The sequence below is a fragment of the Streptomyces sp. NPDC030820 genome (genome assembly GCF_055572075.1).
In genome coordinates this window covers 56,319-111,981 of record NZ_JBVIEB010000012.1, presented here as the reverse complement: position 1 = coordinate 111,981, position 55,663 = coordinate 56,319, and the positions used below count along the sequence as shown (strand labels likewise).

General features: G+C 71.6%; 51 protein-coding genes and 1 pseudogene (2 of these 52 only partly in view). 30 read left to right on the top strand and 22 right to left on the bottom strand.

All coding sequences use genetic code 11. From position 1 onward, the window contains the following. Positions 1–710, top strand: the final stretch of a protein-coding gene (locus tag ACZ418_RS30295; protein WP_468369209.1) for a DNA-binding protein NsdB. Its footprint begins 784 nt before the window's first position; the window shows 710 of its 1,494 coding nt (coding positions 785–1,494); its start codon lies beyond the left edge, outside the window; it ends in the stop codon at positions 708–710. Positions 711–775: 65 nt separating this feature from the next. Here the strand turns inward: ACZ418_RS30295 and ACZ418_RS30290 are convergent, their stop codons facing one another. Further along, a complete protein-coding gene (locus ACZ418_RS30290; RefSeq protein ID WP_468369207.1) occupies positions 776–2,206 on the bottom strand; it encodes a PP2C family protein-serine/threonine phosphatase in 1,431 nt (476 codons plus the stop codon). Positions 2,207–2,553: 347 nt separating this feature from the next. Here ACZ418_RS30290 and ACZ418_RS30285 point away from each other — a divergent pair, with 347 nt between their 5' ends. Further along, on the top strand, positions 2,554–2,970 hold the full coding sequence (locus tag ACZ418_RS30285; protein ID WP_468369205.1) for an SsgA family sporulation/cell division regulator: 417 nt from the start codon (positions 2,554–2,556) through the stop codon (positions 2,968–2,970). Between the two features lie 271 nt (positions 2,971–3,241). On the opposite strand, the gene ACZ418_RS30280 is transcribed toward ACZ418_RS30285, so the two are convergent. Further along, entirely contained in the window at positions 3,242–4,279 is a 1,038-nt protein-coding gene (locus ACZ418_RS30280) for a Gfo/Idh/MocA family protein (RefSeq protein WP_468369203.1), read from the bottom strand. A gap of 89 nt (positions 4,280–4,368) precedes the next feature. After that, the gene (locus ACZ418_RS30275; protein WP_468369201.1) at positions 4,369–5,463 is read right to left on the bottom strand and encodes a baeRF3 domain-containing protein; all 1,095 of its coding nucleotides are present in this window, start codon (positions 5,461–5,463) and stop codon (positions 4,369–4,371) included. Positions 5,464–5,668: 205 nt separating this feature from the next. Between ACZ418_RS30275 and ACZ418_RS30270 the strand changes: the two genes are divergently transcribed. Then, positions 5,669–6,448, top strand: coding sequence for an alpha/beta fold hydrolase (locus ACZ418_RS30270; protein WP_468369198.1), 780 nt, complete (start codon positions 5,669–5,671; stop codon positions 6,446–6,448). Positions 6,449–6,682: 234 nt separating this feature from the next. After that, positions 6,683–8,524 (top strand): asparagine synthase (glutamine-hydrolyzing), encoded by a 1,842-nt coding sequence (asnB, locus tag ACZ418_RS30265; protein WP_468369194.1) that lies wholly within the window; start codon positions 6,683–6,685, stop codon positions 8,522–8,524. Here the strand turns inward: asnB and ACZ418_RS30260 are convergent. Further along, entirely contained in the window at positions 8,514–8,999 is a 486-nt protein-coding gene (locus ACZ418_RS30260; protein WP_468369191.1) for a DUF4232 domain-containing protein, read from the bottom strand. The two genes, asnB and ACZ418_RS30260, sit on opposite strands and share 11 nt — an antisense overlap. A 104-nt stretch (positions 9,000–9,103) precedes the next feature. Further along, positions 9,104–10,702 (bottom strand): alpha/beta hydrolase, encoded by a 1,599-nt coding sequence (locus ACZ418_RS30255; protein ID WP_468369188.1) that lies wholly within the window; start codon positions 10,700–10,702, stop codon positions 9,104–9,106. A gap of 289 nt (positions 10,703–10,991) precedes the next feature. Between ACZ418_RS30255 and ACZ418_RS30250 the strand changes: the two genes are divergently transcribed. The 3 genes from ACZ418_RS30250 (at position 10,992) to ACZ418_RS30240 (ending at position 14,129) form a co-directional block, all read left to right on the top strand. Next, the gene (locus tag ACZ418_RS30250; RefSeq protein ID WP_468369185.1) at positions 10,992–11,666 is read left to right on the top strand and encodes a chaplin; all 675 of its coding nucleotides are present in this window, start codon (positions 10,992–10,994) and stop codon (positions 11,664–11,666) included. A 434-nt stretch (positions 11,667–12,100) separates the two neighbouring features. Further along, the gene (locus ACZ418_RS30245) at positions 12,101–12,955 is read left to right on the top strand and encodes a GNAT family N-acetyltransferase (RefSeq protein ID WP_468369182.1); all 855 of its coding nucleotides are present in this window, start codon (positions 12,101–12,103) and stop codon (positions 12,953–12,955) included. A gap of 397 nt (positions 12,956–13,352) precedes the next feature. Beyond that, positions 13,353–14,129, top strand: a complete 777-nt coding sequence (locus ACZ418_RS30240) for a GNAT family N-acetyltransferase (protein ID WP_468369180.1) — start codon at positions 13,353–13,355, stop codon at positions 14,127–14,129. A 7-nt stretch (positions 14,130–14,136) separates the two neighbouring features. On the opposite strand, the gene ACZ418_RS30235 is transcribed toward ACZ418_RS30240, so the two are convergent. Then, entirely contained in the window at positions 14,137–14,400 is a 264-nt protein-coding gene (locus ACZ418_RS30235) for a GlsB/YeaQ/YmgE family stress response membrane protein (RefSeq protein ID WP_451007697.1), read from the bottom strand. A 211-nt stretch (positions 14,401–14,611) separates the two neighbouring features. Between ACZ418_RS30235 and ACZ418_RS30230 the strand changes: the two genes are divergently transcribed. After that, a complete protein-coding gene (locus ACZ418_RS30230) occupies positions 14,612–16,063 on the top strand; it encodes a hydrolase (RefSeq protein WP_468369178.1) in 1,452 nt (483 codons plus the stop codon). A gap of 40 nt (positions 16,064–16,103) precedes the next feature. On the opposite strand, the gene ACZ418_RS30225 is transcribed toward ACZ418_RS30230, so the two are convergent. Next, positions 16,104–18,824 carry a glycoside hydrolase family 2 protein gene (locus ACZ418_RS30225; protein WP_468369176.1) on the bottom strand — a complete coding sequence of 907 codons (2,721 nt, stop codon included), beginning with the start codon at positions 18,822–18,824 and terminating at the stop codon, positions 16,104–16,106. Between the two features lie 107 nt (positions 18,825–18,931). After that, positions 18,932–20,116 (bottom strand): ROK family transcriptional regulator, encoded by a 1,185-nt coding sequence (locus tag ACZ418_RS30220; RefSeq protein WP_468369174.1) that lies wholly within the window; start codon positions 20,114–20,116, stop codon positions 18,932–18,934. A gap of 118 nt (positions 20,117–20,234) precedes the next feature. Between ACZ418_RS30220 and ACZ418_RS30215 the strand changes: the two genes are divergently transcribed. Both ACZ418_RS30215 and ACZ418_RS30210 read left to right on the top strand, forming a co-directional pair. Continuing rightward, entirely contained in the window at positions 20,235–21,686 is a 1,452-nt protein-coding gene (locus ACZ418_RS30215; RefSeq protein ID WP_468369172.1) for an APC family permease, read from the top strand. A 464-nt stretch (positions 21,687–22,150) separates the two neighbouring features. After that, entirely contained in the window at positions 22,151–22,918 is a 768-nt protein-coding gene (locus ACZ418_RS30210; RefSeq protein ID WP_468369618.1) for an ArsR/SmtB family transcription factor, read from the top strand. 87 nt (positions 22,919–23,005) lie between these two features. Here the strand turns inward: ACZ418_RS30210 and ACZ418_RS30205 are convergent, their stop codons facing one another. Beyond that, entirely contained in the window at positions 23,006–23,440 is a 435-nt protein-coding gene (locus ACZ418_RS30205; protein ID WP_468369169.1) for an SPW repeat protein, read from the bottom strand. A gap of 666 nt (positions 23,441–24,106) precedes the next feature. Here ACZ418_RS30205 and ACZ418_RS30200 point away from each other — a divergent pair. Further along, positions 24,107–24,643 carry an HXXEE domain-containing protein gene (locus ACZ418_RS30200; RefSeq protein ID WP_468369167.1) on the top strand — a complete coding sequence of 179 codons (537 nt, stop codon included), beginning with the start codon at positions 24,107–24,109 and terminating at the stop codon, positions 24,641–24,643. A gap of 39 nt (positions 24,644–24,682) precedes the next feature. Here the strand turns inward: ACZ418_RS30200 and ACZ418_RS30195 are convergent, their stop codons facing one another. Then, positions 24,683–25,720 carry an acyl-CoA dehydrogenase family protein gene (locus ACZ418_RS30195; RefSeq protein ID WP_468369164.1) on the bottom strand — a complete coding sequence of 346 codons (1,038 nt, stop codon included), beginning with the start codon at positions 25,718–25,720 and terminating at the stop codon, positions 24,683–24,685. A 112-nt stretch (positions 25,721–25,832) separates the two neighbouring features. Between ACZ418_RS30195 and ACZ418_RS30190 the strand changes: the two genes are divergently transcribed. Continuing rightward, positions 25,833–26,183, top strand: coding sequence for a YciI family protein (locus tag ACZ418_RS30190; protein WP_388634247.1), 351 nt, complete (start codon positions 25,833–25,835; stop codon positions 26,181–26,183). Positions 26,184–26,213: 30 nt separating this feature from the next. Here the strand turns inward: ACZ418_RS30190 and ACZ418_RS30185 are convergent, their stop codons facing one another. Continuing rightward, on the bottom strand, positions 26,214–27,203 hold the full coding sequence (locus ACZ418_RS30185) for a metallophosphoesterase family protein (protein WP_468369161.1): 990 nt from the start codon (positions 27,201–27,203) through the stop codon (positions 26,214–26,216). After that, the gene (locus tag ACZ418_RS30180; RefSeq protein WP_468369158.1) at positions 27,200–27,682 is read right to left on the bottom strand and encodes a cupredoxin domain-containing protein; all 483 of its coding nucleotides are present in this window, start codon (positions 27,680–27,682) and stop codon (positions 27,200–27,202) included. Before ACZ418_RS30180 ends, ACZ418_RS30185 begins: the two co-directional genes overlap by 4 nt. Positions 27,683–27,838: 156 nt before the next feature. Here ACZ418_RS30180 and ACZ418_RS30175 point away from each other — a divergent pair, with 156 nt between their 5' ends. The 10 genes from ACZ418_RS30175 (at position 27,839) to ACZ418_RS30130 (ending at position 36,513) form a co-directional block, all read left to right on the top strand. After that, positions 27,839–28,456, top strand: a complete 618-nt coding sequence (locus ACZ418_RS30175; RefSeq protein WP_468369155.1) for a sigma-70 family RNA polymerase sigma factor — start codon at positions 27,839–27,841, stop codon at positions 28,454–28,456. 25 nt (positions 28,457–28,481) lie between these two features. Next, positions 28,482–29,270 carry a zf-HC2 domain-containing protein gene (locus tag ACZ418_RS30170; RefSeq protein WP_468369153.1) on the top strand — a complete coding sequence of 263 codons (789 nt, stop codon included), beginning with the start codon at positions 28,482–28,484 and terminating at the stop codon, positions 29,268–29,270. A 127-nt stretch (positions 29,271–29,397) separates the two neighbouring features. Beyond that, a complete protein-coding gene (locus ACZ418_RS30165) occupies positions 29,398–29,826 on the top strand; it encodes an ATP-binding protein (protein ID WP_468369151.1) in 429 nt (142 codons plus the stop codon). Positions 29,827–29,871: 45 nt separating this feature from the next. Further along, a complete protein-coding gene (locus ACZ418_RS30160; RefSeq protein ID WP_468369149.1) occupies positions 29,872–31,074 on the top strand; it encodes an RNA polymerase sigma factor in 1,203 nt (400 codons plus the stop codon). A 114-nt stretch (positions 31,075–31,188) separates the two neighbouring features. Beyond that, positions 31,189–32,511, top strand: coding sequence for an aldehyde dehydrogenase family protein (locus ACZ418_RS30155; RefSeq protein ID WP_468369147.1), 1,323 nt, complete (start codon positions 31,189–31,191; stop codon positions 32,509–32,511). 41 nt (positions 32,512–32,552) lie between these two features. Continuing rightward, entirely contained in the window at positions 32,553–33,476 is a 924-nt protein-coding gene (locus ACZ418_RS30150; protein ID WP_468369145.1) for an aldo/keto reductase, read from the top strand. Positions 33,477–33,570: 94 nt separating this feature from the next. After that, positions 33,571–33,951, top strand: coding sequence for a BlaI/MecI/CopY family transcriptional regulator (locus tag ACZ418_RS30145; RefSeq protein ID WP_468369142.1), 381 nt, complete (start codon positions 33,571–33,573; stop codon positions 33,949–33,951). After that, positions 33,948–34,883, top strand: a complete 936-nt coding sequence (locus tag ACZ418_RS30140; protein WP_468369140.1) for a M48 family metalloprotease — start codon at positions 33,948–33,950, stop codon at positions 34,881–34,883. Before ACZ418_RS30145 ends, ACZ418_RS30140 begins: the two co-directional genes overlap by 4 nt. Before the next feature lie 129 nt (positions 34,884–35,012). Then, a complete protein-coding gene (locus ACZ418_RS30135; protein WP_468369137.1) occupies positions 35,013–35,399 on the top strand; it encodes a VOC family protein in 387 nt (128 codons plus the stop codon). 43 nt (positions 35,400–35,442) lie between these two features. Next, entirely contained in the window at positions 35,443–36,513 is a 1,071-nt protein-coding gene (locus tag ACZ418_RS30130) for an adenosine deaminase (RefSeq protein ID WP_468369135.1), read from the top strand. On the opposite strand, the gene ACZ418_RS30125 is transcribed toward ACZ418_RS30130, so the two are convergent. Further along, positions 36,495–37,010: a mycothiol transferase gene (locus ACZ418_RS30125; protein WP_468369133.1), complete on the bottom strand. Its 516-nt coding sequence runs from the start codon at positions 37,008–37,010 to the stop codon at positions 36,495–36,497. The two genes, ACZ418_RS30130 and ACZ418_RS30125, sit on opposite strands and share 19 nt — an antisense overlap. A 212-nt stretch (positions 37,011–37,222) precedes the next feature. Continuing rightward, the gene (locus tag ACZ418_RS30120) at positions 37,223–38,149 is read right to left on the bottom strand and encodes a LysR family transcriptional regulator (RefSeq protein WP_468369130.1); all 927 of its coding nucleotides are present in this window, start codon (positions 38,147–38,149) and stop codon (positions 37,223–37,225) included. A 111-nt stretch (positions 38,150–38,260) separates the two neighbouring features. Between ACZ418_RS30120 and mgrA the strand changes: the two genes are divergently transcribed. Then, positions 38,261–39,253 carry an L-glyceraldehyde 3-phosphate reductase gene (gene mgrA / locus ACZ418_RS30115; RefSeq protein WP_468369127.1) on the top strand — a complete coding sequence of 331 codons (993 nt, stop codon included), beginning with the start codon at positions 38,261–38,263 and terminating at the stop codon, positions 39,251–39,253. 392 nt (positions 39,254–39,645) lie between these two features. On the opposite strand, the gene ACZ418_RS30110 is transcribed toward mgrA, so the two are convergent. Beyond that, entirely contained in the window at positions 39,646–40,029 is a 384-nt protein-coding gene (locus ACZ418_RS30110) for a nuclear transport factor 2 family protein (RefSeq protein ID WP_468369125.1), read from the bottom strand. 324 nt (positions 40,030–40,353) lie between these two features. Between ACZ418_RS30110 and ACZ418_RS30105 the strand changes: the two genes are divergently transcribed. The 4 genes from ACZ418_RS30105 (at position 40,354) to ACZ418_RS30090 (ending at position 44,777) form a co-directional block, all read left to right on the top strand. Further along, positions 40,354–40,764, top strand: coding sequence for a hypothetical protein (locus tag ACZ418_RS30105; RefSeq protein WP_468369122.1), 411 nt, complete (start codon positions 40,354–40,356; stop codon positions 40,762–40,764). Between the two features lie 70 nt (positions 40,765–40,834). Next, positions 40,835–43,174 carry an FHA domain-containing protein gene (locus ACZ418_RS30100; protein ID WP_468369119.1) on the top strand — a complete coding sequence of 780 codons (2,340 nt, stop codon included), beginning with the start codon at positions 40,835–40,837 and terminating at the stop codon, positions 43,172–43,174. A 38-nt stretch (positions 43,175–43,212) separates the two neighbouring features. Next, a complete protein-coding gene (locus ACZ418_RS30095) occupies positions 43,213–43,764 on the top strand; it encodes a hypothetical protein (protein WP_468369117.1) in 552 nt (183 codons plus the stop codon). Continuing rightward, entirely contained in the window at positions 43,764–44,777 is a 1,014-nt protein-coding gene (locus ACZ418_RS30090; protein WP_468369114.1) for a serine/threonine-protein kinase, read from the top strand. Before ACZ418_RS30095 ends, ACZ418_RS30090 begins: the two co-directional genes overlap by 1 nt. 71 nt (positions 44,778–44,848) lie before the next feature. On the opposite strand, the gene ACZ418_RS30085 is transcribed toward ACZ418_RS30090, so the two are convergent. Next, positions 44,849–46,117: a streptophobe family protein gene (locus tag ACZ418_RS30085; RefSeq protein WP_468369111.1), complete on the bottom strand. Its 1,269-nt coding sequence runs from the start codon at positions 46,115–46,117 to the stop codon at positions 44,849–44,851. 189 nt (positions 46,118–46,306) lie between these two features. Between ACZ418_RS30085 and ACZ418_RS30080 the strand changes: the two are divergent. Together ACZ418_RS30080 and ACZ418_RS30075 are read left to right on the top strand one after the other, a co-directional pair. Next, positions 46,307–47,518: pseudogene (locus tag ACZ418_RS30080) on the top strand (DUF6777 domain-containing protein); the annotation flags it as partial. A 437-nt stretch (positions 47,519–47,955) separates the two neighbouring features. Further along, the gene (locus ACZ418_RS30075; protein WP_468369108.1) at positions 47,956–48,408 is read left to right on the top strand and encodes an ATP-binding protein; all 453 of its coding nucleotides are present in this window, start codon (positions 47,956–47,958) and stop codon (positions 48,406–48,408) included. 18 nt (positions 48,409–48,426) lie between these two features. On the opposite strand, the gene ACZ418_RS30070 is transcribed toward ACZ418_RS30075, so the two are convergent. After that, positions 48,427–49,320, bottom strand: a complete 894-nt coding sequence (locus ACZ418_RS30070; RefSeq protein ID WP_468369615.1) for an RNA polymerase sigma factor SigF — start codon at positions 49,318–49,320, stop codon at positions 48,427–48,429. Between the two features lie 289 nt (positions 49,321–49,609). Here ACZ418_RS30070 and ACZ418_RS30065 point away from each other — a divergent pair, with 289 nt between their 5' ends. After that, positions 49,610–50,092, top strand: a complete 483-nt coding sequence (locus ACZ418_RS30065) for a VOC family protein (protein WP_468369105.1) — start codon at positions 49,610–49,612, stop codon at positions 50,090–50,092. Positions 50,093–50,115: 23 nt separating this feature from the next. Here ACZ418_RS30065 and ACZ418_RS30060 read toward each other — a convergent pair whose 3' ends face one another. The 5 genes from ACZ418_RS30060 to ACZ418_RS30040 form a co-directional block, all read right to left on the bottom strand. After that, the gene (locus ACZ418_RS30060; RefSeq protein ID WP_468369103.1) at positions 50,116–51,024 is read right to left on the bottom strand and encodes an aminoglycoside phosphotransferase family protein; all 909 of its coding nucleotides are present in this window, start codon (positions 51,022–51,024) and stop codon (positions 50,116–50,118) included. Positions 51,025–51,097: 73 nt separating this feature from the next. Beyond that, positions 51,098–51,976, bottom strand: a complete 879-nt coding sequence (locus tag ACZ418_RS30055) for a geranyl diphosphate 2-C-methyltransferase (RefSeq protein ID WP_468369100.1) — start codon at positions 51,974–51,976, stop codon at positions 51,098–51,100. 64 nt (positions 51,977–52,040) lie between these two features. Further along, positions 52,041–53,111: a family 2 encapsulin nanocompartment cargo protein terpene cyclase gene (locus ACZ418_RS30050; RefSeq protein ID WP_468369098.1), complete on the bottom strand. Its 1,071-nt coding sequence runs from the start codon at positions 53,109–53,111 to the stop codon at positions 52,041–52,043. Next, entirely contained in the window at positions 53,108–54,550 is a 1,443-nt protein-coding gene (locus ACZ418_RS30045; protein ID WP_468369096.1) for a family 2B encapsulin nanocompartment shell protein, read from the bottom strand. The genes ACZ418_RS30050 and ACZ418_RS30045 overlap by 4 nt, the downstream gene beginning before the upstream one ends. Before the next feature lie 299 nt (positions 54,551–54,849). Beyond that, positions 54,850–55,663 carry the 3' portion of a zinc-binding alcohol dehydrogenase family protein gene (locus ACZ418_RS30040; protein WP_468369612.1) on the bottom strand. Its footprint extends 194 nt past the window's final position, so only the last 814 of its 1,008 coding nucleotides appear in the window; its start codon lies beyond the right edge, outside the window; the stop codon is at positions 54,850–54,852.

The following is a 55,663-nucleotide window of genomic DNA, read 5'->3' as shown; positions in this document are numbered from 1 at the left end:
AGAAGTACTTCGTCATCGCCGCCCATGCCGCCCGCGAGGGCGGAGACCGGCCGCGCGCCGGTGAGGCCCTGTCCCGGGCGGCCCGGCAGATGGTGCACCTCGGCCGGCCCGACGACGCACTGGACCTGATGAAGCTCGCCCAGTCCGGCGCCGGCGACCGCCTGCAGCCGCGTACGAAGGCGATGTTCCACACCATCGAGGCCTGGGCGCAGGCCTCGATGGGCAAGGGCCAGGCGATGCGCCGCACGCTGGGGAAGGCGGAGGACATGTTCGTCGCCGACCGGGGCGGCGGGGAGCCGCTGGACTGGATGCAGACCTTCAAGGACGAGGATCTGTACGGCATGCAGGCGCTCGCCTACCGCACGCTGGCGGAGTTCGACCCGAGCGCGGCCACCCACGCCCAGTACTACGCGGAGAAGGCGCTCTCCCTGCGCGTCGACGGGCGGGAGCGGTCGAAGATCTTCGACCATCTGTCGATGGCGTCGGCCTGCTTCATCGCCGACGACCCCGAACAGGCCGACCGCTACGCCCGGCTGGCCCTGATGTCGATGGGTTCGAACTCCTCCCGTCGCACCTGGGACCGGCTGCGGCAGATGTACCGGCTGACCGCGGAGTACTCCGGCTATCCGAAGATCCACGAACTGCGGGAGGAGATCAGGCTCGCCCTGCCCAAGCCGAGGGCCAAGGGCGCGGGCAGCGCACAGGCGTGAGCGCACAGGCACAGGGCCTGTGCGCCGGATCAGGTCGGTAACCTCAACTCATCAGTGACGTCGACTCATGCGGTGACCTTGGCGACGAGCACACAGGCGTCGTCCTCGCGTCCGGCTCCGCCGAACTCCTCGACCACCGTGCGCAGGCAGTCCTGTGCGGTGCGCGCCGCGCCGAACCGCGGGGCGAGGTCGAGCAGGTGGTCCACGGCCGCGCTCGGGCTGTGCCCCGGCACCAGCCCGTCGGTGTGCAGGAGCAGAAGGTCACCCGGCCGAAGGGTCTCCTCGGCCTGTCGGTAGACGGCGCCCGAGGTGGCGCCGAGCAGGACGCCGTCCGGAGCGTTCAGCACGCGCCCCGTCCCGTCGCGGTACAGCAGCGGGGCGGGGTGTCCTGCCTGCGCCCAGACCAGGGTGTGGGTCTCGGGCCGGTAGCGGCAGCAGACGGCGCTGCCCAGGGCGGGCTGCACGGTGGCGTCCAGTAACTGGTTGAGCATGCCGAGCAGTTCACCGGGCCGGCTGCCGGCCAGCGCCATACCGCGTACGGCGCCGAGCAGCATCGCCATCCCGGAGGCGACGGCCACCCCGTGCCCGGTGAGGTCGCCGACGCTGAGCAGGGTCTCGCCGTCGGACAGTTCCAGCGCGTCGTACCAGTCGCCGCCGAGCGGTGTGCTCGTGGCCGCGGGGAGGCGGCGGGCGGCGAGGTCGAGGGTGCGTGGCCCCTGGTGCGGGAGCCGCAGGGAGCCGCGCCAGGGCGGTAGCACGGCTTCCTGCAGCTCGGCCGCGATCCGGTGCTCGGTCTGCTCCTCCTGGCGGTGACGCCGCAGCGAGTCACGGGTCTCGCGCACCGTCGTCCGGCAGCGGCGCAGTTCGCTGACGTCGCGCAGCACGGCCCACATCGAGGCCGTGCCGCCGTCGGCGCCGAGCACGGGTTCGCCCATCATGTGCACCACCCGCACGGAGCCCTCGGGCCGCAGGACGCGGAACTCCCCGTCGATGGGTTTGCCGTCGACCAGGCAGTCCGTCACCATCGCGGTCAGTTTCGGCCGGTCCTCCTCCAGGACCAGCGAGGGCAGTTCGTCCAGGGTGAGGGCAGGGGCGTCCGGGTCCAGGCCGAGGATCTGGTACAGCTCCCCGGACCAGGTGGCCTCGTCCGTCAGCAGGTTCCACTCCGCGCTGCCGACCCGGCTGAGCAGCGAGCCGCTCGGGGTGACGGCGGGCGCGGACCGGAGGGCAGGCGCCTCGTCCGGTCCGGCCGGCTCCGCCGCCGGTCCGTCCCGGAGCTGGGCCAAGTGCGCGTCCAGATCCTCGAGTTGGTGCAGCGCGAGGTCGTACAGGGCGCGCTGCCAGCGTTCCTCCGGGTCCTCACCGTCGCTGCGGGTGTCCCGCCGTACCGCGTCCACATCGCCCTTGAGTCGCCGCGTCTGCGTTATCAACGCCTCCACCGAGCCGGGTCCGGGTGGCTGGGCGGCTGGGCGGTCCGCGGAGACTTGGGACGGCATGACGCACTCCGTTGGGGGACGAGACGGTTGGGGAGGACGGGGGGACCGCTACGACTCTCGCACAGCCGGCGACGCCCCGTAAGGGATTTGGCAACACACGATACGGTGGTGCTTCCGGCATATGCCAGAGTCTTCCCGGAGCGATCCGCGCGCACGAATGACGTACGCGCCGAGCGGGCCAAGTCGTAGGAAAACTACGAGTGTTGTCTCGTCCGGACCGCTTTTCCTCGGCGCTCGCCCGAGTGTTCGCCGCTTCTGCGTTCCAGTGTGCGGGAAGCGACTTGTACCTGTCGAACTCTGACCGGATTTCGCGGCATGCGAGAGGCCTTCGCAGACTCCATTAAGGCATGGACGCCATCATTGTCGAACAGCCCGCCCAGGCCCGGCTCATCACCGCCGAGGACCAGGAGATCCCCGTGTCGGCCACACTGCGCTACACGACGGACGACCCATTGGCCGTCTTCGTGGACTTCCCGGCCGAGGCCGCCCTGGACGGCGAGGAGGTCACCTGGATCTTCGCGCGCTCCCTGCTCGACCAGGGGCTGCGGGCCCCGGCCGGCCACGGGGACGTGCAGATCTGGCCGTACGGCCCTACCCGGACGGTCCTGGAGTTCCACTCGCCCCACGGCCTGGCCCTGCTGCAGTTCCCCGCGTCGGCCCTGCGCCGCTTCCTGCTGCGCACGTACGGGGTGGTGGCGGCCGGGCATGAGGACCTGGCCGGAGTCGTGGAGCGGGGGCTCGGCGCCCTGTTCGGCGGGGTGTGAGGCGATCCCCCTGGGCAGCTTTGACAATCGGCACACGCACCGCGCCCTGCCGCACTCCGGTTCCTCACGGCACGCGCTACCACGGTGGCGACGAGTCCGGCCCGACCTGGCGCCGCTTGCAACTACGGCGACAACGGCTGCGCCTGCCTCAAGAACTTCGCCAATGCCGAGCCGGGCGACCCGCTGTACGACCGCGGCTCCTGGATCGTCCCCGACCAGGCCTTCTCCGAGCACCCCTACGCCCCGCCCGGCGACTCCACCGTCCTGTTCCTCAACTACGACGAGAACGACGGCAGGTGTCGTACAGGTCCGGGCGCGGGGCGAGGCCGACGGTCACCCGGACGCCGGTCTCCAGCGCCCGGACCCCCGCCTCGGCGACGACGGACGCGGCGTAACCGTCCCAGGCGCTCGGACCGGTGACCTCGCCCCGCCGGGTGGCATCCACCCAGGCCTGCACCTCGCGGTCGTAGGCGTCGGCGAACCGGACGAGGTAGTCCTGCGCCACCTCCTCGCGGGCGCCGCCCGCCGTGGTGACCACCATGGTGTGCTCGTCGCCGATCCGTGCGCTGCCCCGCTCGCACACGGCCTCGCATCGCACCTGGTACCCGAAGCCGCAGTTGACGAAGACCTCCACGTCGACCAGCGCGCCCCCGTCCGTCTCGAACAGCACGAACTGCGGATCCAGCAGCCCCTCGGGGGCGTCCGCGGACGGCGTGGGACGCAGCACGGTCACCGCCGTCAGTTCCTGCCCGAGCAGCCAGCGGGCCGCGTCGATCTCGTGCGAGACGGAGCTGTTGATCAGCATGGCGCTGGTGAAGCCGTCGGGCGAGGAGACGTTGCGGTGGGTGCAGTGCAACAACAGCGGGCGGCCCAGACCGCCGCCGTCCAGCAGCGACTTGAGCCGGCGGTACTCGGCGTCGTAGCGGCGCATGAAGCCGATCTGCGCCAGCCGGCGGCCCAGCCGTGCCTCGGCCTCCACCACCCGCAGCGCACCCGTGGAGTCGGGCACCATGGGCTTCTCGCACAGCACCGGCAGCCCGCGGGCGAAGGCGGCGAGGAGTGCCTCCTCATGGGCGGGACCGGGGGAGGCGATCAGCACGGCCGCCACGCCGGGCGCGTCGAGCGCGGCCACGGGGTCCTTGTGCACGGTCACTCCGGCGAGGCCGGCCGCGGCCTTCTCGGCCCGCTCGACATCGGGGTCGGCCACCGCCGCGACCCTGGCTCCGCTGACCACTTGGTCGAGGCGTCGTATATGGTCGGCCCCCATGTGTCCGGCACCCAGTACCGCCACTCCCAGCAGGTCACCCATGTGCGCGCTCCCTTACGCCGACGATCACGCCGTAGCGTATGCCGGGCAGGGAGCGCTGCCGGGGGAGTGTCCCGGACCTGACGGGTGTCTCAGTACCGCAGCACGCCGGCGATCCCGTTCGCGTCGCCCAGCGTGCCGTCGGGCACGAAGCGGACCTCGGCGCCGGTCTCCAGGCACTGCTCGACGATCTCGTCCACGATGTCCTCGCGTGCGTCCAGGTCGCCGGTTTCGGCCGGCACCAGGTGCTCGCCCAGTTCACTGACGGTCGCCCGGTAGTTCTCCTCCACGGCGAGCAGCCGCACCCGGCCTTCCCGGGCGCTCTGCCACAGCTCGTCGAGACCGGCCGCGTAGGTCCGGTGCCCGCGTGCCGAGGTCAGCTCCTGGACCACGGCCGTGGTGTCCTTGCGGGCCTCCTCCTCCAGCACCGGCCGCAGCGCCTGCCACACCGCTTCGGGACCGGCGTGCGCGAGCCCGCCGTGCGGGACGTGGACGGCGCACTTGGCGACGCTGCCGACCTCGTCCAGCAGGGACAGCGCCGCCTGCTCGCCGGTGACGTACAGCGGCCGGGGCTGCTCGCGCAGGAGGGTGCTCATGGCGGTGTCGGCCTCGCGCAGGAACTGCCGGGTGCCCTCGTCGCGGAAGGCGCTCTTCAGGTCGCCGACCTGCATCTGGCGCTCGGCGTCGAAGTTCTCCTGCCTGCGCTCCAGCGGGAAGCCGCCCGAGCGGTCCTGCACCACACGGTCCTCGCCGCCGCTCCACAGGGTGACGCGGTCCGTGGAGACCGACAGCACCCAGAAGGGGCGCTCGGCGGCCTGTGCGGCGACCAGGTTGCGGGTGAGGAAGGTGTCCGAGAGCACCACCCGCTCGGGGACGGTACGGGCCAGGGACCACACCTGGTGCTCGCCCGGGGCGGCGAAGATCACCAGGCCCTCCTCGGCGTGCGTCAGATCCACCTCCGCCAGCGCCCGGTCGAGCTGCGCCACGACTTGGTTGCGCCGCTCACGGGTGACGGCGGGATCGGACTCGAGGCGCCTGCGGGCCTCGGTGACCACATTGCGCAGCCGGACGGGATCCTGGCCGGCCTGGGGTTCGCGGCGGTGCGTGGGGGTCAGCACGGACACCGCCGGATACGGGCGCGGTCGCCGCAGTTCGGCGAGGGTCGCGGGACTCAGTGCGTGCTCCATGACAGCACGATAGGTCGGATTCACAGGTACGGCATTCGGGGTAATCCGGACCCGGGGTCGCTGTGGATCTCCGGGGCGGGGCGGTCGTGGATCTTCGAGACGGACGGTCGTGGATTTCCTTGGCGGACAACGGTGACGCGGTGCCCCGCGGGCGGTTACCGTACCGGCCAGTAACCGGACCGCAGTGCACCCCAGGAGGCTTGACATGCCGCAGCTCGAAGTCGACGGAGCGGCCCTGACCTACGACGACGAGGGTCCCCGTGACGCAACCGAGGTGCCGCTGGTGTTCGTGCACGGCTGGACCGCGAACCGGCGTCGCTGGGACCACCAGGTCGCGCACTTCTCCCCAAGACGCCGGGTGATCCGGCTGGACCTGCGCGGTCACGGGGAGAGCACCGGCGCCGGGGTGCGCACGATCGCGGAGCTGGCGCGGGACGTCCTGGCCCTCCTCGACCACCTTCAGGTCGAACGGTTCGCGCTGGTCGGCCACTCGATGGGCGGCATGATCGCGCAGACCATCGCCCTGGCCCACCCCGAGCGGGTGGAGCGGATGGCGCTGGTGGGCTCCATCGGCCGGATGACGTTCAGCCGTGGCCGGGGCCTGCTCATGGCCGCCTCCACCCTGGTGCCGTACCGGCTGTTCGTGGCCGCCAACATCCAGCGCGCCTTCGCGCCCGGCTATCCGCGCGAGGAGATCCGCGCACACATCCGCGCCTCGGCGGCGACCCCGCGCGAGGTCGTGATGACGCTGTACGGCGCGATGCGTGCCTTCGACGTCCTCGACCGGGCCGGGGAGATCCGCACGCCCACGCTGATGGTGCACGGCTATCACGACGTCCAGCTGCCGGTGCGGCAGATGCTCCGGTTGGCCAAGGCCTACCCGAACGCGGTCGTCCGCATCCTCGACGCGGGCCATGAGCTGCCACTGGAGAAGCCGGCCGAGCTGACCGAGGCGCTCGACTCGTTTCTGGCCGTGAAGGAGTAACACCCGGGCCGCTTGGCCAAGTTTTTGCCCGTGGCCGGTTCGCTGCCCTGTCGGCCCGCAGTCCCCGCGATCCGGGGATTTCGCGAAGGCAAAACCCGGCCGAAACAACGGGGGCGTGTGGGCCATTCGTGTTACGGCCGCGTTGACCGCGTCGAACACCTGACGGAGGCTCGTCATATAGGTGCTCGATACAACTGGTTGCTCCGGATGCGAGCCGGAGGCAGGAGGCAGCGCATGTGCGGCATCACAGGATGGGTTTCCTTCGACCGCGACCTGACCGCCGAGGCCACCACGTTGCATGCGATGACCGAGACCATGGCCTGCCGCGGCCCGGACGACCGCGGCAGCTGGACCGAGGGCCCGGCCGCCCTGGGCCATCGCCGGCTCGCGATCATCGACCTTCCCGGCGGCCGTCAGCCGATGTCCGTGGCCACCCCGGAGGGAACCGTCGCCATGGTGTACTCCGGGGAGGCCTACAACTTCACCGAACTGCGCCGCGAACTGGAAGGCCGCGGCCACCGGTTCACCACCGACTCCGACACCGAGGTCGTCCTGCACGGCTACCTCGAATGGGGTGACGCGGTCGCCGAACGGCTCAACGGGATGTACGCGTTCGCGGTCTGGGACGGCCGCCACGACAAGCTCGTGATGATCCGCGACCGCATGGGCATCAAGCCGTTCTACTACCACCCCACCTCCGACGGCGTCCTGTTCGGCTCCGAACCCAAGGCGATCCTCGCCAACCCGCTGGCCCGCCGCCGGGTGACGCCGGACGGGCTGCGGGAGCTGTTCGTCCTGGTCAAGACGCCCGGACACGCGATCTGGGACGGCATGCGCGAGGTGGAACCCGGAACAGTCGTCACCGTCGACCGCGCCGGCCTGTCCACCCGCGTCTACTGGCGCCTTCGGACCCGACCGCACACCGACGACCGCGACACCACCATCGCGACCGTGCGCTCGCTGCTCGACGACATCGTAAGCCGCCAGCTGGTCGCCGACGTCCCGCGCTGCACCCTGCTCTCCGGCGGCCTCGACTCCTCCGCGATGACCGCGATCGCCGCCCGGCAACTCGGCCGGCAGGGCGAGAAGGTGCGCAGCTTCGCCGTCGACTTCGTCGGCCAGACCGACAACTTCGTCGCCGACGAACTGCGCGGCACCCCCGACACGCCCTTCGTGCACGACCTGGCCGAGCTCGCGGGCACCGACCACCAGGACATCGTGCTCGACGCGCAGTCCCTCGCCGACCCCGCCGTGCGCGAACAGGTGATCCGCGCCCGCGATCTGCCGGCCGGCTTCGGCGACATGGACGCCTCGCTCCTGCTCCTCTTCCGCGCCATCCGCGAGAACTCCACGGTGGCCCTCTCCGGAGAGTCGGCCGACGAAGTCTTCGGCGGATACCTGCAGTTCTTCGACGAGGAGGCGCGCCGCGCCGAGACCTTCCCGTGGCTGGCGACCATGGGCCGCCACTTCGGCGAGGACGCCGACGTGCTGAGCGCCGACCTCACCAAGTCCCTGGACCTGGAGAGTTACGTCGCCGACGGCTACCGCACCGCCGTCGCCGGCATCGAACGGCTGGACGGCGAGAGCGACTTCGAGTACCGGATGCGCCGGATGAGCCATCTGCACCTGACCCGCTTCGTGCGCGCCCTGCTCGACCGCAAGGACCGGATGAGCATGGCCGTCGGCCTGGAGGTCCGGGTGCCGTTCTGCGATCACCGCCTGGTCGAGTACGTCTACAACGCCCCGTGGGCGCTGAAGTCCTTCGACGGCCGGGAGAAGAGCCTGCTGCGGGAGGCGGCCGCGGACGTCCTGCCGCGTTCGGTGTACGAGCGGGTCAAGAGCCCGTACCCGTCCACGCAGGACCCGCAGTACGCCCGCGCCCTGCAGGAGCAGGCCAAGGAGCTGCTCTCCCGGCCCTCGCACCAGGTCTTCGACCTCGTCGACCGCGACCGGCTCCGCCGGGCCGCCGAGCGCGAGGCACCGGTGAGCACCCAGGCGGCCCGGCGCGGCCTGGAACGCGCCCTGGACCTCGCGCGGTGGCTGGAGGTCTACGCGCCCGAGGTGATCACCGGCTGAGGCCGATGGCCCGGTCCGCGGCCGCCCGCGTGGGCTGCCACCACGTCGCCGCCGGCTCCCACACCAGGACGTGCCTGCCGGTGCCGAGCTGCGCGGGGGCGAAGGAGCGGCCCCGGTGGGTGGCCGAGGCGGCCACGGTCACGGTGTCCACCGGGCGGGCCTCGGGGTCCGCCGGGTAGCCGATGGTGCGGACGTCGGCGTAGGCGGTCTGCCCGGCCGCGAGCCGGTAGCTGCCGGTGCCGCCCTCGGGCGTCGGCAGCGCGGAGCCGTCCAGGTCTCCGAAGGTCACCGTGGGCACCCGGTCGACGACGCACGTGCGGGCGCCGTGGTTGGTGACGCTGAGCCGCAGCACGGTCGGATCGCCGGGCGCGGCCTTCGCCCGGACCGTCAGTGACTGCTCGGCACAGCGGACGGGCCGGGCGTGGTCCGCCGTGGCGGCCTGGCCCTGCGGCGCGGCCGGCAGCAGGCCCGCCACGGCGGCCGAGGCGGCTGCCGAAGCGCACCCAGCCAGTGTGACGGCCGGGGAGGCGCGGGAGGCAGTACCGGATTCATGCCCGTTGCCCGGGTGTGCGCCTGCTGTCACCAGTTGGTGGCGTTCGTGGTGGCGCTCCAGTTGTTGCCGTCCGCCGGGCAGGAGCTGCCGTTCGGCGGCAGGGAGCCGTAGAGCAGGAAGTCGTCGATCTTCTGGTGCACGCACTTGGAGGAGGTGTAGCCGGTGTGGCCGTCGCCCTTGTTGTCGAGCACGACCGCCGACGAACCGAGCCGTGCGGCCGTCTCGACCGTCCACCGGTAGGGCGTCGCCGGGTCGCCGCGCGTGCCCACGAGCAGCATCCTCGCCGAGTGGACGTCCTTCACCCGGTCGCGGATGAAGTCGGTGCCCTTGGGACGGCCGTAGCACATGAGCAGTTCGGTCAGCCGGTAGCGGCCGAAGACCGGTGAAGCCTGCTCGTACTCGGCCCGCAGGTGCTTCAGGTCCTTGGTGATCTGCGCCGCGTCGGGCCGGTCGGGGTCGTCGGCGCAGTTGATCGCCATCAGGGCGGCCTCCAGGTTGTCCGCCGGCACGTTCTGCGGATCGACCAGACCGTCGTTGCGGTGGCCGCCGACGGGCAGACCGGAGCCCGAGGTGGCGAAGTTCAGCACGCCCCGGGTGTCGCCGTCCTGGACCAGCGAGGCCAGGGCGCGCTCCAGGGATGGCCACTGCTGCTTGCTGTAGAGGGCCTGCCCGATGGCGCCGACCAGGTCCTGTCCGGAGAACGAGCCGCCGAAGTCCGACGGGACCGGATTGGCGTCGAGTGAGTGCACGAGGGCGACCACCTGGTCCCCGGCCACACGCCGGTCCTGCCCGAATGGACACGCGATGTCTGTCATACACCAGTCCAGGAAATCGTCCAGCGCGGTCTGCTGCCCCTCGGCGCCGGCCACCCCTTGCTCGGACAGCGGCTCGGTCAGGGTGTCCACGCCGTCGAGGGCCAGCCGGCCGACCTTGTGCGGGAACTGTGCCGCGTACACCGCGCCGAGCCGCGTTCCATAGGAGAAACCGAGGTAGTTGAGCTTCTTGTCGCCGAGGGCCTGGCGGATGACGTCCAGGTCGCGGGAGGCGTTCACGGTACCTATGTGGGGCAGCACCGGGCCGGAGTGCCGGGCGCATTCACCGGCGGCCTTGCGCAACTTCGCGAGCAGCGTCTGTGGATGGTCGAGGGCGGTCTCGTCGTCCATCGCGGACGAGGCCTCGTCGCTGCCGTCGCCGCAGCTTACGGGGGAGGAGCGGCCGACGCCGCGCGGGTCGAAGCTGACCACGTCGTAGCCGTTGGTCAGGTCCATGAACCGCTTGCCCTCGGTGGCGAGTTCGGGAATGCCCGCACCGCCCGGGCCGCCGAAGTTCAGCAGCACCGAGCCCTGTTTCTTCCCGGTCGCCTGGTAGCGGGCGAGGGCCACGTCGAGCGTGCCCGCGCGGGGCCGTGCGTAGTCGAGCGGCACGGTGACCTTCCCGCACTGGAGGTCCTTCGGCATGTCCGGGCCCTTGCAGGCCGCCCAGGTCACCTTCTGCTGATAGAAGCGGGACAGGCCGGACTGTGGCCGGCCGGTCGCGGGCAGTCCGGCGCCGAGCAGCGCCAGGGCGAGGGCTCCGGTGCCCGCGCAGCGCCGCACGGCGGGCCGTGTGCACAGCTTGACCAGCATCGAAAGCCTCCCGGGACGCCTGTCGCGGACCGGGGGACGGCGGGAGGGCGCCCTCGGATCACCATAAGCGGGCTCCGGACGGCCCGCCTCCCGGCGGGCGGGACGGCGCCCCGCACCGTATTCTCCGCACCTCTTGCCCGTTATCGATCACCGAGCGTCTTTACAAGCAGTTCGATAACTCTGTCGCTCGACGGGGTGAAAGGCCGATAAGCCATAACTCGGATGGTTCGTCTGCGTTTTACGGGGTGCGGGTGACTGCCCGTGACGAATTGTGGAAGGCAGGGAACCTATGAGACGGGCTACCCGTAACGGTGTGATCGCCGTCGCCGCCGCCTCCGGAGCGATGGCCGTGGCACTGCCGGTGTCCGCCGCCTTCGCCGCCGAGGGTGCCGCCGCCGACGGCTCCGCGGCCGGCTCGCCCGGGCTGATTTCCGGCAACGGTATCCAGCTCCCGGTGCATGTGCCGGTGAACGTGTGCGGCAACACCGTGAACGTGGTGGGGCTGCTCAACCCGGCCGCCGGCAACGCCTGTGAGAACCGCTCCGGTCACGACGCCGCGCAAGGCGCGTCGGCGACGTCCGGCGGCGCCTCTGCCCACGGCGCCGCGCAGGGCTCGCCCGGCGTGCTCTCCGGCAACGGCGTCCAGCTCCCCGTCGACCTGCCGGTGAACGTCAGCGGCAACAGCGTCGACGTGGTCGGGGTGGGCAACCCGGCCGAGGGCAACCGGTCGGACAACGGTCCCGGCGACCATCCCCGTACCCCCCGAAACCCGGCCCCGAAGCCCCCGGCCCCCACCCGGCACCAGCCCCGCCCGCACACCCCGCGCCCGGTCGCCCCGCCGAGGACGTCCGCGCTGGCCCACACCGGTACCGACGGCACCGTGCCCACCGTCGCCGGCAGCGCCGCGCTCCTCCTCACCGGCACCGTCCTCTACCGTCGCTTCCGCCCCGGGCGCACCTACTGACCCACCCCCCTCCCAAGGCCCCACCGGACGCCGGCCCGGTGGGGCCTCGCCGGGTGGGTCCGGGCAGTGCCGCACGGTGCAGTAGGTTGATCGGGTGACGGACGGCATACGAGAGCGATGACGAGCGTTGCCGCGCCGGGTGCGCTGGGCCCTCGTGGTGTACGCGAGCGGATTCCTGGAGGGACCTGCGCCCATGTCCTCCACCTGGTGCGCGGCGGACTTCGCGCCTACGCCACCTTCGGCCCCCTTCCGCCGGCGGGTGTTTGCCCATCATCCTCTTCGGGGCGTTCGTCCTCGCGTCGCTGCTTCCCCTGCTGCGCGCCCCGGCCGGTGGCCGGGCCGTGCGCAACGGCTGATCTTCCCGTGGCGCGGCCCCCGTTGATCCGGAAGGATGCGGCACGGCAGTCCGGTCCCGACGGAAATGGAGCGCATCGATGACCCCTGCGGCCCCCCACGACCTCGTCGTCTCCCCGGCCACCCTCGCCGACTGGCCGGTGATCTCCGGATGGGCGGCGGCGGAGGGCTGGAATCCCGGACTGTCCGACGGGTCCGCGTTCTTCGCGCAGGATCCGGACGGGTTCTTCCTCGGCCGGATCGACGGGGAGCCGGTGTCGGCCATCTCCGTGGTGAACTACGGCCCGGATTACGCCTTCCTGGGCTGCTACCTGGTCCGCCCCGACCTGCGCGGCCACGGCCACGGCCTCACCACCTGGAAGACCGCCCTCGCCCACGCCGGCAACCGCACCATCGGCCTGGACGGCGTCGTCGCCCAGCAGGACAACTACCGCCTGTCAGGGTTCGAACTCGCCTACCGCACCATCCGGTACACCGGTACGGCCCCGCAGCGCGAGACGCCTGCCGGTGTCCGTCCGGCCGGGCCCGCCGACCTCCCCGCGATCACCGCCTACGACAGCTCCTGCTACCCGGCCGACCGGCCACGCTTCCTCGCCGAGTGGCTCACCGGCCCCGGACACCGGGCCTTCGTCCGCCACGACGGCGTCCGCCTCACCGGTTACGGCGTGCTCCGCCCCGGCCACGACACTCTGCGCATCGGCCCCCTCTTCGCTGACACCGCCGCCGACGCCCGCGCCCTGTTCGCCGCCCTCACGGCCGAGGCCGCGGGAGGCGAGGTGGCCATCGACGTGCCCGAGCCGAACGCGGCCGGTGTCGCCCTCGCCGAAGAGGCCGGTTTCCAGGCCTCGTTCGAGACCGCCCGCATGTACACCGGACCGGTCCGGGAGCATGCCCGGCACCGGGTGTTCGGCGTCACCACGCTCGAACTCGGCTGATAGTCGGGGGCGTTGCCTCAGGTCGCGGCGGTGCAGCTCCCGTACCTCCGTTCCTGCACCCCGGACGCGGCGCCAACGGCTACCGCAGCTGACCCGAGTCCGCGGTCGCCGGCGTCCAGCAGATCCGCGGGCTGCTGGATTCCGGCCTGACCACCGAGATGATCCGGGCGATCCTGCCGTACCTCTCGCGACCCGGGCGAACGGCACCCGCCCGCCGAGTGCGTGACCCCCGAGACGGCCGCCCCGCTCCAGGGGCACATCGGCCGCATCCAGCCCCGCATCGACTGCCTGGCCCGCAACCGCGACCGGCTCAGCGCCTACCTGGCCGCCGTACGCCCGCAGGCGGTGCGGGCTAATTCCGTTGCCCCGGGTTGGTCCGGCATGATCGAGTCGGGGCATGGATCACTCGGCGGTGCTCGCCCTCTACGACCGGGACATGCGCGAGAACGCGACTCCCGACGGCCCCGGTGCCCGCATCGAACGGACCGGCGCGGTGGTGCGTCATGTCGCGGACGCGCAGGGATGGAACGGTGTGCTCTGGTCCGGTCTGGACGCGGCCGGCGCGGACCGGGCGATCCACGACCAGATCGCGTACTTCACCGGCCTCGGCCGCGACTTCGAGTGGAAGCACTACGGCCACGACCGGCCGGACGACCTCGGCGCCCGGCTCCTCGCCGCCGGATTCCGGGCCGAGCCCGAGGAGACGCTGATGGCCGCCGAGACCGGCCGGCTCGCCATGGACGCCGAACCTCCCGAGGGCATCCGTCTCGTGCAGGCCACCGACGCGGCCGGCGTCGACCTCGTGGTGGAGGTCCACGAGAAGGCGTTCGGCACCGACGGCAGCCGGCTGCGGCACCGGCTGCTCGCCGGCCTGGCCGCCGACCCCTGCACGGTCGTGGCCGTGGTCGCGCTGGCCGGGGACGAACCCGTGAGCGCCGCCCGGATGGAGCTGGTGCCCGGGACCCGGTTCGCCGGGCTGTGGGGCGGCGGCACCGTCGAGTCCTGGCGGGGTCGGGGCGTCTACCGCGCTCTGGTCGCCCACCGCGCCCGCGTCGCCGCCGCCCACGGCTACCGCTACCTCCAGGTCGACGCCTCGCCCATGAGCCGCCCGATCCTGGAGCGCCTCGGCTTTCATGCCCTGAGCACCACCACCCCGTACCTCTACGAGGGCTGACTTCGCGTCAGCGACGCACGCGGGCCCGGTCCAGCGCCGCGATCCCGACCGCGGCCAGGGCGATCTGGATGAACCACTCGATCCAGTCCGGCCCCTTGGTGTCCGCGACCCCGAACCCGGCGGCGATCGCCGAGCCCAGCAGCGCGGCCACGATGCCGACGACGATGGTCCACAGGATGCCGATGTGCTGTCGCCCGGGGACGACCAGACGCCCCAGGGCGCCGATGACGAGTCCGATGACGATGGCGCTGATGATGCCCGAGATATGCATGTCCACCCCTTTTGGTCGAGCCTCCCGCTCAGCATCTGCCCGCTGTGAGCGGAGGTAGTCCGCTCCGGTCATTGCCGGGTCTTTCTGTTCATCGGGCCTTCATGCCATGTACCTTTCAACCACTCGACGCGTGTAGAACCCTCAAGCGGGCTCTACGCGCGCAGACTTGGCGCCGCACCGCCTCTCCCCACCCCTCATGGAGGTTCGCCGGATGCTTGGATCCAGGAGATCCCGCCGCAGACTCACCACCGCCCTGGCCGGTTTCGGGCTGCTCCTCACCGGAGCCGCCGTCCAGGTCGGCAGCGGCACCGCCGCCCACGCGGCGACCACGCACCGCATCCTGTTCGACAACGCCCACGCCGAGACGGCCGGCAACGCCGACTGGATCATCTCGACCAGCCAGCCCGACCCGCTGGGCCAGAACCCCGCCCCGTCCGTCGAGACCGACTGGACCGGCGCCCTGTCCTCCTGGGGCGTGGCGCTGCAGAAGACCGGCGACTACAGCCTGAAGACCCTGCCGTCGGGCTCCAGCCTCAGCTACGGTGGCTCTTCCTCCACCGACCTGTCGAACTTCGACACGCTGGTCCTGCCGGAGCCCAACACGCTGTTCACGAGCGCCGAGAAGACGGCGATCATGAACTTCGTGAAGAACGGCGGCGGTCTGTTCATGATCTCCGACCACACCGGAGCGGACCGCAACAACGACGGCTACGACGCCGTCGAGATCCTCAACGACCTGATGACGAACAACAGCGTCGACTCCACCGACCCGTTCGGCTTCTCGATCGACTCGCTGAACATCAGCTCCGACCACCCGGCAGCGATCAGCGACAGCACCGACCCGGTGCTGCACGGCTCCTTCGGCACGGTCACCAAGAGCCTCATCGCGAACGGCACCACCGCCACGCTCAAGCCGTCGGACAACCCGAACGTCAAGGGCCTGCTGTACCGTACGGGTTACTCCGGCAACACCGGCGCCTTCTTCCTCACCAGCACCTTCGGCAGCGGCCGCGTCGCCTTCTGGGGCGACAGCTCCCCGATCGACGACGGCACCGGCCAGTCCGGCAACACCCTCTACGACGGCTGGCACGACTCCAGCGCCACCAACGCCGCCCTCGCCCTCAACGCCACGGCCTGGCTGGCCGGTTCGGGCACGAGCAGCGGCGGTGGAGGCGGCGGCACCGGCACCTGCACGGCAGCCCAGCTCCTCGGCAACAGCGGCTTCGAGTCCGGCAACACCACGTGGAGCGCGTCCAGCGGTGTCATCACCAACGCGACCGGTGAGTCGGCTCATTCCGGCTCCTACTACGCCTGGCTCGACGGCTACGGCACCGCCACCACCGACACCCTGTCCCAGTCGGTGACCATTCCGTCCGGCTGCTCGACGGCGACGCTCAGCTTCTATCTGCACATCGACACGGCCGAGACCTCGACCAGCACGGCCTATGACACCCTCAAGGTGCAGGTGCTGGGCAGCTCCGGCGCGGTCCTCGGCACTCTGGCGACGTACTCGAACCTCAACGCGGCCTCCGGTTACACCCAGCGCAGTTTCGACCTCGGCAGCTACGCCGGGCAGACCGTCACGCTGAAGTTCACCGGCACCGAGGGCTCCCAGTACCAGACGTCGTTCGTCGTGGACGACACCGCGCTCAACGTGAGCTGAACCGGCCGGGGGCGGGCCGTACCGGTCCGCCCCCGTTCCGTCAGGCCGCCGGCACCGTCCGCTCCGGGGTGTTCCAGCCGGAGACCCGCACCCCCGGCGCCGAGCCGTGCAGATCGGCCGTCCGGTAGGTGGCGGTCAGCGTGACCGACTCGCCCGGCCACAGGCTCACCTCGTTGTCCGACCAGCGCACCGGCAGCACCGGCTTTCCCTGTGGGTCCACGAGGTGGACGTCCGTCAGCAGCGCCGGGGTCTTCCCGTTCCCGGTGTTCCGCAGGGTCACCGTCGTGGTCGACGTGCCGCCCGAGGACTCCGTGGCCGCCGTCGCCGTAACCGGCACCTGCGCCATCGAGGCGAGCCCCTGGAGATCGGCGTAACGGGTCGTCGGCGTGTAGTACCAGGTGGTGGCGGACCAGTCGAGGGTGTCGGGCCGGGTGGACAGCCAGTACACGTTCCGGCTCACCTCCTTGCCGTCCGCGTCCGTCAGGACCAGGCGCAGCAGATACGTCGACGACAGCCCGCCCACCGAGGACGGCAGGGTGAGGGCGGTGCCGTGCGCCCCGTCGCCGTTCACCGTCAGACCGGTCACGGTCCTGTCGTACCTCTGTGTGCCGTCGGGGTCGAACAGCGTGGCCCGGGCGGTGAGTCCGCTCGCGGAGCCGTGGTGGTGGTTGACGACCACGACCGAGCGGTTGTCGTACGAGTACTGGATGTGCAGCGGCTCGTTGGCCTTCTTGGCGCCGAAGTAGGCCCCGCCCTGATCCAGGTAACGGCCCATCAGCTGCCAGTGCAGGGATGTCCAGCCGCTGTTGAACATCCAGTGGATCACTCCGGTCGAGGGCTTCGAGGAGTCCGTGGCGTTGCGCTGGTACGCCTCGAACTGGGCGCGGACGTCCTCGTACTGGGCCAGCTGGGCCTTGCGCACATAGTCGGCGAGGCTCTTCGGGGCGCCGTAGCGGCCGGTGAGGGCGGCGTCGTAGATCTTGAGCGTGCCGAAGACCGGGGACGGCGAACGGTGGTACTGCCTCGCGTCCGGGTCCTTCCAGAGGGTGTCCAGTTCGGCCGGGGTCAGCATGCGGCGCAGGGTGTCGAGGGTGGGAATGCTGGGTCCGGCGCTGGTCTCCGAGTTGAAGCCGGTGGCCCCGCCCTCGCGCTTGGCGTACCAGTAGCCGGGGGGCACCCAGTCGTACGGCCCGGTCATCTTCATGCCAGAACTGCCGAGCTGTGGTGAGGAGTTGTCGGAGGCCGCGGAGACCACCGGGTCGGGCCAGTCGGCGGAGTTCAGGGCGTCCAGGTAGGTCTTCTCGATCCTCGCGTCGGGTGCGAAGTCGCTGCCCACCAGGAAGGAGATCACGCTCGGGTGGTCGCGCAGCCGGGCGGCCTCGGCGGCCATGGACGCCTTCGCCACCGGATAGTCGGCGCCGGTCCACGGCTCGCCGGTCTCGCTGCCGTTGACCTGGCCCTCCCACTTGTCGCAGCACTCCCAGCCCGGCAGCGTGAGGATGCCGTAGCGGTCGGCCAGGTCGAAGAACTCGTCCGGCTCCAGGTGCCCTTCCAGGCGGATCGCGTTCAGGCCCAGGTCGAGGGCGTACTTCAGCCGGTCCTCGACATAAGCGGTGTCCCAGCGCAGGAACTCGTCCGGCGACCAGCCGCCGCCCTTGATCAGCAGGTTCCGGCCGTTGATCCGGTACTGGCGCGCGCCGTCCGCGTTGAGCGGCGCCTGGACGTCGCGGATGCCGAAGCTCTCGTGCGCGGTGTCCGAGGCCGTCCCGGCGACGGACGCGGTGAGGTCGAGGGCGTACAGCGGCTGGCCGCCCATCCCGGCCGGCCACCACACCTTGGGCGAGGTGAGATGCAGGCCCGGGGTGTCGGCGGGGGAGAAGGTGACGGTCTTCGTCTCGTGGGCGGCGAGCGGGACCCGCCGGGTGAAGGTGGTCACGCCGATGCGTCCGGTGACCTCGGCGGTGACCGCGGAGCCGGTGTCGTTGCGGGCCTGCGCCTTCACCGTCAGGTCGGCGGAGGCGAGCGACGGCACGGCCAGCCTGGTGATCACGTGCGCGTCGCGCAGCGCCACCGGGCCGCCCCGGCGCACCAGGACGTCCCGGACGATGCCCATGTTCCGGTCGGGCGGCGGCTGGAGCCAGTCGATCCAGCCCATGGTGAGGTCCGTGTTCGGATCGTTGGGCCGGACACGGAAGGCGACCGTGTTGGTGCCGGACCCGACCAGCGAGGTGATGTCCAGCTCGTGGTGCGTGTAGGCGCCCGTGACGTCCGCGGCCTTCGCCACCTGCCGGCCGTTCACATAGACGTCCGCCGCCGAGACCACCCCGCTGAAGTCGAGGAAGGTGCGCCGCGCGGTGTCGTCGACGGTGAAGTCCGAGCGGTACCACCAGGGGACCTGGAAGTCGGCCTTCGGGATCTTCTGCTGGTTGGTGGAGAAGAACGGATCGGCGTACACACCGTCGGCGAGCAGCGCGGCCAGGACCGTGGAGCGGGGGCCCGCCGGATACCAGCCCTGCGCCGGATAGCCCGGAGAGGAGATGGCGGCCGGAGTGTCGCTCACCTTCGCCGAGGACTGGATGGCGTAACCGGCGAGCGGTGTGCCGGTGCCGGCCGCCGAGGGGACGCGGGTGGTCCGGGCGGGCCCGTGCGGTGGTGCCGGTTGCCGGGCGCCGGAAGAGGTGCCGCCGGTCAGGGAGCCGAGCAGGCCGAGGACCAGCGCGGTGACGGCGTACCGGCGTCCGAGGGCGGGGCGAGGGAACATGGCAGAGCTCCGGGCTCGTAAAGTTAGGAAACTTTACTAACTCGGTTCAAGCTAGGGGGCCGCAGGGGTCGTGTCAATCACCGTGAGGGGCTGCGCCGTTCGGCCCGTCAGGTTCCGGCCGTCCTGCGCTCGAACACCAGGTCCCGCGCCGTGCCCAGGGCCGTGGCCACCGCGCCGAGCAGCACCGCGTCCTCACCGAGCCGGCTCGGCGCGATCCGCGGTCGCAGCGGGCTGAGGGCACGCACCTGTTCCTGGACCGGACGCAGCAGCAGATCGACGCTGTGGCCGACCCCGCCGCCGAGCACCACCAGATCCGGGTCGAGCACGGCGGCGGCCGCCGCCACGGTGTGCGCGATCCGCTCGGCCTCCAGCTCCACCGCCCGCAGAGCGGCCGGATCGCCCCGCCGGGCCGCGTCGAAGACCGCCTTCGCCGTGAGCTGCCCGCTCATCCCGAACTCCCGGGCGGCCTCCACCACGGCCACCCCGGACACGGCGTCCTCCAGCCGCTCCGGCTTCTGCCGGCCCGCCCAGGGCAGGAAGCCGATCTCGCCGGCCAGCCCGTGCGCCCCCGTGAACAGCCGTCCCTCGCTGACGACGCCCATGCCGAGGCCGGTGCCGATCAGGATGTACGCGAAGAGCCGGCTGCCCGTCCCGACGCCGTACGTGTACTCGCCGAGCGCGGCCAGGTTGGCGTCGTTGTGCACCTCCAGCGGTACGCCCAGCTCCTCGCGCATCCGGTCGACGAGCCCCGCACGCCCCCAGCCCGGCAGGTGCATCGCATACCGGACCCGCCGCTGTTCCTCGTCGTAGACACCGGGCGTGCCCAGCACGCCGTGCACCACCTCGGCCGGGTCCACGCCCGAACCCGCGATCACCTGCCGGGCGGTGCCCACGACCAGATCGGCCAGTGCGGCGGAGGCGCGGGTCCGGTTGCGTACGTCCGTGCGGGCGACGACCGTGCCGTCCAGGTCGACCACCGCCACCCGCAGCCAGCCGCGGCCGATGTCCACGCCGAGCGCGTACCCGGCGGCCGGATCGGGGGCATAGAGCACGGCGGTGCGCCCGCGCTCCGGGGCGTGGGTGCCGACCTCGTGCACCAGGCCGGCCGACTCCAGGGAGGCCAGCGCGCTGGAGACGGTCGGCTTCGACAGGCCCGTCTCCCGGGCCAGTTGGGCGCGCGACGCCGCACCGAGGGCGCGCAGCCGGTCCAGCAGCAGCCGTTCGTTGGTGCTGCGCAGCCGCCGGCGGCTCCAGGGCTGTTCCTGCTGCTCTTCGGCGTCACTGACGGTCATCGGACCATTCTCATGTATTCCCGGCGCACACTTGACGCATCTAGTAAGGCTCCTTAACTTTATCGCCCAGTCAGCCCGCCGGGTGCCGTCGAGTGCGCCCGTGGCGTCAGGAGTCCCCATGTCCGGTAGCCCGCCACCCTCGGGTGGTTTCGTCCGCCGTGTAGGTCTGTTCCAGGCCACGGCCATCAACATGAGCCAGATGTGCGGCATCGGGCCGTTCGTGACGATCCCGCTCATGGTCACCGCGTTCGGCGGCCCGCAGGCGGTCATCGGCTTCGTCGCGGGCGCCGTCCTCGCGCTGTGCGACGGACTGGTCTGGGCCGAGCTGGGCGCCTCGATGCCCGGCTCGGGCGGCAGTTACGTCTATCTGCGCCAGGCCTTCCAGTACCGCACGGGCCGGCTGATGCCGTTCCTCTTCGTGTGGACGGCGATGCTCTTCATCCCGTTGATCATGTCCACGGGTGTGGTCGGCTTCGTCCAGTACCTGGGCTATCTGGCCCCGGATCTCGGGCGGACGGCGGGCGATCTGATCGGTCTCGGCATCATCGCTCTGGTCGTGCTCCTGCTCTGGCGCGGTATCGAGCACATCGCCCGGATCACCGCCGTGATGTGGGCGGTGATGATCGCCTCGGTGCTGCTGGTGATCGTCGCCGCGGCCTCCGACTTCAGCCCGCACCTGGCCTTCACCTACCCCTCGGGCGCCTTCGACCTGACGAGCAACCACTTCTGGCTCGGCTTCGCCGCCGGCCTGACCATCGGCATCTATGACTACCTCGGCTACAACACCACCGCGTACATGGGTGCCGAGATCAAGGACCCGGGCCGTGTCCTCCCGCGCTCGATCCTCCTCTCCATCCTCGGCATCATGGCGATCTACCTGCTCCTGCAGATCGGCACCCTCGGTGTCATCGACTGGCGGAGGATGGCCGACCCGCACGACATCGCCGCCACCTCGGTCGCCTCCGCGGTGCTGGAGAAGACCTGGGGCAAGGGCGCCGCCGACACGGTGACCGTGCTGATCCTGGTCACCGCGTTCGCCTCGGTCTTCACCGGGCTGCTGGGCGGTTCCCGGGTGCCCTACGACGCCGCCCGCGACCGCGTCTTCTTCCGGCCATACGAGAAACTGCACCCCCGGCACCGCTTTCCCGTGCTGGGCCTCGCGACGATGGGCGTGATCACGGCGGTCGGCTTCCTGATCGGCCGGCACACCGACCTTGCGACTCTGATCCAGTTGCTCACGACGGTGATGGTGATCGTGCAGGCGCTCGCCCAGATCGTCGCCCTCACCGTGCTGCGCAAACGCCGGCCGAGCCTGCGCCGCCCGTACCGGATGTGGCTCTACCCCCTGCCCAGTCTTGTCGCCTTCGCCGGCTGGTGCGTGATCTACGGCTACGCGGACAAGAGCTCCCCGGGCCGCCACCCCATCGAATGGTCCCTGGCCTGGCTGGCGCTCGGCTGTGTGGCCTTCGTCGTGTGGGCCCGGCTGGAGAAGGTGTGGCCGTTCGGGGAGCGGGAGATCAGCGAGGAGTACCTCGCGGGCGCGGATCCGGACGTCGCCCCCGTGGCATGACCGACTGGCCCGCGATGGGCTGGAGTCACGGCAGTCTTCGCAGGCCTCCCCGGCCGGACCCGAGTCCGCCGGGGAGGCTTTCGTTTCATGACCGAGACTGTCCTTCCCGATGCCACCGTCCACCCCGCGACCGCCGAGGACCGGCCCACCGTGGAGCGGCTGTGGCTGATGTTTCCGCCATGATCTGTCCGCCTTCCGGGGCGACCTGCCCGCCCCCGACGGCGCCTTTCGCACCGATCGGGTCGAGAGTCCCTTCACCGGGCCCGGCTGGGCGCCTCATCTGTTCGAGTGCGGCACACACCCGGCCGGCTTCGCGTAACTGCCCCCGAACGTATGGCTGTCCTTCCGCGTCGGGATGGCCGCGCCCGGCTGCGGCACCAGGAATCCCGCGTGGGCTGCCCCTCCTTGACATGCAAGTGATTGCCTGCATAACGTTGAGTGTGCGATCAGAAGACGACACCGGGATGGACAGGGTCTTCAAGGCGCTGGCCGACGACACGCGCAGGCGCCTGCTGGACCGGCTCCACGAGAACAACGGCCAGACCCTGGGTGAGCTGTGCGAGCGCATCGCCATGACGCGCCAGTCGGTCACCCAGCATCTGGCCGTCCTGGAGGCCGCCAACCTGATCAGTACGGTGCGGCGGGGGCGGGAGAAGCTGCACTACCTCAACCCCGTGCCGCTCCATGAGATCCAGGAGCGGTGGATCGACAAGTTCGAGCGCCCGCGCCTGAGCGCGCTCGGCGCCCTGAAGCGACGAGCCGAGGAAGCCATGACCGACAAGCCGAGTTTCGTGTACGTCACCTACATCGCGAGCACCCCCGAGAAGGTGTGGGAGGCGCTCACCGACGCCGAGCTGACGGCTGCTTACTGGGGCCATCGCAACGAGTCCGACTGGCGGCCCGGCTCCCACTGGGCGCATGTGCGCACCGACGGCTCGGGCATCGCCGACGTGGTCGGAAAGGTGGTGGAGAGCGAGCCGCCCACCCGGCTGGTCACCACGTGGGCCGCGCCCGACCAGGAGGGCCAGGAGGACCGGCACTCCCGCGTCACCTTCGAGATCCGCCCGTACGAGGACATCGTCCGGCTGACCGTCGTCCACGAGGACCTGAGCGACGAGGGCGAGCGCTCGGACGTCGCCGCCGGCTGGCCGGCCGTGCTGTCCAACCTCAAGTCGCTGCTGGAGACGGGCCGGCCCCTGCCGCAGGAACCGTGGCTGGTGCCGGGCCGCTGAGCGGACGCGAACGGGGCCGGTCCGCCCGAGCGGACCGGCCCTGCATACTTCCCGTACTTCCTGTTCTTCCCTCCCGTGCGTCTCCTGTCACGGCCTGGGGGTGCTCCGCGCCGCCGTACCGGCACATACCAGGCCGAGCACGAGCGCGAGTGCGCCGATGATGACGTTGTTGATGATCACGCCCTTGTCCGGGCCGCTGCCCACGATCCAGGGGGCGATGATCAGCCAGATGCCCATGGCGCACATGGCCCAGCTGAGGCCGTACATCCGCTCGGGGGCTCGGGTGAATCCCAGTGCCAGCAGCCCTATCGCTATGCCTATGATCAGGTTGTGCGTCATGAGCGCGGGCTGGCTCGTCGCGTAGTGCACTATCCACGGAGATGCCGCGCAGTAGAGCCCGAGCAGGAAGACCGGCCCGTCCACGAGCGCCACATCACGACCGCCGAGCATGCGGGCGTAGCGTGCCCGCATTTCGGAGACATCGGGGTGGGTTGATATGTCACCCCTGTGCACGTTGGCCATAACTCGTCTCCTTTGACTTGCAGGCCAGACCGTGTCTGGTGCGATGGATGATGGATGCCGTTACCATCGCATGTTCCCAGTTTGCTCTTATTTCTTCTTTATGTGTAGGCCTGTCCGGCGTACGAACTCCGCGCGACGGCGCTGGAGCGTCGGCGTACCCGGGTGGTGTCGTCGGCGGCCGGCCGGCCGTTCAAGGACGGCCCTCGTCGACGGCTGCCACGGGTGACGCATGACGACGCGACCGGACCTCACCCGGCGACGTCACGTCGACCTCGCACGCGTCTGCAGCGCATCCTGTTGCGCCGCGGTCTGATCGCCCGACTCCTCGCACCGATCCGCCGCTCTTCGCCTTCACCTCCGGCACTCGGCCCGAGCCGCCCGTACGGTCGACGTGGCGCCCGCTCGGCCCTCGACTCGCCCCACTCTCCACCGCCATTGGCGGGACGCCCGCACCTCGCGAACGAAGAGCCCACGTGTCCCTCACATGGTCAGCCGGAACCCCGAGCGGCTGTGCGGGCCTACGGCGACTTCCTCGACAAGGGCGCGCGTACCGTCGTACCGGCGAAGGACAGCAGCGCATGCTCGCCCTGCCCGGCGGCAGCCGGGAGAGCCCGGCCCAGGTGCCGACCGCGGACTGACCAACCGCCCCTGGCACACTGACGGTTCATGACACGAGAACCGAACGAGGTCGCCGGGGCCGTCACCTGGGGTCTGCTGGCCGCATGGGCCGTGCACGACACCGAGGAAGTGGTCATGGTGCCGCGCTGGGTGCGCACCCACGTGCCGGAGCTGCGCAAGAGGTTCCCCCAGGTGCCGGAGACGGTGTGGCGGCGGCTGGAGTCCGTCGACGGGCGGGAGTTCACCACGGCGGTCGGCGCGATGGCGGTGGTGCTGGCCGCCGCGTGCGCCGACGGCCACCGGACCGGGGGCCGGTCCGCCCTCTACCAGACCGCGCTCAACGCCTTCGGGCTGCACGGCCTGGTCCATCTGGCCCAGGCGGCCGCCATGCGCGGCTACACCCCGGGCTCCGCGACCACGCCCCTCGTGGTGCTCCCGTTCACCCTGTGGGCCCGCGGCCGGCTCCGCCGCTCCGGCGCCCTGCGCCCCACCCGCCCACGGCATCTGGCCGAGGGCCTCGCCTTCGCGGCGGCGGCCACGGTCGTCACCCACACACTGGCCCAGGGCGTGCTGTGCCGACGGTGACGGCGGGACACCCGGCCGACGGTGATGCCGGGGCCCGGCTCAGGCACCACCCAGCGCCCGCAGATGTGCCGACCGGGTCTCCGCCGTCTGCCCCTGCACGAGCAGGAACAGCGCCTCCCGGGCGAGGCGCTGGGCGCGGCTCGTCAGGGCCATCGACCGGCCGCCCCCGGCGACCACCGCCGCCGTGGTCGCCGTACGCAGCACCTCGTACGCCTCCGCGCGTAGCGCCAGCCGCTCCGCGACTCGCTCCAGCGGCGCCGGATGGTCGGCCAGGGCGTAGGCGCGCCGGCGCACGTCGGCCAGGCGAGCGCGCAGCGGCGCGGCCGTGTCCTCGTCCGGCAGACAGAGAGCGGCCTCCGCGACGCCGAAGACCGCGGGGTTGGCGTTCAGCGTCCTGGCCCGGTCCCCGGGCGCCCACCGCTCGTACGGCGTACGCAGGGCCACCGCCTCCTCGGGCAGCCACAGGCCGGCCAGCTCAAGGGAGACCGTGCGCGAGGCGGTGAGCGCCGCGAGACGCATCGGCTCCGAGGCTCGCAGCCCCGGCTGGTCGCGGGCTTCGGTGAACGCGAACAGCACCTCGCCCGCTTCGGTCGTCCCGGCGAGCAGCATCACGTCGTTCAGGCCCCACCCGGTGTACCAGGGCACGGTCCCGTCGAACCGCCAGCCGTCGCCCTCTCGGCGGACCCGCACCGACACGCGCGGATACGACCGCAGATGCGCGTACGCCACCCCGGACAGCAACTCCCCTCGCGACAGCGGCCCCAGCAACCGCTCACGAACGGGCAGGTCGCTCTGGACCAAGGTCTGCACCGGCGTGTGGTGCTGGGTCTGCACGAACCATGTCGTACAGCACGCCCCGGACAGGATCTCCGCGATCCGGCGGACCACGTCCGGCGGCGCGCCCGAGCCGCCGTACCCGACCGGAGCGCCCGCCCCGAGCAGCCCCGACCGTTTCACCGCCTCGATGTGGCTCATGGGCAGGCCCTCCCGGTCGACCCGCTCGGCCTCGGGAATCAGCAGGTCCGTGGCGAGCCGGTGGGCGCGGTCGAGGAGCGGATGCGCGGTGGAGGCTGTCATACGGAAGATTCTTTCGGAGATTTCTTCCGGCGCCGTGTCGATCCGGAGGCGGGCCGTTCGTGTAGGAGGTGACACACACCCGAGAGACCCTTGAGTCACCGAGGAGGACGTCATGAAGCACTACCTGCTCAGCGTGGTCCAGCCGGCCGGCGGGACCCCGCCCGCCACCGAGGCCCTCGCCGAGATCATGCGCAACGTCGAGGCCTTCAACGACGAGCTGCGCGCCGCCGGGGCCTGGGTCTTCGCCGGCGGCCTGCACGGCCCGGAGACCGCCACCATGCTGCGCCCCAAGGACGGCGAGGTACTCATCACCGACGGCCCGTACGCCGAGGGCAAGGAGTACCTGGGCGGCCTGTGCCTGATCAGGGCCGCCGACCTCGACGAGGCGCTGGAGTGGGGCCGCAAGGCCGCCCTCGCGACCACACTTCCCATCGAGGTACGGCCCTTCGTGGACCAGCACTAGCGTCTTGCCGGAACACCTCGGGAGGCTGGTTCATGCCAGCCTCTCGTCCTTGATCGCCAGCTGCCGGTCTCCCCGCCGGTAGCCCACGGTGCGTATGCCGAGCGCGTCCTTCAGCTGTCGGGCGGGCACGACCTCGGGAGCGGGGGCGGGTGCCTGCCCCGGCTTGGGCAGCGGGTAGGCGGTGGTGGTGGCGGAGTGGAAGGTGATGTTGCCCTCCGTCTTGGTGAACAGCTGGTGGACGTGCCCATTGAGACAGGTGACCGAGGAGAAGCGGCGCAGCAGCGAGATCACCTTCAACGCGTCGTCCGTGCTCCAGCCCCACCGCGGGTACATGGCGAACAGCGGGATGTGGCTGAAGACCACGACGGGCGTGTCCGACGGCAGACCCGCGAGGTCCTTGCGCACGAAATCGATCTGCTCGGTGCCGAGGTGACCCAGCTTCTCCAGGCTCAGGGTGTTGACCAGGGCGACGAAGTGCACACCGTGGGTGTCGAAGCTGTACCAGCCGTCGCCGAGCGTGCCCTTGCCGAAGGCCTGCCGGTAGGCACGGCCCGCGTCGCCGATGGAGTCGTGCTCGCCCGGCACGGTGAAGACACGATCCGTCCGCAGCCCGGCCAGCATCTGCCTGACCTGGTCGAACTGTCCCGCCGTGGACAGGTGGGTCAGGTCGCCGCTGTGCATGACGAAGTCGGGCCTGTACCCGAGCCCGTTGACCCGACGGATCGCTTCGGTGAACGAGCCGACCACGTCCGTGTTGGCCGGGCCCTGGAAGCCGATGTGGCTGTCGGAGACCTGCACGAACCGCAGTGCACCGGTCGGTGCCGCGGCGGCCCGGGCGGTGGTGTCCCCGGAGTCGGCGACATGGCTGATCACCTCTCCACCGGCCACGGTGAGCACCACGGCTCCGCCGAACCATCCGGCGTGCCGCATGAGTTGACGCCGAGTCATGCCGTGTTCGGAAGAGGGTTCTTCGGCGCCGCCGACCGGTGCCGCGCTCGGCTGGTCGTCGTATGCGGTCATGGGGTCACCTCCACGGTGCCGGTCATGAACGGATGGATGGTGCAGAGGTAGGCGTAGCTGCCGGGCTTGGTGAACGTGTAGGTGTACGTGCCGCGCTGGGCGAGGGAGGACGAGTGCAGCGGGCCGCCAGAGCCGGCGCTCGTGACGGTGTGGGCGTCGGTGTCCTGATTGGTCCAGGTCACCGTCGTGCCCGCCCTGACCTTGAGCGTGGCCGGGGAGAACGCGAAGTTCTTGATCGTCACGGTGTTCGCGGCCACCGGTGTGGCGGCCGTACCGCTGCTCGGAGAGGACATGGGCATGGTCATGCCGGGTGTGCCGGCCAGTTGATGCTGACCCGGGCCGGGCGTGAGGGAGCCGGGGTCCGAGGCGCGTGGCGAGTGACCGCACGCGCTCAGGAGTCCCAGCACACCGGCGGTGGCGACGGCGAGCCCGGCCGCACCGCGCGATCGGCGGCCCACAGGGCGGAAGTTGACGTACATGATGTGCATTCCCCACTGGTCAGGTGATGCCGTGTGCGACGGCTCATGCCTGGTTTCACGGGCGGTGGTGTCGTGTGGTTCGGTCGATACGCATCTTTTTCGCGCTTATCACCGCTTCCCATCGGTAACTCGGCATGACACGACAAATACGCAGATATGCGTGATGATCGGCCTATGCCATGGAGTGCCCGAAAACGTGGCGAAGCGGCCGATCCGAATCGCTCCGGGCGCCGTGTCTCGGGTAACGGGACCATTTCGACCACGGACGAGGAACTGCTCCGGGCTCTGTATGCCGAGCACGCAGGCCCTCTGTTCCACTACGTGCTGCGACTGACGTCAGGAGACCGGCAGTGGGCCGAGGATGTCGTGCAGGAGACCTTGCTGCGGGCGTGGCAGCACCCCGCCGCGTTCGACCCGGCACGCGGCCCGGCCCGCGCCTGGCTGTGCACGGTCGCCCGGCGCCTGGTCATCGACACGCACCGGGCCCGGCAGGCGAGGCCGGCGGAGGTGGGCGGCGATGCCCTGGACCGCGCCGCGCAGACGGCGGGCGAGGACCGGATCGAGCAGGCGTTGCAGAGCTGGGCCGTGGCCGACGCCCTCCGGACGCTGTCCGCGGACCACCGCGCCGTACTGCTGGAGACGTACTACCGGGGCCGGACCGTGGCGGAGGCGGCGCGGGTGCTGGGCATCCCGCCGGGCACCGTCAAGTCGCGCACGTACTACGCCCTGCACGCCCTGAAGCTGGCACTGCGGGAACGGGGCATCGAGCCATGACCACGGCATGGAGGAGGTGCCGGCCATGAACGCGGACCACGAGGCCCTCCGGCTGGCGCTCGGAGCATACGTCCTGGGCGCGCTGGCCCCGGCGGAGGCGGAACGGGTGCGTGCGCACCTCGCTGAATGCGACGGGTGCCGGGCGGAACACGCCGAGCTGGCTGGACTTCCGGCGCTGCTCGCGACGGTCACCGCGGCGGAGGCCGAGGGCCGGCCCGTGCCCGTCGGCGACGAGGACCCTGCCGATCGGCTGGTACGGCGGGCGGCGCAGAGCGCCGGGGGCTCACCCCAGCCGCCGCCCGGCACAACGACGCCTCGGGCCCCCGAGGCGGGGCTGCTCGACCGGATGCTCCAGCAGGCCGCCGCCAGGCGCCGCAGGACCTGGCGTCGGCAACTGGCCGGTGCGGTCGCGTCGCTGACGCTGGTCGCCGGGGCCGCGGTCGGCGGCACCTTGCTGGCGATCGGCGGAACCGTGACCGGTCAGGCGACACGACCCGCACCGGTCACGCCGGCACCGTCGCGCGTCTTCTCCGGAAGCGACCCCGGCACCGGCGTCACCGCGTCGGTGCGGGTCTCCCCCTCGGCGTGGGGCAGTGTGCTGCAGATCTCCGCCCATGGGGCGCCCGCGGGCATCACCTGCCGGTTGCAGGCGGTCGGGCCCGGGGGAACCAGGTCGGAGGCCGCCACTTGGCGTGCGGGGACGTACCCGCCCGGCACCACCGTCCCCGGGGCGGTCCCCTTGTCCCCGGCGGCCATCGAGCACTTCGAGATCGTCGCGGGCAACGGCCAGAAGCTGGTCACGATCCGGGCGTGAGCCGATCCGGGGATGAGTCAAAGAAGTTGGACAAAAAGGGCGAATGGCTCGAACCATATGCGCTCGTCGTCCGTAGAACTGAATGAGTGCTCACATTCGGGTTCCTACGCAGAAGAGCCGGAAGACCATGTTCGTGACCGATTCCGCCCGTGCCGGCTCACCCCCCGCACGGTCCTGCCGCCACCAGGCGATGCTCACGCTGCCCGCGCAGGAGGCGCATGTCCCCGCCGCCCGTCATCTCGCGGCGGAGCTGCTGGAGTGCTGGTGCGTGCCCGAGAGTGAGCGGGACTCCGCCGTCCTCATCGTCGACGAACTCGCCGCCAACGCCGCCCAGTACGGCCGCGAACGCATGACGCTGCTGCTCGCCCTCGACGGCGGCACCCTGCACATCGTGGTCAGTGACTCCGGAACGGCGGTCGAGCGCGTCCGCCATGACGTGGCCCCGGACGAGCACGGCCGCGGTACCGGCATCGTCGACTCCCTCGCCCAGTCGACCGAGGTCCACCAGACGCGCGGTGGCCGAGAAGTCCGCGCCTGTCTGCGCTGTTCGGCATGATCGGGCCCGTACGCTTCCGACGAGCGCAGAAGGGCACGGGCGCCCATGGCGGACACCGTCGATGTCGAGGCCGTCTTCCGCGCCGAGTACGGGCGCGCGGTCTCCGTCCTCGTCCGCTTCCTCGGCGACATCGACCTCGCCGAGGAAGCGGTGCAGGACGCCTTCACCACCGCCGTACGCACCTGGCCGGAGGCCGGTGTGCCGCCGAGCCCGGCCGGCTGGATCATCACCACCGCGCGCAACCGGGCCATCGACCGGCTCCGCCGCGAGTCCTCCCGGGACGCCCGGCACGCCGAGTCCGCCCGGCTGTACGCGCCCGACGCGCCGGCCGAGGAGGGCCCCGTGCGGGACGACCGGCTCCGTCTGATCTTCACCTGCTGCCACCCCGCGCTCGCCCTCCAGGCCCGGGTCGCCCTCACCCTGCGCCTCCTCGGCGGCCTGAGCACCGCCCAGATCGCCCGCGCCTTCCTGGTGCCCGAACCGACCCTCGCGCAGCGACTGGTGCGGGCCAAGGCGAAGATCCGGGACGCGGGCATCCCGTACCGCGTGCCCCACGACGCCGACCTGCCCGAACGGCTCGGCGGCGTCCTCGCCGTCGTCTACCTGATCTTCAACGAGGGCTACACCGGCGACCCGGCCCTGGGCGCGGAGGCGCTCCGGCTCGGCCGGCTGCTCGCCGCGCTGATGCCGGAAGAGCCCGAGGTGACCGGCCTGCTCGCGCTGATGCTGCTCACCGAGTCCCGGCGGCCGGCCCGGCAGGGCGCGGACGGCGTCCTCGTCCCGCTGCCCGAGCAGGACCGCACGCTGTGGGACCGCGAGCTGATCGCCGAGGGCCAGGACCTGGTCCGGCACTGCCTGCGCCGCGGCAAGCCCGGGCCGTACCAGATCCAGGCCGCGATCAACGCCGTGCACAGCGACGCGCCCACCGCCGAGGCCACCGACTGGCACCAGATCCTGCGCCTGTACGACCAGCTCATGGCCGTGGCGCCGTCCCCGGTCGTCGCCCTGAACCGTGCGGTCGCCGTGGCCGAGGCCGAGGGGCCGGCCAGGGCGCTCGGCCTCGTGGACTCCCTCGACCTCGGCAGGTATCACGTGCTGCACGCCGTCCGTGCCGACCTGCTGCGCCGCCTGGGCCGCACCGCCGAGGCCGCCGCGGAGTACGGCCTGGCCGCCGAACTGGCCGGCAGTGAGGCCGAGCGGGGCTACCTGGAGCGGCGCCGCCGGGAGACGCACCCCGACGCGACGTGACCCGCGTCACCATGACCGGCCGGAATGAACTTGAGGACCTGAAAGGTTGGCAAATACATCCACTGAGACCTAGGCTCGGGCCGAACCCGCCCGTGCACCACCAGCGAGGCATCCGTGAACCACCCCGCCATCGAGCAGCCCGCCGACATAGTGGCCCGGCTGCGCGCCACCTTCGCCACCGGCCGCACGAAGCCCGTCGAGTGGCGCACCGGCCAGCTGCGCCGACTGCGCGCGATGCTCACCGAGCGCGGCGCCGACCTCGCCGCCGCCCTGCACGCCGACCTCGGCAAGAGCAGCACCGAGGCGTACCGCACCGAGATCGACTTCACCATCCGCGAGATCGACCACACCTTGGCGCACCTGGCGGACTGGCTGCGCCCGGAGCCGGCGCGCGTCCCGGCCCACCTCGGCGCCGACGCGACGGCCTGGACGCAGTACGACCCCCTCGGCGTCGTCCTCGTCATCGCCCCCTGGAACTACCCGGCGCAGCTGCTGCTCGCCCCCATGGTCGGCGCCCTGGCCTCCGGGAACGCGGTCGTCGCCAAGCCGAGCGAGCTGGCCCCGGCCACCTCGGCCGCCCTCGCCGAGCTGATCCCGGCCTACCTGGACACCGACGCGGTCGCCGTGGTCGAGGGCGGTGTCCCGGAGACCACGGCCCTGCTGGCCGAGCGCTTCGACCACATCTTCTACACCGGCAACGGCACCGTGGGCCGGATCGTGATGCGCGCCGCCGCCGAGCACCTCACCCCGGTCACCCTCGAACTGGGCGGCAAGTCCCCGGTGTTCGTGGACCGAGGCACCGACCTGGACGTGGTCGCGGACCGGCTCGCCCGCGGCAAGTTCCTCAACGCCGGCCAGACCTGTGTCGCCCCGGACTACGTCCTGACCGACCCGGAGACCGCCGCCGCCCTGGAGGCCGCGCTGGTGCGCGCGGTGGAGGCGCTGTTCGGCGCCCACCCGGCCGAGTCGCCGGAGTACGGCCGGATCGTCAACGAGCGGCACTTCGACCGGCTCTTCGGTCTGCTCGGCTCCGGCCGGGTCGCGGTCGGCGGCGAGAGCGACCGTACGGCGAAGTACATCGCGCCGACCGTCCTCGCGGACGTCGACCCCGGGTCGCCCGTCATGCAGGAGGAGATCTTCGGCCCGATCCTGCCCCTCGTCACCGTGGCCGGCCTGGACGAGGCGATCGCCTTCATCAACGACCGGGACAAGCCGCTCGCCCTCTACGTCTTCAGCGAGTCCGAGCAGACCCGCGCGCGCATCGCCGCCGAGACCTCCTCCGGCGGCCTCGGCCTCGGCCTACCCCTCGCCCATCTGACCGTCTCCGACCTGCCCTTCGGCGGGGTGGGGGAGAGCGGCACGGGCAGCTACCACGGGCGCTACTCCATCGAGACGTTCAGCCACCGCAAGGCGGTCCTGGACAAGCCGCTGAGCTGAATTCCCTTGCATGACAGGGCGGATGTGCGAAACTCCGCCGAATGACCGCTGAAACGATCACTGCGGACGCCTCCGGCACCTTCGAACTCGGCGACCTGCCCGTCCACCGCATCGGCTTCGGAGCCATGCGGCTGACGGGCAGCGCCGCGTTCCACCTCGGCACGCCCAGCGACCGTGCGCGCTCGACCGCCGTGCTGCGCCGGGCCGTCGAACTGGGTGTGAACCACATCGACACCGCCGCCTTCTACTTCTCCGCCACGCGCTCCGCCAACGAACTGATCAACACCGCCCTCGCCCCGTACCCCGAGGGCCTGGTCATCACCACCAAGGTCGGCCCCTTCCGGGGCTACCACGGTGAGTGGGGCGACCCGGCTCGCCCCGACCAGCTGCGCGGCCATGTGGAGGAGAACCTGCGCCAGCTCGGGCGCGACCATCTCGACGTCGTCAACTTCCGCCGGCAGGAGCAGGACTCGATCGCCGAGCACTTCGGCGCGCTCGCCGAACTGCGCGAGGCCGGCCTGATACGCCACCTGGGCATCTCCGGTGTCGGACCGCGCCACCTCGCCGAGGCACTGGAGATCGCCCCGGTGGTGTGCGTCCAGAACCGGTACGCCCTGGACCGGCCCGATCCCGTCGACGACGAGATGCTGCGCCTGTGCGGCGAACACGGCATCGCGTTCGTCCCCTTCTTCGCCGTCGCGGGCCAGGCCGGACCGCGGGCGGCGGCCGACACCCATGACGACACCGTGCGCGACATCGCCCGCGCCCACGGAGTGAGCCCCGCGCAGCTTCGCATCGCCTGGACCCTGCACCAGGGGCCCCATGTCCTCGCCATCCCCGGCACCGGCAACCCGGACCACGTCGCCGAGAACGTCGCGGCGGGCGCGCTGCGCCTCACCTCGGACGAACTGGCACGGCTCGACGCCCTGCACACCCCGGCGAGCCGACGATCGGCCCTCCCATAATGGTGCGGGGGCACAGCCGTACGAAGACTCGATTGACTACCATCGTGTAGACGGTCGCCTGGACCGCACACGACGACGGGGTGAGGGACGTTCCATGACCGAGGGGAAGGACGAGCGCCGGCCGGCCGGTGAGCTCGAGGCGAGCGTCATGGCCGCACTCTGGGCCGCGGGCGGACCGCAGACACCCGGCCAGGTCCAGCGGAGCCTCGGCGCGGACCTGGCCCGTACGACGGTGACCACGATCCTCACCCGCCTGTACGACAAGGGCGTCGTCGAGCGGCACCGCCAGGGCCGCGGCTACGCCTACCTCCCGGTCCGGGACGTCCAGGACGCCCATGGCCTCACCGCCCGCCGGATGCACAGCGAACTCGACCGGGACAGCGACCGCCAGACCGTCCTCGCCCGCTTCGTCGCCCAGCTCAGCCCCGACGACGAACGGATCCTGCGGGACCTGCTCGAACCCGACGAACGATGACCGCGCTCCTCCTGCTGCCCCTGCTGCTGCCGTTCGCCCTGCCGGCCCTGGCCCGCCGGGCCCTGGACCGGCTGGCCCCGGCCGCCGCGCTGTGGGCCGTCACCGGCTGTGCGGTGGTGCTCGCCGGCTGCTCGCTGGCCGCGCTCGGCTCGTTCGTGCTCATCGGGCTGCTCAAGGTCCCGCTCTTCGCCGCGCTCGGCGAGCTGATACACCCGCTGCGCACCGCCTCGGACCTCGTCGTGCTGCCGGCCGCCGCGACCTCCGTCGGTGCGCTCGCCGTCTGCGGCTGGACCCTCGTGCGCTCGGTGCTGCACCAGACCCGCGCCTTCCGCGCGGCCCGCACGGAGGCGGGGCGCGGCCCCTCGGCCGGCGATCTGTGCGTGGTGGACTCGCCCCGCCCGGACGCCTACGCGCTGCCCGGCCGTCCGCACCGCATCGTCGTCACCACCGCGATGCTGCGCAGCCTGGACGGCCCCGAGCGGGAGGCGCTGTTCGCACACGAACGGGCGCACAACGACGGCCACCACCACTACTTCCTGGCCGCCGCCGAACTCACCGCGCACTGTCATCCGGCACTTCGCCCGGTCCGCGGGACCATCCGCCTCGCCGCCGAGCGCGCCGCCGACGAGGCCGCCGCCGCGAGTGTCGGCGACCGGCGCCTGACCGCCCGGGCCATCGCCCGCGCGGCCCTCGCCGGACAGGCGGCCCGCTCAGCCCACTCCGGGCGTCCCGACTTCGCGCCTGCCGCGACCACCGGCCCCGTCCCGCAGCGCGTCGAGGCGCTGCTGGCCGCACCTCTCGTGCCCCGGGCCGGCCGTGCGATCGCCGCCCTGCTCATCGCCTGCACCGCCGTCTCCTGCGCCGCCTCGGTCGCCGGCATGGCCGATTTCCACCAACGGGTGGAGATCGCCCAGGGCGACGAACGGCCCTGACGCGCAGCACCCGGGATCAGTCGCGGCAACCTTTCGGCAACCCGGTCGCAACGCGCGTAGAACGAGACTGGCGCCGGAGGCGTTTTACGTATAACCTCACCCGCTAACCGCCCTCACCGGAAGGTTCCGATGCGACGCGTCGCCCTGGTCACCCTCGTCGTCGACGACTACGACGAGGCCATTCGCTTCTACACCGAGGCCCTCGGCTTCCGGCTCGCCGAGGACGCCCCGCGCCCCGACGGCTCCCGCTGGGTCGTCGTGGAACCCGGCGGCCCCGGCACCGGGCTGCTGCTGGCCCGCGCCAGGGGCGAGGCCCAGCGGGCCCGCGTCGGCGACCAGACCGGCGGGCGCGTCGGGTTCTTCCTGCACACCGACGACTTCGCCCGCGACCACGCCCGGATGGCCGCGGCCGGCGTGACCTTCCTGGAGGAGCCGCGCCACGAGCCCTACGGCACCGTCGCCGTCTTCCGGGACCTGTACGGCAACCGCTGGGACCTGCTCCAGCCCGCCGCCTGATCACTTCCGAAACACCGAACCACCTGCCGAGGAACGCCCTGCCATGACCGCGCCCCGCATCGACACCGAGACCCTCCGCCGGCTCCCCAAGGCCGTGCTGCACGACCACCTCGACGGCGGCCTGCGCCCCGCCACCGTCGTCGAACTCGCGGCGGAGATCGGTCACACCCTGCCCACCACCGACCCCGACGAGCTGGCCGCCTGGTACTTCGAGGCCGCCAACTCGGGCGACCTGGTGCGCTACATAGCCACCTTCGAGCACACCCTCGCCGTCATGCAGACCCGTGAGGGCCTGCTGCGCACCGCCGAGGAGTATGTGCTGGACCTCGCCGCCGACGGTGTCGTCTACGCCGAGGTGCGCTACGCCCCCGAGCTGAACACCCAGGGCGGGCTGTCGATGAGCGAGGTCGTGGAGACCGTGCAGGAGGGCCTCGCCGCCGGTATGGCCAAGGCGGCCGCCGCCGGCACCCCCGTACGGGTCGGCACCCTGCTGTGCGGCATGCGGATGTTCGACCGGGTCCGCGAGGCCGCCGACCTGGCCGTGGCCTACCGCGACGCCGGTGTCGTCGGCTTCGACATCGCCGGCGCCGAGGACGGCTTCCCGCCCGCCGACCACCTCGCGGCCTTCGAGCACCTGCGTCGCGAGAGCGTGCCCTTCACCATCCACGCCGGCGAGGCGCACGGCCTGCCCAGCATCCACCAGGCCCTGCAGGTGTGCGGCGCCCAGCGGATCGGCCACGGGGTGCGGCTGACCGAGGACATCGTGGACGGCAAGCTCGGCCGGCTCGCCTCCTGGGTGCGCGACCGCCGGATCGCCCTGGAGATGTGCCCCACCTCCAACCTGCAGACCGGCTGCGCCGCCTCGATCGCCGAGCACCCGATCACGGCCCTGAAGGACCTCGGCTTCCGGGTCACCCTCAACACCGACAACCGTCTGGTGTCGGGGACGACGATGACCCGGGAGATGTCCCTGCTGGTCGAGGAGGCCGGCTGGACCGTCGAGGACCTGCGCACGGTCACGGTGAACGCCCTCAAGAGCGCCTTCGTCCCGTTCGACGAGCGCACGGCCCTCATCGAGGACGTGGTCCTGCCGGGTTACGCGGCCGCGCTCTGAACCAGCCCCCTGAGGTAGGCGGCCTGTCCGATGTGCTGAAGGTCGTCGGACAGGACGCTCACCAGCCGGACACCCAGGCTGACCGGGGGATCCCAGCGCTCGTCCACGATCCGTTCCAGATCCTTGGCGGCAAGGCCGCGCAGCGCGCCGAGGGTCTGCTCGTGCACGGCGTCGTAGTAGCCGGTGAGCAGGTCGGCGGACTCGACCCGCACCTTGGCGACCTTGGCCGGGCTGTGCCCGTAGCCGGTGTCGTGCCGGGGCAGGTCGAGGCCGAAGCGCTTCTCCCAGCCCTGGGAGAGCCACACCTGGTCGAGGTCGAAGGCGTCGGCGATGTGGTCGTCCTGCACCCGGGTGAGATGCCACACGAGCCAGGCGACGGAGTTGGCGTCGGGGGCCGGGCGGTGGTGCAGCGCGTCCGGTCCGAGGCCGTCGAGGGCGGCATGGACTTCTTCCTGGATGCGGCCGTAGCCGTCGATGAGGATGTCCTTTGCATGCATACCGTCCACCATCCCAAACAGCGGGCACTCACGCCTCCGGAATCCAACTCCCGTGGAAGCCGAGCGGCACCCGGGGGGGGTGCCGCCGTCCGGTGTCAGACGCCCCTGCCAGAAAAGGACGGTGACGATCCGTCACCCCGCCTGCGGGGTGTGCCGCTGTCCGGCCGGTGCCCAGGCCGGTGAGTGCGCTCTGCGGGGGCGGGCGGCCGTGATCAGGAGACCTGGGACCCCTCCTGGGGTGGTGCCAGGCCCCCTGTCCCAACGCCGGTCTCCAGGAGCGCGACGAGCGCCCGGGCGGCCGGACTGGTGGCGCGGTCCGGCGGCAGCAGCGCCACGGTCTCGTACTCCGTCTCGCCCGTGCCCTTCAGCGGCAGCGCCGTGAGCGAGGGCCGCTTGTGCCGGAAGTGCCGGGGTACGACCGCGATCCCCAGGTTCTCGTCCACCAGGTCCAGCAGGCTGTGCACGTCGTTGACCTCCAGTGCGACCGTGCGCCGGACACCGGCCGCGGCGAACGCGGCGTCGGTGGTGCGGCGCGGACCCCAGTCCGGGTGGAAGTCCACGAAGACCTCACCGGTCAGGTCCTCGGGGGCCAGCACCGCGCCGGCCGAGGCCAGCCGGTGGCCGGGATGGCACAGCACGGTCATCGGCTCGCTCGTCAGCGACACCGAACGCAGCTGGTCGCTGTCCGCCTGGGTGCGGTAGGCGAAGGCGAGGTCGATCCGGCCGGCCGCCACCTCCTCGGCCAGCGCACCCGAACCGGCCTGCCGCAGCCGGATCTCCACGTCCGGATGCCGGCCCCGGAACGCGGCCAGCAGCCGTGCCACGTGCACTCCGGCGATGCACTGCTCGGTGCCCAGCGCCAGCGTGCCGCGCAGCACGCCCTGCACCGCCGCGACCGCCTCGTGCGCCGCACGGACCTGCGCCAGGATCCGCTCGGCCTCCACCAGCAGCGCCCGCCCCGCCTCGGTGAGCGTCACCCGCCTGGTGGTACGCACGAACAGCGGCGCCCGCAGCTCCCGCTCCAGCGCCCGGATGGACGCCGACAACCCCGACTGGGACACCATCAGGCGTTCGGCGGCCCGGGTGAAATGCTGGTCCTCGGCAACGGCGACGAAGTGCTGGAGATGGCGCAGTTCCATGATTGAGAAGCCTAGCCGCTGAATTCCATCGGATTCTTCTGTTGGACCGCTGCCCGCGCCCCGGGGAAGAGTGGAACCGGTAGATCGTGTGCCAACCCCTCTGGAGTCGCGTTGTACACCGCACACCCCGACCGATACGCCGACATGCCCTACCGGCGCACCGGACGCAGCGGGCTGAAGCTCCCTGCCCTGTCCCTCGGCCTGTGGCACAACTTCGGCCCGGACCGGCCGGTCGAGACCCAGCGGGCCATCCTGCGCCGCGCCTTCGACCTGGGCGTCACCCACTTCGACCTCGCCAACAACTATGGCCCGCCGCCCGGCGCCGCCGAGTCCGCGCTCGGCGAGGCGCTGAAGGCCGACTTCGGGCCGTACCGCGACGAATTGATCATCTCCACCAAGGCCGGCTATCTGATGTGGCCCGGCCCGTACGGCGAATGGGGCTCGCGCAAGTACCTGCTGTCCTCGCTCGACCAGAGCCTGAAGCGCATGGGCCTGGACCACGTCGACATCTTCTACTCGCACCGCCCCGACCCGGACACTCCGCTGGAGGAGACGATGGGTGCCCTGCACTCGGCGGTGCAGCAGGGCAAGGCGCTGTACGTTGGCGTCTCCAACTACTCGCCGGAGCAGACCCGCGAGGCCGCCCGCATCCTCGCCGACCTCGGCACCCCCCTGCTCATCCACCAGCCGCGCTACTCGATGCTCGACCGCCGGCCCGAGCAGCAGGACCTCCTCACCACCCTGGACGAACTGCAGATCGGCTCCATCGCCTACTCCCCGCTGGAGCAGGGCCTGCTCACCGGCCGCTACCTCGACGGCATCCCCGAGGACTCGCGGGCCGCGAGCGACAGCCCCTTCCTGAACTCGGACGCGGTCACCGAGGACCTCGTGGCCCGCCTGCGCTCCCTCGACGAGGTCGCCAAGTCCCGCGGCCAGACCCTGGCCCAGCTGGCCCTGGCCTGGGTGCTGCGCGGCGGCCGGGTCACCTCCGCGCTGGTCGGCGCGAGCAGCCCGCAGCAGCTCGAGGACAGCGTCGGCACCATCCGCAACCTGGACTTCGACGCCGGGGAACTGGCGCGGATCGACGCGATCGTGCAGGGCTGAGCAGCCCCGGGCGGCGGCGTACGGCGGCAGGCCGGGGCAGCCCTGGCTGCGCCCTCCATCCGGCCTCGCTCTCCGGGGCCGCCAAGGGGCTGCTGTCGCAGTTCTCGCAGGAGACGCCGCCCAGCCCGCCGAGTTGCGGGCGGGTGGCGCACCAGACAGCCAACGCCCGGCCAGATCATCGGCACCGGCCTCGCCAAGGTCGTCGAAGACCACGGGGGAGAAGCGCAGGCCCCGCGACCACCTCGCCGGCTGCGGGCGCCGGCCGACGGGCGCCTGGCCCCGGCCCTGCGCCTGATGCATGCCGACCCGGCCCACCCGTGCCCTGAGGCAGCACTCCGTCCCGGTGGCGGAAGTGGTCCGCTCGGTCGGCCACGGCTCCGCGCCAGGTGCTGTCAGGCACCGGCCGGCACCCGGTCCAGGAAGCCCAGCACCTGCCGGATCCGGCCCTCGTCGTCCAGGGTGACGACGTCGAACCCGGCCACCGGCGCCGAGCTGTCGGCCTCGCTGACCAGCTCCCAGCCGAAGCGCGCGGTGTCGTGGTGTCCGTCCACCGCACCGACCCGGCGGAAGACGAACCCGGGGAACTGCTCGTGCACCGCCGCGATCACGGCCGCGATGCCCTCGTGGCCGCGGACGTCGGCGAGCGGGTCGGTGTAGCCGCCGTCGGCGGTCCACGCGGCGGCGACCGCCTTCTTCAGCGCCTCCGGCTCGGTGGCGTTCCAGGCCTCGAAGTAACGGGCCGCGGCGCTCTCGTAACGGTCGGTGTTCACGGACATGGTGAATCAGCCTCCATCGAGGTCTTAACTGCTGGTAAGGGCTGGTCGAATCCGGATCCGGGCTTCGCCGATCCGGTGTGACCACCATGCCGGAGCACCGAGGGGCGGGTCGATTACCTGCCTGGTAATGCGGGGGGTGCGCACGCGCCGATGCGTTCCGGCCAGAACCGGCGGTGAATATGCCAAGAGACTGGCCGGAAAGTCATGGTGACAGTGTTTCGGGAGTGGCGATACTCGAACATCAGGGGCACTTCACCGCACAGGAGCCGCACGGAGAGCGAGGCCGGACCGGGCGCAACCAGCGAGGCGACGGGGGAGTGAGACGTGCACGACGAATTCCTGTGCCATGTCACGGCGTACGGCATCTGCGACGGCCGGCGCATCGGGGTACCGCTCGGCACCTATCGCGCACCCACGCTGGCCCTGGCGCTGTGGTGGCTGCGCGACCGCGCCTCCTGGATCGCCGAGCGCCTGGACCCGAGCCCGGAGGACCCCGCCTTCCCGGTGGGCTCGCTGGTACCGGTCGCGGACACGGTGGCCGACGTGCCCGCCCTGCTGCGCGCCTGGTGCGCCGACGACGTCCGGCAGGAGCTGGTGGCCGACGAGCTGGCGGGCGGACGACTGGTGCGGATCGCGGCCAGCGACGACACCACCGAGTACGAACTGCTCGCCGAGTCCGTGGACGCACTGCGCATGCAGCGCACCCTGCCGGCGCTCGTCGTGCCCGTCGCCTGACACGTGTCCGTCGCCGGTGCCGCACCCCGACTCCAGGCGCATATGTGGACGAATCGGTAGAATTCTGGCCATGGCGGAGCGGCCGATCGCCCCGACGGCGCCTGAACTCGTCCTGGAGACCGACACGGGCTCCACGGTCATGAGCCCGGGCCACGACTACCACGTCGGACGCGACCCGTTGAGCGACATCGTCCTCGACGATGCCCGGGTCTCGTGGCACCACGCCGTGCTGCGCTGCGACCATGACCGCTGGACCCTGACGGACCGGCACAGCACCAACGGCACCTACGCCGACGGCCGCAGGATCAGCGAGTGGGGCGTACGCCCCGGCAGCGTGATCCGCTTCGGCAACCCCACCGACGGCCCCCGCGCGGTCCTCGCCGGCCCCCCGCGGCCCGCCCCCGACCGGCCCTCCGCGGTGTCGCTTCCCCAGCTGACCGGCACCTTCCGAAGCCCCAGCAGTGTCCGCCCGCTGCCCGTGCGCTCGGTCCGCATCGGCCGGGCCGCCGACAACGACCTCGTGGTGAACGACCTGGTCGTCTCCCGCCGCCACGCCGAACTGCGCGCCCACGCCGACGGCACGTACGAGATCGTCGACCTGAGCAGCCACAACGGCACCTACCTCAACGGCCGGCCCATCACCCGCGCACCCATGGGCCCCGGCGACATCGTCGGCATCGGCCACTCCGCGTTCTGCCTGGTCGGCGACGAACTCCAGGAGTACGTCGACACCGGCGAGATCTCCCTCGACGTCCTGGACCTCACCGTCGCCGTGGACGGCGGACGCAAGGTGCTCCTCGACCACGTGTCCTTCCCGGTGGGCGAGAAGTGCCTGCTCGCGGTGGTCGGACCGAGCGGCGCCGGCAAGTCCACGCTGCTGAACGCCCTGACCGGGCAGCGGCCCGCCGACCGTGGCACCGTCCTGTACGACGGCCGCGACCTCTACCGCGACTTCGCCGAACTGCGCCAGCGCATCGGCCTGGTCCCGCAGGACGACATCCTGCATCCCCAGCTCACCGTGCGCGCCGCCCTGACCTACGCCGCCGAACTGCGCTTCCCCGAGGACACCGCCGCGGCCGAGCGGCGGGCCCGGGTGGACGAGGTCATCCGGGAACTCGGCCTCGAAAAGCGCGCCGACCAGCCCGTGCACAGCCTCTCCGGCGGGCAGCGCAAGCGGGTCAGCGTGGCCCTGGAGCTGCTCACCAAACCCTCGCTGCTCTTCCTGGACGAGCCGACCTCCGGCCTCGATCCCGGCATGGACCGGTCGGTGATGAACATGCTGCGCGGCCTCGCCGACGACGGCCGCACCGTCATCGTGGTCACCCACAGCGTCCTCAGCCTCGCTGTCTGCGACCGGCTCCTGGTGCTCGCCCCCGGGGGCAAGGTGGCCTACTACGGACCGCCCGACGACGCCCTCGCCTTCTTCGGCTTCGAACAGTGGCCGGAGGCCTTCGAGGCCTTCGACCGCGACCCGGACCGCGACTGGGCCAGGGAGTACCGCGAGTCGCCGTTCCACCGGCACTACGTCGCCGAGGCCACCACCCAGCCCCACCACCCGGGCCCGGCCCCCGTCTCCCCGGCACCGCCGCCCCGCCCACGCGGCTGGGGCGCCCAACTCGGCACACTGGTCCGCCGTTACGCGGCCGTCCTCAGCTCCGACCGCACGTTCCTGCTCGTCATGATCGCCCTGCCGTTCGTCATGGGCGCCATGGCCCGCGCCCTGGCCGGCCCCCGGCTCGCCCGGGACACCGCGATGAACGCGCTGCTCATCCTGTGCGTCGGCGCCGTGCTGACCGGCGCCGCCAACGCGGTGCGCGAACTCGTCAAGGAACGCGTCGTCTACCAGCGCGAGCGCGCCGTCGGCCTGCCCCGTTCGGCCTATCTGATGTCCAAGATCGTGGTACTCGGCACGATCAGCGTCGTCCAGGCCGTCGTCCTCACCCTGGTCGCCCTGCTCGGCGTCGACCTGAACACCCCCGGCGGCCGGGGCGTCCTGCTGCCGCCGCTGGCCGAGATCACCCTGGCCGCCGCCCTGCTCGCGTTCACCGCGATGATGCTCGGCCTGCTGGTCTCCGCGCTGGTGCGCAAGGAGGAGGTGACGATGCCGCTGCTGGTGCTGCTCGCCATCGTCCAGGTCGTGTTCTGCGGAGCCCTGCTCAGACTGAGCGGTGTGCCCGGCCTGGAGCAGCTGTCCTGGCTCGTGCCGTCCCGCTGGGCGCTCGGCGCCATGGCCGGCACGGTCGGGCTGTCCCGGATCGTCCCCGGCAACCTGACCGCCGACCCCCTCTTCCGGCACTCGACGGGCGTCTGGCTGCTCGATCTGGCCATGCTGGTGGTGCTCTCCGTCCTCTACGGGCTCGTGGTCGCATGGCTGCTGCGCCGGCACGAACCCGCCGTGATGCGGAAGTAGGCGAACGCGATGGCACACACGCGGAAGCAGGCGCCCAGATGAGCAGAGCCGCCAGTCCCGGATTCCAGCCCACGCACGTCGTGCCGCGGCGCGGCATGCCCGCCTGGGAGGCCCCCGACCCGGCCCGGCCCACCGTGCCCCTCGACCCGCTGCTGCCGGTCGAGCTCGTGGAGCGGCGCGGCGACTGGGGGTACATCCGCTGTGCCAACGGCTGGGGCGCCTGGGTCGACGGCCGCCGGCTCGTCGCCGTACCCGAGGACCCGCCCGCCGCCGACGGCCCGGCCGGCGCCGCCGATCCGCGGCCCCTGCTGGCCCGCGCCGAACAGGCGCTGGCCGACTACCGGTCCGCGGTGGAGGAGCTGGCCGCCGGCACCCTGGACGGCGAGGACTTCGAGGACCGTACCCAGGGCCTCAGGATCGGGATCGTCGTCGACGGGGAGGCCATGTGGCTGTACGACCCCGAGGAGGGCCGCTGGGTGTACGGCGACGGACGGCGGCTGACCACCTACGCCACCGACCGGGAGGTCACCGGCGAGGACGCCGCCGGGCACGCCCCGACCCGGCTGGTCGCACCCGAAGGTGAGCGCTGATGGCCCGCGAGACCAGCCTGTTCTCCGGTCGGCCCTCGGAACTCATCGGCCGGCAGATCGCGAGCTATCTCATCGAGAGCGAGATCGGGCGTGGCGGCATGGCCGTCGTCTACCGCGCCCGCGACCTGCGCCTGGACCGCACGGTCGCCCTCAAGCTGCTCGCCCCCGAACTCGCCCGCAACGACACCTTCCGCAAGCGGTTCATCCATGAGTCCCAGGTGGCCGCGGCGATCGACCATCCGCACATCGTGCCGGTCTTCGAGGCCGGCGAGACCGACGGGGTGCTCTACATCGCCATGCGGCACGTCTCCGGCAGCGATCTGCGCCATGTCCTCGACCTGCACGGACCGCTGCCGTTGCCCGATGCCGTGCGGATCGCCGCGCAGGTGGCGTCCGCCCTCGACGCCGCCCACGAGCACGGCCTGGTGCACCGGGACGTCAAACCCGGCAACATCCTGGTCGCCGAGGGCATCGACACCGACCACCCCGAGCACGTCTACCTCACCGACTTCGGGCTCACCAAGAAGTCGCTGTCCCTGACCGGCTTCACCAGCGTCGGCCAGTTCGTCGGCACCCTCGACTACGTGGCCCCCGAGCAGATCTCCGGCCGCCCGGTCGACGGCCGCTGTGACGTCTACGGTCTGGCCTGCGTCGTCTACGAGAGCCTCGCCGGCCGGCCCCCGTTCCTGCGCGACGACGACATGGCGCTGCTCTGGGCGCACCAGTACGACGAGCCGCCCCCGCCGAGCGAGGCCCGCCCCGGCCTCGACCCCGCGGTGGACCCGGTCTTCGCCAAGGCCCTGGCCAAGAGCCCGGACGACCGCTTCGACACCTGCCTCGGCTTCGTCGCCGCCCTGCGCGCCACCATGGAGGCCCCGGCCGGCCCGGCCGACGTCCGTCCGGCGCAGGAGCCCGACACGGAGACGCACCACAGGGCGACCGACCCGCCGAGCCCCCCGCACTGGGCGGACCCGGTGTACCGGGCCGACGCAACCGCGCGAAAGCCCGCCTGACCACCCACCGGCCGCCGCCGGGATGTCCGGCGCCGACGGCCGGGGTGTCGGCCCTGGCCCTCGTAATGGCCTCAAGGCCCGCCCACCTCGCCCCGCCGGTGCACCCGGCGGGCGAGCAGGCCGCCCAGGAAGCCGGCGGCCAGTCCCCACAGCGCGCCCAGGCCCACCGCCTGCCACAGCCGGGGCCTGAGGAACAGTTCCCCGGACAGGCCGCCGCCCAGGTCGCCGATGCCCAGCAGGGAGAGTCCGTAGTGTGCGGAGATGCGGCCCGTCAGGCAGATCATCAGCACCGTCAGCGCCAGCGCCACGGCCAGGTGGACGGCGTGCTGCCACAGGCGGATCCGGGCCGGTGAGGTCGCTGCCATCCGGAAGGCCACGGCCAGCAGCAGCACCGCGTCCACGACCACCAGCCACCACCACCGGCCGTCGTAGTCGGTGAGCGAGCCGAGGTTCAGCGCGGAGACGTCCGGGGTGCGCAGGATCGCGTCCAGGACGTGCGGCATGGGCAGGCCGAACGGGCCGTGCACACGGCCGTTCCAGGTCGCTCCCAGGCCGATGGTGAGGGCCAGCCAGGCCAGATTGGGCAGGCCGAGCAGGATGACCGCGAAGGTCTCCGGGCCGTGCCCCCGGGTGGCCGCCGTGATCAGCGCGGTGACCAGGCCGACGACGACGTACGCGAGGAGCAGCACCACCATCGCCTGCGCCGCCGGGCGCACCGACTCCTGGAACCGCAGCAGCCGACCCGGCAACGGCGCCCCCCGCGCGACCAGCAGCGCCACCGCCAGTACCCCGGCCAGCCACAGCAGGCCGAACAGCACCGTCAGCGGCACGTCCGTGCTGAAGCCGACCCGGGGCGCGGCCTCGAACAGGCCGGTCAGGTCGCTGAGGGTGCCGCTGCCCACGTCCACGGCGAAGGTCTGCCGGGCGCCGAGAGCCAGGCCGATGAGCACGAGCAGCCATAGCACCGCGATCCGGGCGGCCCAGCCGGCCAGTTCGCCGGCCGAGGCGACCGCCCGGTGCCGCAGCGGGCGCAGAAAGCCCCCACCGATCACCAGCGCGCCGACGAGCGTCACCGACAGCGGGATCACGGTGACCCCGGCCCGGGTCTGCGCCAGCACGCCGGCGTTCCCGGAGAGTTCCACGCTGCCGCCGACCGCCGTGACCAGGGTCGCGGCCACCACCCGGGGGAACGCGCCGTCCGGCAGGCCACCCGCGCCGGCCGCCCACAGTCCCAGCGCCGCCACGAGCACCATGACGGCCAGCCCGGTCAGCACCGCGGCCACGGCCTGCGCCCAGCCATGACGGGCGGCGGGCCGCGGGGAAACGGTCGGAACGCTCACGGTTGACACGCTAGGCAGCAGCCGCGCACCCCGCCCGCCGGGTGGGCCGTTCGCGTCGGCTTGCGAGCCTCACCACCCTGCGACACACAATGGGATCAAAGTGCAGCCAAATGCACCAAAAGGGATTTGACTCAGAAAAGCCGCGTATCGCACCGCGTATCGCGACGATCGCGACGGGAAGAAGTGCTCGTGAGCGCCGAACCTCCGTCCTCCGGCCGCCCGACCGGGCCGCCCTCCGGCCCGCTGTCGGGCTCCTCCCGGCCCCCTTCCGGACCACCGCCCTCCCAACCCCCGGGCGGCGGTGGCGGAGCCCAGGGTCCCCACGGGCCGTGGTGGAAGTCCGTGCCGCGGGTGGCAGCCGTCAGCGCCGCTGTCGTCGCCGCCGTGGTCCTCGCGGTGGTCTTCACCCGCCCGGGTGGATCCGGCAAGGGCGGCGAGGTCTTCCTGCAGTCCGCGAACAGCACCGGCCAGGACCCGTTCACGGAGTCCACCGCGAGGCAGAGTTCCGCCCCGCCCCCGCCCTCCGCCTCCACCGCGCCCTCCGGCACGACCAACGCGGTCCAGGGAGTCGACGGCGGAGCGCCCGGGCTGTACGGCGGCACCAATCGCACTCCCGCCTGCGACGTCGAGAAGCAGATCAAGTTCTTCCGGGCCGACCAGGGCAAGGAGAAGGCCTTCGCCTCCGTGGTCGGCGTCCAGCCCTCCGGCGTGCCCGCCTTTCTGCGCTCGCTGACCCCGGTTCAGCTGCGGGTCGACACCCGGGTCACCAACCACGGCTACCGCAACGGGGCCGCCACCAGCTACCAGTCGGTCCTCCAGGCGGGCACCGCCGTGCTGGTGGACAGCCACGGTGTCCCGCGCGTGCGCTGCGCCTGCGGCAACCCGCTGAACGCGCCGGTCGCCCAGAAGAGCACGCCAAAGCTGGTGGGCCCCCGCTGGCCGTCGTACCGGCCCTCCAACGTGATCGTGGTGACGCCCGCGCCGAAGATCGTCAACGTCTTCGTGCTCTACGACAACCACCACAAGGAATGGATCCACCGTCAGCGCGGTGACCAGTACGGCCGGCACGACGAGCACGCCAGCCCGCCGAAGTTCCCGCACCCCTGGAACCCGCCCCGGCCCCCGTCCCCGTCGTGCCCGTCCGGCGCGAAGCACTGCCCGTCCACACCGGGCAAGCCGAGCCCGTCCACGTCGTCCTCGTCAAGCAGCTCGTCGCCGTCCCCGTCGAAGTCCTCCCCGTCCTCTTCGTCCTCGTCGTCTTCGCCGTCGTCCTCAAGTTCATCGCCGTCGTCCTCGTCCTCGTCCCCTTCGTCCTCCAAGTCCTCGTCTTCTTCGTCGTCGTCCTCACCGTCGGAGTCGAAGTCACCGTCGGAGTCGAAGTCGTCGGAGTCGAAGTCACCGTCGGAGTCGAAGTCGTCGGAGTCGAAGTCACCGTCGGAGTCGAAGTCGTCGGCATCGCAGTCGTCCGGGTCGAAGTCGTCCTCGACCGAGCCGTCCTCCGCCGGGCCGGCGTCACCGTCCGCGGGCTCTCCTTCGGCCCAGACCTCCAGCGAGAAGTCGTCGGAGCAGCAGACGACCGGCTCCGTTCAGCAGTCCTCGGAGAATTCCGTTCCGGCCCCGCCGACCCCGGGCACGCCCGGCGAGTCGGGCGCGATCACGCCCACGCAGCAGCAGCCGCAGGGCTCACCTTCGCAGTGAGCGTTCGCGGCTCCCCTGCGGCGTGACCATCGCCACTGTGCGCGGTGGGCGACCGCCCGGGGGACTGCCGAGCCCGGCACGGGGTACGAGGACAGGTGCAACAGGCGACCGGCCGGACCGGGCTTTCCGAGAGAGACAGCATGACCAAGCACCTGGGCGAGGCAGTGATACCGACTGGCCTCGACGTACCCGTGGAGCCGCTGTGGCGCGCGGCGCACTACACCGGCGAACCCGGTTGCATCGCCGCGGCGCGCGCCTTCGCCTCCCGGTTCCTGGAGCAGCTGCGCACCGAGTGGTGCGCCGTCGCCGACCGTCGCGCCTGCGGTGAGCTGCTCCTGGTCGTGAGCGAACTCGTCACCAACGCCGAGCGGCACAGCAACGGCCCGTACATCCTGGAGCTGGAAGGCACGGACAGTGCCGTCACGGTGTGCGTCTACGACAGCAGCTCCGCCCTGCCCCGCCGGTTCCCCAGGAATCCCGAACGCGTCGGACGCCACGGTATGGAGATCGTGTACGCCCTGGCCTCGGAGGTCTCCGCGGAGCGCGTGCCCGTGGGCAAGCGGGTTCGCGTCCGCTTCGAACTGAACCGCTGAACCGAACCAGGGCGCGTCTCAGACGAGGTCGAGTTCGCCGAGCATCCCCTCGCGCAGCCGGGTGATGATCCGCTTGATCAGCCGGGACACATGCATCTGGGAGCAGCCGAGCCGTTCCCCGATCTCCGCCTGGGTGGCCTCCTCGACGAACCGCAGATGGATGATCCGCCGGTCCCGCTCGCTCAGTTCCGCCATCAGCGGGGCGAGCGCCTGGAAGTCCTCGACGAGCTGCAGCCCCTCCTCCTCCACGCCGATGAAGTCGGCGAGCACCGCCTCGCCGTCCTCCGACCCGTCGCCGGTGAGTGCGGCGTCCAGGGAGGCGGAGTTGTACCCGTTGGAGGCGAGCTGGGCCTCGACCACCTCGTGCTCGGATATGTTCATCAGGGTCGCCAGCTCGGCCACCGTCGGGTCCCGGTCCAGCCGACTGGACAGCTCCTCGCGCGCCTTGGCCAGTTCCACCCGCAGCTCCTGGAGCCGGCGCGGCACGTGCACCGCCCAGGTGGTGTCCCGGAAGAACCGCTTGATCTCGCCGACGATGTACGGCAGCGCGAAGGAGGTGAACTCCACCTCGCGGGCCAGCTCGAACCGGTCGATGGCCTTGATCAGGCCGATCATGCCGGTCTGGACGATGTCCTCCATGTCGTCGCCGCGGTTCCGGAACCGTCCGGCCGCGAACCGCACCAGCGACATGTTCATCTCGATGAGGGTGTTGCGCGCGTACTGGTACTCGTGCGTGCCCTCCTCCAGTTCGGTCAGCCGGCGGAAGAACTGACGGGACAGCTCACGTGCGTCACGTGGTGCGACGGACGCCGGGTCCGCGATGCCGGGCAGTGCTGCCGATACCTCGCCCGTCCCGTCCTGCGCGGTCCTCTTGGCGACCTCTGCTTCCGGCCGGATCCCGACGGTGTCCATTGCCTCTCCCACGAAAGTCATGGTCCTGTGTCTGCCTCGGCGGCGTGTCCGTTGCTTGCCGGTTGTCCGCTTTACCCATAACTCGGTGTTCCATGCGCAACGCGGATGCCGCTGACCGGGCGAGTACCCCCGGTCACGCCGCGCATGCACGCGCGGACGACCGCCGTGCCGTACCGTGTCCCGGCCGGGTATCTGCGGGAGCCGGTCCGGTACTGCCACCATCGCCGATGAGTTTCGCCGCGAGGATCGGTCCACACTCACGACCGTGTTCCCCGCCCAGGAGGTGCTCATGACCACCGACGGATTCGTCACCTGTCTCTGGTTCGACGGCCAGGCCGAGGAGGCCGCGCAGTACTACGTGTCGATCTTCAAGAACTCCAGCATCGGCCGCGTCGGCCGCCACACCGAGGCCGGTCCCGGCCCGGCCGGCTCCGTGCTGGCCGTCGAGTTCACGGCCAACGGCCAGAAGTTCGTCGCGCTCAACGGCGGCCCGCAGTTCACGTTCAACGAGGCCATCTCCTTCCAGATCATGTGTGCCGACCAGGAGGAGATCGACTACTACTGGACCAGGCTCACCGAGGACGGCGGTGAGGGCGGCCCCTGCGGCTGGCTCAAGGACCGGTACGGCGTCTCCTGGCAGGTTGTCTACGACCGGCTGATCGACCTGATCGGCGACCCGGACCAGGAGAAGGCCGCCCGCACCATGAAGGCCATGATGGGCATGGGCAAGCTGGACGTCGCCGCGCTGGAGAAGGCGTACGCGGGGGAGTAGCGGACCCCGGGAGTCCGCGAGCGTCACCCGGCCTCGGTGAGGATCTCGGTGATCACATGCCGGGAGTTCTCCGCCAGGGCCGGGTTGGAGTCCCAGTAGTACGGCAACTGGATCAGCGAGATCGACAGGGCCCAGCCCCGGCCCCGGGCCCACTCCGCGTCGTCGGCGCCGACGGCCTTGCGGAAGGTGTCCCGGACGGAGGCGGGCAGCAGGTTCCAGGCCACGATCAGATCCACGGCCGGGTCACCCGCTCCCGCGCAGCCGAAGTCGAGTACCGCGCTCAGTCGGCCTTCGTCGACCAGCACGTTCCCGGGGGAGAGGTCCCCGTGGGCCCACACCGGCGGCCCCGTGTGCTCCGGGGCCCGCAGGGACTCCTCCCACAGCGCCGTGACCGCGCCGGCGTCGACCCTCGGGCCCAGTTCGGCGACGGCCGCCCGGGTGGGCTCGTCCCGGTCCCGCAGCGGGCCGCCCCGGTAGCCGGACGGTGCGTCCTGCGGGGCGATCCGGCGCAGCGCGCGCACGAACGCCGCGAGATCCTCGGCGAGCCGTTCCGGCTCCCGCACGGCGCCGGCCACCGGATTGCGCCCCTCAAGCCAGCGGTAGACGGACCAGGGCCACGGATAACCCTCGTCCGGCTCGCCGATGCTCACCGGTTCGGGCACGGCGACCGGCAGCAGCGGCCCGAGCCGGGGCAGCCAGCGCTGCTCCAGCTTCACGTCCCCTACGGCGCCGGGCCGCCGGGGCAGCCGTACCAGCAGGTCGGTGCCCAGCCGGAACATGGCGTTCTCGGTCCCGGAGGACGGCAGCCGGCGTACCGTCAGCGCCGCCCACTGCGGGAACCGGCGGGCGATCAGGCGCTGGACCAGCGGGGCGTCGAGGTCGATCTCGTCCGCGTGCATCTTCGGCGGACTCTGGCTGTCGTGGGCACTCATCGGGGCCCATCCCAGCGCTTCGGCGCCCTCGCCGTCCAACGGTTTTCCCTTGTCCTCGGACCCGGTGGTGCCCTCAGACCCGGTCTGCCGCGATCAGCAGGTACTGGAAGCTGCCGTTGCCGTAGGCGTCGAGGAACGTGTCCTCGATGCCCGTGACCAGATGGTCGGCCTCCCTGCGCAGGTCCCAGTAGGGGATCGTCGCCCCGGTCAGGTCCTCGACGTGCACCGGCACCAGGCGGTTGCGGGCCATCGCCCTGAAGTACTCCGAGCGCGGGTGGATGTGACAGATGTAGTGGGCGTTGATCAGTGACACCTCGCGCGAGGCCTGCCCGTAGGTGTCGTTGTAGCAGCCGGTGATCACCACATAGCGTCCGCCGCGGCGCAGCAGCCGGGCGTGCTCGGCGAACAGCAGGTCCAGCTCGACGTACATGGTGGACTCGTTGTTCCACGAGGCCGCGTACCCGCCGGTCTCGAAGCCGGTGTCGAGCATGTTGCGGTGGTGGTAGCGCACCTTGTCGTCGATGCCCCGGGCGCGTGCCTGCTCGTTCGCGAACTCGGCCTGTTTGGCGGAGATGGTGACGCCGTCGGCGTGGCAGCCGTACCGCAGATGCGCCACGACACTGCCGCCGCCCCGGCCGCAGCCGGCGTCGAAGACCCGGTCGGCTGGGGTCAGCGGGCCGAGATACGAGGCGAGCAGCTCGGCCTGGGCGTGTTCCAGGCGGTGCAGTTCGGCGGTGACACGGGCCCGGCGCCGCTCCGGATCGGGCTCGTCGAGCACCGACCGGTCGGCCTCTCCGATGCCGTAGTGATGGTGGTACAGGTCGTCGATCTTGCCGAGTTCGAGGTTGACCGGGTTCTCCTCGGCGTTCCAGTAGTCCGCGACCCGGTTCTGGTAGACGGACTGGGTCGGGACCGCAGCGGGCGTGGTCCGGGCGACGGGGGCGGTGGTCAAAGGTGGCTCCTCGCGCATGTGACGGTGTTCGTCGTGCATGTGACGGTGTTTCGGGAAAGGGCGGTCACCAGTAGTCGGGCAGGTGGTAGCGGTGGGTGTTGGTGGCGTGCCACTCGTGGTTGCCGGCCACCCAGGCGGCGAGCCCCCGGGCGTAGCGCTCCACCAGCGGCGAGGTGGCCGACAGCAGGGCCGACTCCTCCTCGAAGGCCGCCATGATCCGGTTGTGGATCTCGACGGACTTCAGATAGGCGGCCTTCAGCCCGCGCCGCTCGTTGGCGGCGACGACCTGCGGCAGGTTCAGATGCTCGGGGTCGCCGGCCAGTTCCTTGGTGAAGGAGTACAGGTCGTTGACGATCGTGGTGGCGTTGCAGGCGAGGGCCGTGAGCCGCTGGATCTCGGGGCGGGCGTAGACCTGCTCGGGCAGCTCGTAGCCGTCCACGGCGTCGACGATCGACAGACAGGGGCGGAAGTTGTTGAACTGCCGCATCACCAGGTACTCCCAGATCCGCGGCTGGTACCGCGTCTCCGCCCAGGCGGCCTCCGCGAGGTAGCCCAGGTGCAGCCGGGCGATGTCCTGCACGAACCGGTCGGTCTGGCTGGGCGTGGCGAACCCGGCGAAGTCCTCCAGGGCGAAGTGGTACGAGCGCAGCGGACCGTCGGCCCGTACGCCCTGGCGCCACTCCTCCTCCAGCTCCGGGACGCCGTGGTAGGGATCGAGCGCCGACTGGGCCAGGATCAGCCGGCCCCCGAGGCCGCGGCGCGCCCCGCCCCGGCCCTCGTCCTCCTCGCAGTAGCAGGAGTCGACGATGTTCTCGGCGAGGAGCAGCTTCCCGGCCGCCGTCAGCCGGTCCAGGTCCAGCGCGCCCGGATGCTGCAGGACGACGGCCCGGCCGAACTGGAAGCCGGAGAAGTCCCCCTTCCAGGCCTCCGGGAACAGATCCAGGCCACGGGCCCAGGTCTCCAGCCGGCGGTCCACCTCGACGGCCTTCACCGGGTCGGCGGGCACGGCCGGCTGGTGGTGCAGTCCCGGGACGGCTCCGGTGCGGCGGGGTCTGCGCAGGCTCGCGGCGACGTCCGGCGGCCCCGGCAGCGGGTAGGAGGGAGCGGTGGCGCTCACCGTGTGCTCGGACGTCATTCGGGGAACCGGCCGATCTGGACGTTCTCCAGGATCCCCGCCGCGTCGGGCACCAGGATGGCCATCGAGTAGTAGGCGGTCACGAGGTAGCTGATGATCGCGGCCGAGTCGATGCCCATGAACCGGACGTTCAGCCCCGGCTGGAACTCCTCCGGGATGCCGGTCTGGTGGAGGCCGACCACGCCCTGGTCGGCCTCGCCGGTGCGCAGCGCGATGATGCTGGTGGTGTGGTCGTCGCTGATCGGGATCTTGCTGCACGGGAAGATCGGCACCCCGCGCCACGCCGGCACCTCGTGTCCGTCGACGCTCGCGGTGCCGGGCACCAGACCGCGCCGGTTGCACTGCCGGAAGAACGCCGCGATCGCCTTGGGATGGGCGAGGAACACCTTGGTCTTGCGCCGCATCGACAGCAGCTCGTCCATGTCGTCCGGCACCGGTGGGCCGGTGAAGGTGCTGATCCGCTGACCGTAGTCGACGTTGTGGAGCAGCCCGAACTCCCGGTTGTTGACCAGCTCCCACTCCTGGCGCTCGCGGATCTCCTCGACCGTGAGCCTCAGCTGCTGCTGGGTCTGGTCCATCGGGTGGTTGTAGAGGTCGGCGACCCGGGTGTGCACCCGCAGCACGGTCTGGGTGAGGGACAACTCGTATTCGCGCGGGGCGAGTTCGTAGTCCACGAAGCCGCCGGGCAGCGTGGGCTCGCCGACATGGCCGGCCTGCACCGGCACCTCGGCCTCGCCCTTGCGGTTCATCGGCCGCTGCTGCCGCTCCACATAGGCCTGGAGATGCGCGGCCAGGGACGGGACGCGCGCGGTGAACTCCTGCACGACGGCCCAGGGCAGCGCGAGCACCACCCCCGCCGTCTCGGCCCGCACCGAGGTCAGCCACAGCGGATCGGACTGCCCGACCGCCTCGTCGCCCATCTGGTCGCCGTCGGTGACGACCCCGGTGATCTCCTCGTCGCCGTGATTTCCGGCGGTGTAGCGGGTGAACCGGCCGTGGACGACCAGATAGGCCTCGGTCACCGGCTGACCGGCCTCGAACAGCACCTGCCCGGCGCGCACCTCCCGGGACTGGAAGCGGCCGGCGATCTCCCGCAGCACCTCGCCGTCGGGGTAGCCGCGCAGGATCGGCAGCTCGGTCAGCGTCTCCGGAATGACCCGGATGTCGTCGGCGCCGTTCTGCTCGAAGTGCACCCGGCCGCGGCCCGTGCGCAGGGTCAGGCGGCGGTTGACCCGGTAGGTGCCGCCCCTGGCGTCCACCCACGGCAGGGTCTTCAGCAGCCATCGCGAGGTGATGGCCTGCATCTGCGGTTCGGACTTGGTGGTCGTGGTGAGCTGGCGTGCCGCTCGGGTGCTCAGGCTGGTGAGCTGCCCGTCGGCCGCGGGGTCGGGGGCGGGTTCGTCGACGGCGGAACCGGTGGCGCTGTCCGGTGTGGTCACATTCCCTCCAGCGGAGCTGCGTGCGAACAGGGGTGGCCGGATCGCTGGGTGGTGAGCGTGGTGATCCAGCACCCGGGCCCAGCCAAACAGTCCTTGTGAGGCGCCCGATACAGCGCGAAGGGGGCTGATCATGATGCCCAGGGGTGTAAACCTGCCTATCGGGGCACATCCGGCAAACCGTGTGATCGGGCGCCGGTGCACTGCGCCCCCGGCCGGCGTCTGCGCGCGCCGGTGTGGTGCGCCCCGGGCGCTCGGGAGAGGCCGTCGACCAGCGCTCGGGAGAGGCCCTCGACCAGGGCTCAGGACAGGTCGTCGACCAGGACGGCCGCCCCGTCGAACCGGCCGGCCTTGAGGTCGGCGAGCGCCTGTGGGGCGCGGGACAGCGGATAGGGGTGCGTGGTCGCGCGGACGCCGTGCCGGGCGGCCAGGGCCAGGAACTCCCGGCCGTCCGCACGGGTGTTGGCGGTGACGCTGCGCAGCTCCTTCTCGTAGAAGAGCTCGGTCGCGTAGTGCAGCGGAGGTACGTCGGTCAGGTGGATGCCGGCGAGGGCCAGCACGCCGCCCCGGTCGAGGGCGCGCAGCGCCACCGGGACCAGGTCGCCGACCGGGGCGAACAGGATCGCCGCGTCCAGCGGCTCCGGCGGTGCCTCGTGCAGGTCCCGCGCGGAGGCCGCGCCCAGCTCCAGGGCCAGCCTGCGGGCGGCGGGCTCCCGGGTGATCACATGCACGGTGGCACCCTCGGCGAGCGCCACCTGCGCGCACAGATGCGCGCTGCCCCCGAACCCGTACAGGCCGAGCCGCCCGCCCTTGGGCAGTCCGGTCCGCCGCAGCGCACGGAACCCGATGATCCCCGCGCACAGCAGCGGCGCCGCCGCCACATCGGCCAGGGCGCCGGGCAGCCGGTAGGCGAACGCGGCCGGCACGGTCGTGTACTCGGCGTATCCGCCGTCGGCGTCCCAGCCGGTGTACTCCGAGTACGGGCACAGGTTCTCGGCGCCCCGCGCGCAGTACGCGCACACCCCGTCGGTACGCCGCAGCCAGGCCACGCCGACCCGGTCGCCCGCCGCGAAGTCCCGCACCGCGGCCCCGGCCCCCACGACCTCGCCGACCACC

What these genes read in the sequence shown, in the direction of transcription:
- ACZ418_RS30290 (WP_468369207.1), bottom strand. Translation starts at nt 2,206, where the DNA reads ATGCCGTCCCAAGTCTCCGCGGACCGCCCAGCCGCCCAGCCACCCGGA.
- ACZ418_RS30285 (WP_468369205.1), top strand. Translation starts at nt 2,554, where the DNA reads ATGGACGCCATCATTGTCGAACAGCCCGCCCAGGCCCGGCTCATCACC.
- ACZ418_RS30280 (WP_468369203.1), bottom strand. Translation starts at nt 4,279, where the DNA reads ATGGGTGACCTGCTGGGAGTGGCGGTACTGGGTGCCGGACACATGGGG.
- ACZ418_RS30275 (WP_468369201.1), bottom strand. Translation starts at nt 5,463, where the DNA reads ATGGAGCACGCACTGAGTCCCGCGACCCTCGCCGAACTGCGGCGACCG.
- ACZ418_RS30270 (WP_468369198.1), top strand. Translation starts at nt 5,669, where the DNA reads ATGCCGCAGCTCGAAGTCGACGGAGCGGCCCTGACCTACGACGACGAG.
- asnB (WP_468369194.1), top strand. Translation starts at nt 6,683, where the DNA reads ATGTGCGGCATCACAGGATGGGTTTCCTTCGACCGCGACCTGACCGCC.
- ACZ418_RS30255 (WP_468369188.1), bottom strand. Translation starts at nt 10,702, where the DNA reads ATGCTGGTCAAGCTGTGCACACGGCCCGCCGTGCGGCGCTGCGCGGGC.
- ACZ418_RS30250 (WP_468369185.1), top strand. Translation starts at nt 10,992, where the DNA reads ATGAGACGGGCTACCCGTAACGGTGTGATCGCCGTCGCCGCCGCCTCC.
- ACZ418_RS30245 (WP_468369182.1), top strand. Translation starts at nt 12,101, where the DNA reads ATGACCCCTGCGGCCCCCCACGACCTCGTCGTCTCCCCGGCCACCCTC.
- ACZ418_RS30240 (WP_468369180.1), top strand. Translation starts at nt 13,353, where the DNA reads ATGGATCACTCGGCGGTGCTCGCCCTCTACGACCGGGACATGCGCGAG.
- ACZ418_RS30235 (WP_451007697.1), bottom strand. Translation starts at nt 14,400, where the DNA reads ATGCATATCTCGGGCATCATCAGCGCCATCGTCATCGGACTCGTCATC.
- ACZ418_RS30230 (WP_468369178.1), top strand. Translation starts at nt 14,612, where the DNA reads ATGCTTGGATCCAGGAGATCCCGCCGCAGACTCACCACCGCCCTGGCC.
- ACZ418_RS30225 (WP_468369176.1), bottom strand. Translation starts at nt 18,824, where the DNA reads ATGTTCCCTCGCCCCGCCCTCGGACGCCGGTACGCCGTCACCGCGCTG.
- ACZ418_RS30220 (WP_468369174.1), bottom strand. Translation starts at nt 20,116, where the DNA reads ATGACCGTCAGTGACGCCGAAGAGCAGCAGGAACAGCCCTGGAGCCGC.
- ACZ418_RS30215 (WP_468369172.1), top strand. Translation starts at nt 20,235, where the DNA reads ATGTCCGGTAGCCCGCCACCCTCGGGTGGTTTCGTCCGCCGTGTAGGT.
- ACZ418_RS30210 (WP_468369618.1), top strand. Translation starts at nt 22,151, where the DNA reads ATGGACAGGGTCTTCAAGGCGCTGGCCGACGACACGCGCAGGCGCCTG.
- ACZ418_RS30205 (WP_468369169.1), bottom strand. Translation starts at nt 23,440, where the DNA reads ATGGCCAACGTGCACAGGGGTGACATATCAACCCACCCCGATGTCTCC.
- ACZ418_RS30200 (WP_468369167.1), top strand. Translation starts at nt 24,107, where the DNA reads ATGACACGAGAACCGAACGAGGTCGCCGGGGCCGTCACCTGGGGTCTG.
- ACZ418_RS30195 (WP_468369164.1), bottom strand. Translation starts at nt 25,720, where the DNA reads ATGACAGCCTCCACCGCGCATCCGCTCCTCGACCGCGCCCACCGGCTC.
- ACZ418_RS30190 (WP_388634247.1), top strand. Translation starts at nt 25,833, where the DNA reads ATGAAGCACTACCTGCTCAGCGTGGTCCAGCCGGCCGGCGGGACCCCG.
- ACZ418_RS30185 (WP_468369161.1), bottom strand. Translation starts at nt 27,203, where the DNA reads ATGACCGCATACGACGACCAGCCGAGCGCGGCACCGGTCGGCGGCGCC.
- ACZ418_RS30180 (WP_468369158.1), bottom strand. Translation starts at nt 27,682, where the DNA reads ATGTACGTCAACTTCCGCCCTGTGGGCCGCCGATCGCGCGGTGCGGCC.
- ACZ418_RS30175 (WP_468369155.1), top strand. Translation starts at nt 27,839, where the DNA reads ATGCGTGATGATCGGCCTATGCCATGGAGTGCCCGAAAACGTGGCGAA.
- ACZ418_RS30170 (WP_468369153.1), top strand. Translation starts at nt 28,482, where the DNA reads ATGAACGCGGACCACGAGGCCCTCCGGCTGGCGCTCGGAGCATACGTC.
- ACZ418_RS30165 (WP_468369151.1), top strand. Translation starts at nt 29,398, where the DNA reads ATGTTCGTGACCGATTCCGCCCGTGCCGGCTCACCCCCCGCACGGTCC.
- ACZ418_RS30160 (WP_468369149.1), top strand. Translation starts at nt 29,872, where the DNA reads ATGGCGGACACCGTCGATGTCGAGGCCGTCTTCCGCGCCGAGTACGGG.
- ACZ418_RS30150 (WP_468369145.1), top strand. Translation starts at nt 32,553, where the DNA reads ATGACCGCTGAAACGATCACTGCGGACGCCTCCGGCACCTTCGAACTC.
- ACZ418_RS30145 (WP_468369142.1), top strand. Translation starts at nt 33,571, where the DNA reads ATGACCGAGGGGAAGGACGAGCGCCGGCCGGCCGGTGAGCTCGAGGCG.
- ACZ418_RS30140 (WP_468369140.1), top strand. Translation starts at nt 33,948, where the DNA reads ATGACCGCGCTCCTCCTGCTGCCCCTGCTGCTGCCGTTCGCCCTGCCG.
- ACZ418_RS30135 (WP_468369137.1), top strand. Translation starts at nt 35,013, where the DNA reads ATGCGACGCGTCGCCCTGGTCACCCTCGTCGTCGACGACTACGACGAG.
- ACZ418_RS30130 (WP_468369135.1), top strand. Translation starts at nt 35,443, where the DNA reads ATGACCGCGCCCCGCATCGACACCGAGACCCTCCGCCGGCTCCCCAAG.
- ACZ418_RS30125 (WP_468369133.1), bottom strand. Translation starts at nt 37,010, where the DNA reads ATGCATGCAAAGGACATCCTCATCGACGGCTACGGCCGCATCCAGGAA.
- ACZ418_RS30120 (WP_468369130.1), bottom strand. Translation starts at nt 38,149, where the DNA reads ATGGAACTGCGCCATCTCCAGCACTTCGTCGCCGTTGCCGAGGACCAG.
- ACZ418_RS30110 (WP_468369125.1), bottom strand. Translation starts at nt 40,029, where the DNA reads ATGTCCGTGAACACCGACCGTTACGAGAGCGCCGCGGCCCGTTACTTC.
- ACZ418_RS30100 (WP_468369119.1), top strand. Translation starts at nt 40,835, where the DNA reads ATGGCGGAGCGGCCGATCGCCCCGACGGCGCCTGAACTCGTCCTGGAG.
- ACZ418_RS30095 (WP_468369117.1), top strand. Translation starts at nt 43,213, where the DNA reads ATGAGCAGAGCCGCCAGTCCCGGATTCCAGCCCACGCACGTCGTGCCG.
- ACZ418_RS30090 (WP_468369114.1), top strand. Translation starts at nt 43,764, where the DNA reads ATGGCCCGCGAGACCAGCCTGTTCTCCGGTCGGCCCTCGGAACTCATC.
- ACZ418_RS30075 (WP_468369108.1), top strand. Translation starts at nt 47,956, where the DNA reads ATGACCAAGCACCTGGGCGAGGCAGTGATACCGACTGGCCTCGACGTA.
- ACZ418_RS30070 (WP_468369615.1), bottom strand. Translation starts at nt 49,320, where the DNA reads ATGGACACCGTCGGGATCCGGCCGGAAGCAGAGGTCGCCAAGAGGACC.
- ACZ418_RS30065 (WP_468369105.1), top strand. Translation starts at nt 49,610, where the DNA reads ATGACCACCGACGGATTCGTCACCTGTCTCTGGTTCGACGGCCAGGCC.
- ACZ418_RS30060 (WP_468369103.1), bottom strand. Translation starts at nt 51,024, where the DNA reads ATGAGTGCCCACGACAGCCAGAGTCCGCCGAAGATGCACGCGGACGAG.
- ACZ418_RS30050 (WP_468369098.1), bottom strand. Translation starts at nt 53,111, where the DNA reads ATGACGTCCGAGCACACGGTGAGCGCCACCGCTCCCTCCTACCCGCTG.